Here is a 57,671-nt window from a genome sequence, read left to right as displayed (position 1 = left end):
TGGGTAAAACGCATGCTGAGAAAGTTTTAAGTGAAGGTGGAAAAGTTGTTATTACTGATATCAATGAAGAACTTGGGAATAATGTTGCACAAGAATTAGGAGAAAATGCTATATTTATTCGACATGATGTTTCCAACGAAGATGACTGGAAAAACGTAATAGATACAGTGGTTGATAACTGGGGACGCATTGATGTGTTAGTGAATAACGCTGGTATTACGACTAATACATCGCTAGAAGAATTAACTTTGGATTCTTACATGAAAATCGTTAATATTAATCAAGTATCTGTATTTTTAGGCATGAAAACTGTAGCTCCAATTATGAAAGCTCAAAAAGAAGGTTCAATTATCAATATTTCATCTATGAATGGATTAGTTGGCGGCGCAATAGGTTACACAGATACTAAATTCGCAGTAAGAGGTATGACAAAAGCAGCATCAAGAGATTTATCACCTCATAACATCCGAGTAAATTCAGTACATCCAGGTGTTATTCAGACGCCGATGTTAGAACTAGAAGAAGTTAAAGAACAAGTAGAACAATTCAAAAAGACGATTCCAATGAGACGAGTTGCTCAAACTGAAGAAGTTTCAAATATGATTGTCTTCCTTGCTTCAGACGAATCAAGTTATTCCACAGGATCTGAGTTTGTAATCGACGGTGGAATTACAGCTTTATAACGATAAATATAATTTCATTAAGTAATATAATTAAACTTGTAGATGAAAATCGACGTAATACTTACGTTCGAATTGATTATTCTACAAGTTTTTTATTTATTATTTGCAGTTGTTATTTCTTTAATATTTTGTATAATTGAGAAGTGTTATCAATTAGAAATGAAGGAGAACGAAATATGAGAAAATACATAACTCTTGTCGTTTGTGCACTTTTACTATTAACTGCATGTAGTAATAATGACAATAAAGCAGCAAAAAGTGAGAAAGAAACAGTAACAATCAAGAAAACATTTGAATATAAAGAAAAGAACCAAGATCACAATCGAGGTAAGAAAAAGACTGAAACTGTGACAATTCCTAAAAATCCTAAGAATGTAATTGTTATGGACTATGGAGCACTAGACATTATGCAAGATTTAAACTTAGAAGACCATATCACAGCAATACCTAAAGGAGAAAACGGTAGCTTTTTACCAGACTATTTATCAAAATTTAAAGATAAAAAGTATACAAATTTAGGCAATCCTGGAAGACCTAATTTCGAAAAAATTGCAGAAAAAGATCCTGATTTAATTTTGATTTCATTTAGACAAGCATATACTAAAAACTTAGAAGAATTTAAGAAAGCTGCACCAAACGCTAAAGTGTTGTATGTAAGTCCTGATGATGATCAATATATAGATTCTATTAAAGAAAATGCTACGAACATTGGAAAAATATTTGATAAAGAATCAGAAACTCAATCACTTATCAAAAAGCTCGATAAAAAAGTTTCATCAGTAAAAGAAGTCATCAATGACGACAAAGTTATGTTCACAAATGTAGATAATAAAGGTATTAAAACTTACGGCTCAACTGGTAGATACGGTGGTTTTTTAAATGGATATTTAGGAATTAAACATATCGATTCAAAAATGCCAGCCAACTCAAGCGGTCAAGTCGTATCGTATGAATACATAGCTAAGAAAAACCCAGATAAAATCTTCTATATAAATAGAACAGATAAAGAAACTAAAGGCATACCACAAGAATTAAGAAATCCAGTTATCCAAAACGTAAACGCAATTAAAAATAACGACATTTTAGAATTTGATGCTAACACATGGTTCTTCGGTGCCGGCGGTATCAATTCTACAATTAAACAATTAGATGATATTGAGAAAGCTTATAAATAAAATTAAAAAACTGCTCTCCATTAATAAGTTTTTATTGGGGAGCAGTTTTTCTACTACTTTAATAAATCCATTAAAAAGTTCGTAAAATATGTTTCTAAAAACGCAGCGATAATACTAAGTGGTAGTACTAATAATATGTATACTTTAGCTACTATGACAATACTTTTTAAAAAAGATATTTTTGTCTTTTTGTTTTTGCGAAATAAATTACTTATCATTCTAATAATTGATTTATTAAGTAAATATAATGCCGCCGCAAATACTGCGTAACTTAACAGCTCTAATACTGTATGAGGAATTGACGACCCTACACCTATTAATCCTAAATGTAAGTCAACCCTTATTAATAATGTAAAGACAAATCCAGTTAATATGGATGTTGATATTAAGTTTGCTGAATATAAGAATGGTATAGGAATAATTGATAATATTAACATTTGTAATGGCACTTTAAACCCATTATTTATAATATATTGCCAAACTTTCTCTAATCCTTCTGCCCGTTGTTTATCCTCAGGTAAACCTTGTATATTTTTTATTATTTCGATATTAGGATTCACAATATATGTAATAATTCCTGATATTAGCATAAGACTTATTGATATACAAAAAAAGATTATAATCCTTTTAGTCATTGATTTATCTAGAATTTTCAATGCTATCCACCTTTATTTTTATATTTATTTCTATTTTAACATAGTATTTTTCAAGTTTGTTAGACTGTCGGCAGACTGCTTTTAAGTTATGATGTTTCCGGGTATACAAAGAATAGTCGATTTAAAAGAGGTGAAAAAATGAGTAATATTTCTTGTAAACGTGTATTAGCAACAGGAGTCGTTGGTGGATTACTCGCTGGAGCTGTGAAAATGGGCTGGGAATCTCTACTCCCTCCTCGTACTCCCGAACGTGAAGAAGAACCACCACCTGTAAAAATGATGAAACAATTTAATGTTCCAGAAAACGTACAAAATTTCACCGTCACTTATAATGAGAATGACATACCTATCCCTGTAATGGGCATTCACTATGGTTTCTCTGTTGGAAACGCATTACTATATGGTTTAATAGCTGAAAAATGCAGCAAGATTACTTTCGGCAAAGGTATATTATTTGGTGTAGGTGTCCATGTTATATTCCATGAATTTGTATTACCAAAATTAAACTTAACACCAGCAAAAGAAGACTTACCTGCTGAAGAACATTTATCAGAATTACTCGGTCACATTATATGGATGAACACGATAGATATTGTAAGAAATTCAGTAAAATAAGTATTAAGAAGAGTCCGGACAAATACTTGTCTCGGACTCTTTCATTGTGTTAGCAGGAGCTATGCATATTGGAAATAGGCTTATATCCAGTTTTTCACCCCTTTTATCTTATAAGAGCTGACTTATGTTGCACGTGCTCCTCGTCTTGCAACTTTATACCATATTTACTAAAACAAAAAACTGAGACAATTTAACTGCCTCAGTCTCTTAATTATGAGCAAGGATTCAAATCCAGACTCCACTATTTACTTAGATTAATTTTTGATTTGTGTTTTGTTTTTTTATTTTCATTAAGAATCCGAATAGTCCTATACCCCACAATAAAAATAGAGGGTCCCACACCATCGCTTGGCCAAATGTAGTATGAAAATCATGATACTGGATAACTTGCAACAACTTTAACCATCCTACAACTGTATTTAAACCCCCATATATCATTAAAAATACTGAACCTATACATGATATATAAAATAAAATTTTATTATATGTTTTCATTAAATACAGAGGTGCTAATGTTGCTATTCCTTTAAATAAACCGACCACAATTAACATGAGGTTCATCCATATTCCCCACTGTGCATTAAATGTAAAAACCCAAGAACCGACTGATAATAATCCAGCTGTTCCTCCAAATGCCCAATACAACGAGAATAATGTATGTACCAGCCCACTTACAACGAAAATTGAAATAAATTTTTTCACTTTATCACCTATTTTGAACAAATATCGTCTTATTTGCTAAGCGACTTGCTTTCTAAATTTCAATAATTTGAATTGTATTTTGTATTTCTTGTTTTAAATCTTTAGAACGCCATTCTCTCTGATACCCTAAGCATGGACAAATAAAATTGACACCTTTTTCTTCTATATTATTACGAAAATGTACGTGTCCCATTATGCTATATTTTATCGGATACTTCTCATAAAATAAATCAAAATCTGATGTTCCTATAAACGCATTAAAATAATCAAATATTCTATGTGGCATAGGTACAGCAAATTGTTTGTGTGTGACGATGTGCGTCATCAAAATAATATTTTTGTCTTTAACTTTTTCTAAATCTCGTCTTACTGAATCTGCTGCTAGTTTAGACATTTCTAGATCAGACTTACCCCAATCTATTCTTTCTTTATCTAGCCAAGTAGATCCGTAATATTTTCTTCTTTCTAAACGCTCTAGGCTAAATTTTTCACTATCAGCAAAGCTGTAATCATACCAACCGCTATGACCTACAATCGCCCATTCATCATTGATTATATATGGGTCTGCAATTATACTTTCTGGTTGTGATTTATAATACTCAAATATTTCATAAGAAGTCTTTTCTTCCGCTTCATTTTTCCAATAATCATGATTGCCAGGAATAAATAACACTTCTATATTTGTTTGATGTTTAACATTTTGTATAAATGGCATTGTTTGTTGATAATGGTTAGAAATATCGCCTGCTATGAGTAACATATCTAGTTTCAATCGCTTCACTTCATCAATTAAAACATCTTCAAAATCTTTCGGAAAATAATGATTACTTCGATCGATATGCAAGTCAGAAATCGCACCAATTTTCATACTTATTACCTTACTTTCTATTGTATACCCTTTAACTTCAATCTTATATTAACATATAAATGTAAACTATCCTTTATAATAGAATTAATAATAATTATTGGAGGCATATAAATGGATATTCAAAAGTTTGAAGAATATTTAAAAATAGATTCTAAAAATTATAATCAAATTAATTTAGAAACTTTAAATCATTATATAACACGCTTTATGTACACTGTTCCTTTCGAAAATATTAGCGTACAAAATCAACAACCTATTTCCGTTAATATCGATGACTTATATGAAAAGATTGTTATAAATCATCGTGGAGGATTTTGTTATGAAATGAACACTATATTTCAGTTTTACTTAGAACAAAAAGGTTTTAGTATTACTTGCGCATCCGCTACTATACACACACCTGATGATGGATGGAGTAACGATGGTTCACACATGACAACTATCGTGCAATTAGATAGACCATATATAGCTGACGTGGGATTTGGAGACTTACCTATTAATGCGTTACCCGTTCACTATGAATCTGAAAATATGACTGTCACTACTGTATCAGGTAGCTATCGCGCAATCTACGGAGAAAACGAAGAAATTCTTGTTCAAAAACTACAAGACGATAATTCTTGGAGAACTTCATATAAAGCTAAAAATATATCCAGACCATGGTCATATTTTGTAGAACATTTAGAATTTAATGAGCATAACCCAGAATCTATATTCGTACAAACATTGCTCATCACAATGGCTAAAACCTATGGTCGCGTTACAATGTCACAAGATCAACTAACGATAACTAAAGCTGATGGTAAAGAACAATCACCAGTAACACCACAAAATTACAAATCCATCTTGCAAAAATACTTCGGGTTAGACGTGACAATACAAACAATTGAAAATAAAGTATAAAAATCATAAAAAAATCTCCTAACCCACTGCTGAATATACAACGGATTAGGAGATTATTTATAAGAAAAGGATATGTCTCAGTCCTTATTTCTCTTTTATTTGTAATTCTTGTTCTTTCCACCATAATGCTTCTTCAGCATTTTTAACAACGTGATTAAATTCTTTTTCATTTGATACAGTAGGATATGAGCCTTTTAAAGCTTTTCCTGAAGTTGTTTCAAATAATACAAGAATCGTTATGAAACCGATAAGGCTGACAGCTGTTAAGTAATATGCTGGTGCTAGTGGGTTTTGAGTAACGTGCACTAACCATGTTGACACTAATGGTGTTGTACCACCAAATATTGATACTGATACGTTAAATGTAACAGCTAGTGTGCGGTAACGTACGTCTGTAAAGAAAATACTCGGTAATAAACTTGGCATAGAACCTTCATAAGTTGAAAGGAAGAATCCAAGTATTAAAATACCAAACGATACAAACATTAACTGATTCATGCCCATAAAGTAAAAGGCTAGTAATGAAAATGCAGTTAACCCAAATGAACCGAATAAGACAACTTTCTTATTACCAATCTTGTCACTTAGACGTCCGAATAAGAATGCTAGTGGAACCATTACAACCATAACACTCGTAATGAGAATTGTACTTACAGTCGTTGAGATGCCAATAACTTCGTCTAAATATGATGGCATGTATGAAAGTAACATGTAGTTCGTGATATTAAAGAATGCCACTGTAATAAAGCATAAGATAATATCTTTTTTATGATTTTTAATAATCGATACAAATGATTCAGGCTCTTCTTCATTTTCTTCGATTTCATTTTCAAATATAGGTGTTTCGTCTAAATGTCTTCTTAAATAAAGACCGATTAATCCAAGTGGTGCGCCAAGAATAAATGGAATTCTCCAGCCCCACGCTAGCATTTGTGCATCAGATAAAGCAATAAACATACCACTCGCTAATAAAGAAGCAAGTATGTAACCTGCTAAAGTTCCAATTTCTAATCCACTGCCTAGTACACTTCTTCTGTTATCAGGAGATAATTCAGCAATATATACCATTGCACCTGCATATTCTCCCCCCGTTGAAAACCCTTGAATAATTCTAGCAATTAACAAAAGAATAGGAGCCCATATACCAATTTGATCATATGTAGGTAAAAGACCGATTAATAAAGTTGAAGCAGCCATTAATATAATAGTTGTCGTCAATACTGTCTTACGACCAAGACGATCACCAATTCTACCAAATATAACCCCGCCTAACGGTCTCATTAAAAATGCAATCGCAAATGTTGCGAATGTAAATACTAATTTTAATTCATCGTTCTGTACGCCAGTAAAAAAGTTTTGGCTAATAATAATTGCTAAATAAGAATATAGACCGAAGTCAAACCATTCCATAGCATTACCTATACCTGTTGCGTAAACACTTTTCTTAGTTTGTTTCATATCAACAACATTAATTTTGTTTTTGTTAAATTTCATGTTTGATTAAACACCCTTTCGATATAGTTATGTATCTTAGCATATCGACAAATTAACACAACTGTAATATTACACTTATATACCTTGTCGTAAATTGTGAAAACCGCCACAAACGTTATAACTTATACCGATTGAAACTGGTCGACCAATGGTGTAAAATTATATTAATTTTCTTAAAATTTGCATTGATTTCCTATAGAAAGTTACTTTATTTATATAGTAAACAAATGTTATCTTTCCTAAAATTTGTATGATGAAACAGTGAAAATAATACCTTAAATTCAAAAATTTCATAATATTTTTATAAAGTACTATAATTGGTTATAGAGATTATGAGATGGAGGTTTTATACTATGAAGCATTATGACATGTTAGTGATTGGTTTTGGAAAAGCTGGTAAGACGCTTGCTAAAGATTTTGCTGGTCAAGGAAACCAGGTTGCTGTAGTTGAGCAAGATTCAAATATGTATGGTGGCACGTGCATTAATGTCGGATGTATACCTTCTAAAACGTTATTACATGAAGGTAATGAAAATCACACCTTCACTGAAGCAATTAATCGTAAAAAAGATGTCGTATCGGCATTAAATAAGAAAAATTTTGATAATCTAGATTCTGATGAAAATATTAAAGTTTATACTTATAAAGCACAGTTTAAGGATAATGAAACTGTCGATTTGTTAAATAAATCAAATGAAATTGTTGAATCTATTCAAGCAGACCATATCATTATAAATACAGGTAGTCGCTCAAATATACCTGAAATAGAAGGAATTGAGCAAACTGAGAACATTTATGATTCTAAAGGTATTATGGAATTGAGACATTTACCAGAACATCTCGTGATTGTTGGTGCAGGTTATATCGCTTTAGAATTTGCGACGATTTTCTCAAGTCTCGGTAGTAAAGTTTCGATGATTCATAATCGTAAACATATATTAGGTACTGAAGATAAAGATGTAGCATCTCATATTTACGACCAGTTGTTGAACCAAGGTATAGAATTTATAGATGAAGCGGAAGTTCACGCTTTTTCAACTGAAGATAATCGTCCTGTCGTTCATACTAACCAAGGTGATATTTCTGGTGATGCTGTCCTACTTGCGACTGGACGCATACCAAACACTGACCTCGCATTAGAAAATACTGATATTAATCTAGACGATAAAGGTGAAATTAAAGTGAATTCTTCATTAGAAACTGCTGTAGATAACATTTATGCAGTTGGTGATGTTAAAGGCGGCCCACAATTCACTTACATTTCTTTAGATGATTATCGAATCGTTAAAGATCAAATTTCAGGCAATAAAAAACGTTCAACTAAAAATAGAGGTCATGTTCCATATACAGTATTCTTAGACCCACCTTTAGGACGTATAGGAATGACAGCTAGTAAAGCTAGAAAAGAAGGCTTCAATGTAAAAGAAGGTATGATTGAAGTTAAAAATATTCCTCGTCACAAAGTTAATAACGATGATAGAGGTATATTTAAAGCGGTAGTTGATGTAGATTCACAACAAATATTAGGCGCTAGTTTGTACGGCACAGGATCTGAAGAAATTATTAACGTTCTTAAACTCGCTATGGATATGGATGTGCCTTATACAAGATTAAGAGATAATATTTATACACATCCTACTATGGTCGAAGCATTTAACGATTTATTTGATATATGATAAAAAAACTTTTGGTCAATAAAGGTCAAATTATTTGAAATGCACTTATATATCATTCACAATAAAGTTAAATATTATGATAGGAGTGATTTCATGTCTGAAGAAAAACAACAAGAAAAAGACATACTAACTGAAAAACTATTAGAAACACGTACGATCATTATAACTGGTGAAATTAATGATAAAGTTGCAAAAGAAGTCGGTAACCAACTTTTATTACTAGAAGCAATGGGCGATGAACCAATTACTTTATTCATTTCCAGTCAAGGTGGTCATGTCGATTCAGGTTATTATATTCATGACATGATTAATTTCGTGAAACCAGAAGTAAATATTATCGGTTCTGGTTGGGTAGTAAGCGCAGGTGTAATTATTTATCTAGCTAGTAAAAAAGAAAACAGATATAGCCTGCCAAACACAAGATTCATGATTCACCAACCATCAGGCGGCGTACAAGGACAATCTGTAGAAATGGAAATTACAGCTAAAGAAATTATACGCACACGTCAAAAAATCAATGAATTAATCGCGAAAGAAACAGGACAGCCTATAGAAAGAGTCGAAAAAGATACTGGCCGCGACTACTGGTTAAGCACCCAAGAAGCTTATGATTACGGCTTTATCAATAAAATTATTAAATCACGCGATGAAATCGATAAATAAATATATTGTTATTAAATAAGAATCTCTCCATTAGGTTTAAGTCTGATGGAGAGATTTTTATAGATTTTATAAACTTATTTCTTCGAATCTATCAATTGTTTCAAAATGGAAAGTGGCCCTCTAGTTGAAATCGTTACGATATATTGTACAAGTTCTTCTATAGAAACACGATTTTCGTCGTGCACCCAATATTTAACCATAGACATTAAAGCACCTGATACATATCTTAAGTAATAATCGTCTGGTACACCATAAACTGTGTTATTTTCTCCAATTAAATAATTAATATTTGAGAGAATCATATCTGTAATACGTTCTTCGATTTTACTAGTCCTATCTAAGTTTAAAATAGCATGATAAAATTCTATATTTTCGCTAATGTGTATAATCACTTTTTTAATAACTTCATTAGAGAATATTTCAATGAATTCTTCTGCAGTTTTTTGAGCAAGATTTACTTTTCGGATGTCGACTAATTTTTTTAAATCTGCAATTTGTTCGTCTTCCATTTCTTCAAGGAGTGCGTATTTATCATCATAATTTAAGTAAAAGGTACCTCTATTAATGTCGGCTTTATCAGAAATCTGACGTATTGTAATACGTTCTATTTGGCTATCTTCTAATAATTGTATAAAAGCTTTCTTTATAGCCGCTTTACTTTTTCTTACTCGACGGTCTTCAGCCATTTCATTAATTCCTTCCATAGAAAAGTTTATTTGTTAAATATCATTATAATCAACACGATTATAATTAATCAACAGATTGTATATTAACAAAGAAAGAGTCCAGAACATAAATAATTGTCCTGGACTCTTTTTTATATGGCGGTATCTGACTGGGTGGAACCACAAAATCTTTTTAGCAAAATAAGATTTCTGTTCCACTCCCTTATAATATTTCTTTTGCTGATAGTACTGCTTCTTGTGTAATTTCATGACTGTTCACCCAAGTTTCATGTACTTCAGCACCGCGTTCTTTAAATATTTCAATCACTCGTTCACTTTGTTCTTGTGTAACGATTGGATCTTGTTTACCCATTGATAGGAATACTTTAAAGTTTGATAAATCTTTTTGATTATCTTGTAAGTCTAAAGGATATAATGGTGCGAATAATAACGCTTTTTGGAAAGGTGTACTTTCTCTTAGTATTAAGTTAATCGCCATATTCGACCCGTTTGAAAAGCCTACTGGTATAACGTCTTCTAAATTAAATTCATATTCTTTTGATGATTCTTTAATAAAGTCATATAATTCTTGACCTCTATACTCTAAATCTTCTAAGTCATAATCGCCTTCTGCACGTCTTTTGAAGTAACGCGCCATACCATTTTCGGATATTTCACCTTTTACACTTAACACATTATAACTTGGATCAAGCATTTCTGCTAAAGGTAGTAAATCTCTCTCGTCTCCACCTGTTCCGTGTAATAAAAGAAATACAGGTTTGCCTTGTTCACCTTGTTTAAATATATGTTTCACTTCTAGTCAACTCCATTCACTTTATGGTCTTTCTATTGTAAATGTGCGCCCTATTTCAGCGTAATCATTACCTGCTAATCTACTTACTGCACTTAATTCATCTTTATTAATATAGCCATCGTTATAAATAGCATCATCAAAATGATAATGTTTTATTTCTAATAATATTAAATCAGATACAGGTTTATCATCTTTTTTAATAACCATTGTATCGTGTAATACAGCTTCAAAGCGTACCTTACTTTGTTTCAATCCTGGTACTGAGACACTTAACGATTCTACAGTATCAAATGTTGTACGCGTAAGTTCACTTTCATTTCTATTTAAAAGCGCAGCGGTTTCATTTGTATTTTCAACATTTTCTGTATCTACAATGTGTACGACCGCTTCTTTTTGCTCCAATATATTTCGAGCCGTGTCTTTCGATTCTCCATTTACTCTTTGTACCGCTATAGATAGTATAGGAGGTTCTGAAGAAACAACGTTAAAGAAACTAAAGGGTGCAATGTTTAATATACCGTCTTCAGATTGTGTCGTAACTAATGCAATTGGTCTAGGTATAACAGACCCTATTAATAATTTATAGTTTTCTTTTTGCGTTAATTGTTCTGGACGTAACACTTTCATCAGAACCACTCCTTTTCTATTTAATTAGTCATGCTTTCTTGTCGTATCAAAATGTTTAATTTCAGATTCAATATACTCACGCTGAGACTCTAAGAATGGTGGTAACGCAAGACTTTCCCCTAATGTTTCATAAGGCTCGTCTCCCATAAATCCTGGACCATCTGTAGAAATTTCTATTAGTATATGTCCAATTCTGGCATATAATGCTTCAAAGTAGAAACGATTAACATTTCCTGAGTTACCAATGCGTAGTTCTTTATATTTTTCTTCCCATGCTTTGATAGCTTCGTGATCTTTCACTCTAAATGATACGTGATGAACTTCACCGTACCCTTGTCTAGCTTCAGGTGTTTTGTCATCTTTTCTTAAAATAACTTGACCACCGTTACCACCTTCGCCAACTTCAAATAATGTTACATCTTCTTCTTCAACAATTGGTTTCATACCATATATTTGTTTCAATACTGATTTGAAATCGTCATAATAACTAACTGTAATTTCAATTGGTCCTAATCCATATATCGCTTTATCTTCAGGAACTGGTCCGTTTTTCCATGGTATGCCTGGTTCAACACCTTTATTTAATTCATCTGAGAATAATTGATATCTTTGACCGTCTTTCTCTTCAAATGGTAAAACTTTTTTACCAAACAGTTCTTGAATACCGTCATTTTTAACACCAAATTCTTCAAATCTCTCTAAATAATATTCTAAAGCTGCATCGTTTGGTACTCTGAAGCCTGCACGACTAATAGAATTTGTACCTCTTTGACCTTTAGGACTATTTGGGAAATCAAAGAATGTCATGTCTGTCCCTGGTGATCCTTGATCATCTGCGAAAAATGTATGGTACGTATATATATCATCTTGGTTTACTGTTTTTTTAACTAAACGCATTCCTAATACTTCTGTAAAGAATTCATAGTTTCTTACTGCATCATCTGTTATAGCAGTTACGTGATGGATTCCGATAAGTTCGTTATTACTCATTATAGATTCCTTCTTTCTTTATTTTTTATTTCGAATTCGAAATAATAACGCTGAAAAAAATTTGCGCGACTTACTCATTAGACATTGCGCTAATTTTTTTTAGTGCTCTTCTTAATATAGCAAGTTCTTCATCATCTAAGATAGAAAAAGCATTCGCAATTGTTTCAGCATGCTTTGGAAAAATATTTTCCATTAACTTATGCCCTTCATCAGTTAATACTGCATACGTGATTCGTTTATCTTTCGTATCTTGACGACGTCTCACATAACCTTTCTTAACTAATTGATCAATGACATATGTTGTACTACTACTTGCTATTAAAATACGTTGTTTAACCTTTTGAATAGGCTGATCACCTTTATGAAATAACAGTTCCATTACGGCAAATTCAGTAATATTCAAACCATAGTTCTTCATGTCTTGCTTAACAATACGATCAATCGTATCATTCGAGCGTTTAATACCTACCAATGCCTTTAAAGATTCATCTGTTCTATTCATGTCATCACCTATCCACATATTATTTCGATTTCGAGATAATTGTAACGCGATTTTAGATGTAAGTCAACAGTTTTGAGTATATTAATTATACTAAGTATAAAAATGATAAATTAAAAGCCTGAGACACAGTATACGTCTCAGGCTGATTCAATATAATGGCAATAGCTGACTGGTATGAAGTTGCACTTATATCAAACTTTTTTCATACCTAGTCCCACTTCGCTTATTTTAAAACTTTAATTTATCTGGTCTATAGAACACTAATATAACCGCCGCAAATACGAAGAAACCTATCGCAACGTACATCGGGAAGTTAATATCTATGTCGAACACTACCCCTGCTACTAACGGGCCAACTAAGTTACCGACGCTGGTTGCGGCAGAGTTTAAGCCACCCGCTGTTCCTTGATTTTTTCCGGCCAATTTCGAGAAGTAATTCGTCATTGATGGTCTTATTAAATCAAATCCTATAAATATAATAAAACTTACAAGCATAACGGATAAATAACTCGAAGCGAAAATAAATGCGAATAACACGATTACTGAATATATAAGTGAGAACAATGTAAGTCTAATTTCTCCAATTCTTCCTACGATTCTTTCAAATAGGAATAGTTGGAATATAACCCCTACAATAGCTCCACCTGTAATCGCAATAGAAATATCTTTCGGTTCGAATCCTACTTTTTCTGCTGTATATAATGAGAACATCGTCTCAGTTGAAGATAAACCGTAAGATAAAATCAACATTACAACGACAGGAACGACGAACAATTTATATGGGAATGGTTCTTTTACTTTCGGTTTGTCGACATCTTCTACTTCTTTTTCTTCTTTTAACAAAATAATAGAGAAGAGTAGCGCAATGATACCTAATACACCGGCAAAATAAAAAGGCATTCTATGCGATATTTCTGCTAAGAATCCTCCCACTCCTGGTCCAATAATAAATCCTGTGTTAATAACTGCTGACATGTAACTAAAGTTTCTTGCTCTATTTTCCACGGTTGATAAGTCACCGATCATACCATTAACACCAGGCATTACAAACGCTGCACTAATACCACCTAATACTCTTGATAATAAAAGTATTGAAAAAGTATTCCCTACCGCAAAAATAAATTCTGATATGGAGAATAATAAAAGTCCAATAATGATAATGATTTTCTTACCAAACTTATCTGCAAATCTTCCTCCAAATGGAGAAGCAATCATTTGAAACAACGCAAACACTGCTACTAATAATCCTAAATCACTACCGTTCAAATCTAAATCGTATAATATTGTTGGTAGTACTGGGATAACAATACTAATACCTAAAAACATAAGAAATATATTAAAATATAAAATGTTTAACTTATTCTTCATATTAGACCTCCTTATTCATTACTTTATTAAATATTAAGTGATTTTCACTATATTCTAATCTATTTGTTTTCATTTTCATATCAAAAAACACCTTTAATATATTAAATTTAAAGTGTATAGTAACTATATAGTCAAGTGGAGGAATTCAATTTATGCAAAAAATTAATCATATACCTATAAGCGAGTTTGCAAGTCTAACAAATGTCAGCCGACAAACATTGATTTACTATGACAAAATAGGCTTATTTAAGCCGGATTTTAAAAATGAAAGTGGCTATCGTTATTACTCAGTTAAACAAATCGAGTTTATTAGTGTCATTACATTATTGAAAGAATTAGGTATGTCCTTAAAAGAAATTAAACAATATACACAAGACAAATCACCAGAACTTTTCCTAGATCTCATGCAACAACAAAAGAAAGTCATACAAGCACAGAAACAACAATTAAATTTTAATGAGCTCGTAATAAACGATAAAATCAAATCTATCAAAGATGCTATCCATACAGAATTCGATAAAATTGAACTTCACGATATAGAAAACACTACATTTTATATTAGTGATAACATCAATAATGTTTCCGAGCTAGATTTTCTAATGTCAATAAACCAATTTGTAGATGAGCTCAAGCATCACAATTTATTCTCTAGTCAGCCAATAGGCGTTGTAACAAAGAAAAATGAAATTTTAAATAAACAATATAATCAATATAGCTACCTTTATGTTGAAATCCCATCAAATAAAAGTGACTATACAAATACCATTACCCTAAACGGGCAGTACTTAGTCGGGTATCATCTCGGTTTAGATCAAACAATTTACGAAACTTATCAAAAGATGTTTAACAAAATAGAAGAGTTGAATTTAGAGATCGGTCAATACGTTTTTGAAGAATATGTATTCGATTCAGTGATTAAAAATAATGAAAAAGAATATATTACGAAGATTATGATGGAAATTACTTAAGGGAGCCTGAGATGTTTATATGTCACAGCTTTATTTTTAGATTTGGGTCAGAAGAAAAGTTAGTTTGTGTGTTTATGTAATAATTAATCCAATAAAAGAGCTCAGGATTTATGTCCCAAGCTCTTCAGAATTTTTGTAAGTACATGCTCCCACAAGCGTCAGCACCTTACAAAATCGTCATAGTTTTTATTTTCTACTATTATAAATATTCACTCTTTCATTCTAGCTTTTATCATTATAGGGTATATCAAGAGTGCTGCTATTACACCAACTGCTCCTAATATATGAAATGTTTCATAAATATGATTCATTATCCATTCTACAAGTGGCATAATATCACCTAAAACAGACCAAATGAATACAATTACGCCAAGAGCAAATACACTTAATGCAGTTGGAATTATACCAATTCGATACATAATAGCTGCTAGTAAGAAACATACTCCTGCGATAAATAGTATAGCTAAGAAATCAATCCAAAAGTTATCTAACACACTCGCATTTGGTACTAAGTCACCTGCTCTCAATAATACTACTGTACTTTTTGAAGAGTTTGTAATTAATCGAACGATATAGCTAACAACTTCTTGTACGATAAGCAATGCAACCATGAATATTAGGTAACTAGACCATACGCTAAAAATATATTGTTTTCTCGTTGCACCTAGTTCAATAGATGCTTTAAACGGATCGTGAAATAAGAACAACGGTAAGAATCCTAATATACCAAACACAGGACCTGATAATAGTGGTCTAAAGTCTTCTGGTTCTCCAAAATAACCAATCGCCACATAAAGCGCTGCTAGAAGTATAAGCACAACCGTGAATATATAAAGTTGAAGTTTCAGTTCCCTAAATACAATTGAAAATGAACCTTTAAAATTATTCATGATGGGCCTCCTTCGTCATCGTTATATTAACTAAATAATCTTGTATATTCGCTTTATCCACTTTTATATTTAAAGCTTTACATTGCTCTATCAGTGAATCACTATACGAAACATCCACCATTACTTTATGCTGACTGAGTATTGTAGATTGTTCGATAATATCTTTGTCTGATACAACTTGTTTAATATCTTCTAATTTGCCAAGTAATACTGCACCTCTTGATTGGAAATACTCAATAGGTTCATGTAACTTAACCTCACGATTAGAAATGATAATTAGCTTTTCACAAATTTTTTCTATTTCTTTAATATGATGAGAAGCAATCATTATATATCTTGGGTCTTCATCATATGACTTTATTAATGCTTTAACGAATACCTTTCTCATATATGCATCTAAACCATTCGTAGGTTCATCTAACATTGTCACAGGTGCATGGCTCGCAATACCAATCACACCTTGTACCATAGACTGCATACCTTTAGAGAAAGTCTTAATTTTCTTCTTTCTTGGTAATTCAAACAAATCAATTAAATAATCCGCTTCTTCTTGATCCCAATTCGTATTAAACATCGCTGCAAACTTCATCGCCTCATTTACTGTCCATGATTTCCCAAAATAATGATTCTCTCGCAAATAAGTGATTTCTTCCGTTGCACTCGTGTTGTTAAATGGCTTCTTATCCAATACAGATAGATGACCTGCGTCAGGACGCTCTTGCCCAGAAATTAATTTCATTAAAGTTGTTTTACCAGAACCATTACGTCCCCATAATCCAACAATCATAGGTTCGTCTTCTTGGAGTGATAAATGCTCTAGAATGTTTTCATCCTTATACTTAAATGACATATCTTGAATATCAATGATTGTCATAATCTTGTTCCACCCTTCTTATGAGTTCTTCTTTACTTATATTTAGTCTTTTAGCTTCTTTAACCATATTCTGGATATAAGAATTAGAGAATGCTTGCATTCTTGTATTTACAAGCTTGTCGCGCGCGTCTTCAGCTATAAATACACCAATACCTCTCTTCTTAACAACAATACCTTCATCAACCAACAGTGTAATACCTTTTTGAGCCGTCGCCCTATTGATATTATAAAAATTCGAAAGTTCTGTTGTAGAAGGTATTTGTTCACCTTCTGACAAAAGTCCTTCAACTAAATCATCTTTAATCATATCTGCAATTTGCAAAAATATAGGTGTTTCATCATTCAATGTAGGTTTCATATTCATTCTCCTTATCCTATAACATGATTGGTTGATTAGTTGTGTAATCAACTATAATACTTACCATGTTATTTGTCAATCAATTTTATGTATATTTACTCTCATAATACTGCAATATTCCCATTATATCAGTATTTTAAAGTTATGAAATTTTTATAAAAGGTTGGTTAGTCATCTTGTTGAAACAATAAAAAAGCAAGAGATAAATAATTGTTCCGGACTCTATTTTTGTATTGGCAGTAGTGGATTGGATGATTATGTTGCACGTGGACCTCGTCTTGCAACATTCGGAGGCTTTATGTTGCACGTGGACCTCGTCTTGCAATATTCAGGGGCTTTATGTTGCACGTGGACCTTCTCTTGCAACATTCGGAGGCTTTATATTGCACGTGGACCTTCTCTTGCAACATTCGGGAACTTTATATTGCACGTGGACCTTCTCTTGCAACATTCGTTATCTTATTTACACAAACAAAAAAGCTGAGACAAATAAAAATTGTCTCAGCCTGTTTCATCACATTGGCATTAGCCGATTAATACAATATTTTATTAATACCCTCTGCAAAATACGTTTCAAAAAAGTGGTGACGATGTATACCTTCAGGATGTGTTACAAAAGTTAAACGAGAATCAGGGTTAACTAACTTCTCTTCAAGAATTTCTACACCCTCTTTAGTACAAGGAACCATATTCTTTAATATATTTGGATACTCAGCACCCTCTAACTCACCGACATACCAATAAACATCCCGAGGATATTCAATATTATCAGCCTTTTTAAGAAAATCAATAAATCCCGGATACCACATTGAAGCAGACATTACTAAATACTTACCAAACAAATGGGGTCTTGTAACTAAAGCATAAATAGATAGTAACGCACCAAACGAACCGCCACCAATAGTTAAATATTCCGACTCATCAAAAATATGATACCTTTCCTTTAAGTAAGGGATTAATTCAAATTCCAGTAAATCTAAATACTGCTCAGCTTCCCCACCATAATGCTGTCCACTAACATCCACAATCCAAGGCGTATATTCCCTATTACGCTCTACTGGTTCAACACCAACAAACATAACATTACTTGGATAATCTTCGACAAGCTTATCAAAAAGATATGAACCATCCTGTACAATAACAGTGTGAAAAGGCACAGGATCAGAATTATCATCTTCATAATGTTCAGGAAGAGCAATCGTTAATAAACGACCATTCCATAAAATTTTTTGTACCTCTTGCAAACCCATCCACTCCTATCATTCTCAATATTATCAATTGAGAAATATTATCATTTATAACATCATAACATAAAATACTTTCATACGTTATAGCACATTCTCTTGCAGTTATCGTTTGCATATCAATTATATTTATATCAAGATAAAACAAAATACTTTCATAAAAAAATACAATAGAAATAAGGAGCCAATAAAATGACTCAACATAATGAAATTATTAAATGCGCAGAAAAATATCAATTGCATATCCAACCTCAAACAATCTCGTTGAATGAATCAGGACTAGATTTCCAAGTTGCATTTGGAGAAGATGAACAAGGCGTAGAATGGGTTTTAAGACTACCAAGAAGACCTGACGTTTATAAGCGAACAAAATCTGAAAAACAAACGGTAGATTTCTTACAAAAGAACGTTTCATTTGAAGTACCAAAGTGGAAAGTACACGAAAAAGACCTTATCGCTTATCCAAAACTTACCGGTAAACCTGCAGCAACAATAGATCCGCAAATACAAAACTATGTATGGGAAATTGAACACAAACCAGTACCAGAAAACTTTGTTAACACATTAGCTGAAACACTCGTAGACTTGCACAACATACCAGAAGAAAACATAACCGCACATCATATAAATATCAAAACTATACAAGAAATAAGAAATGACTTTCAAAGAAGGATGAATAAAGTCAAAGAAACTTATGGCGTAGCAGATGAGTTATGGAACAGATGGCAACAATGGTTAGAAAACGATGAACTTTGGCCACAACATGCAACCATGATACATGGAGACTTACATCCAGGACATATAATGGTAGATAACGAAGCAAACGTCACGGGACTCATAGATTGGACCGAAGCAACCCACTCCGATCCTTCAATGGACTTTATGGGACATCATCGTGTATTCGGCGACGAAGGATTAGAGCAACTTATAACAGCATACGATAAAGCTGGAGGAGAAACATGGCCACGAATGAAAGAACATATATTAGAACTCAATGCAGTGTTCCCAATGTTTATCGCTGAGTTTGCTATGGAATCAGGAGAAGCGGCGTATGAGAAAATGGCATTGAAAGAGTTAGGTATGGAAGAGTAGAAGTTATAAAATAAGATATTCATAAAAAATATTTATATAATTTTGAAAATAAAAACTAATTGTAAAATTTATGTTTACAATTAATTAACAATATATTAACATTTAAGTATTATAAACTGGAGGTTCATTATGAAAAGAGTTATTACATATGGCACATATGATTTATTACATTACGGGCATATCGAATTACTTAGAAGAGCTAAACAATACGGAGATTATCTAATTGTGGCACTTTCTACTGATGAATTTAACAAATTAAAAGACAAAAAATCATATTATAACTATGAACAAAGAAAAATGATGTTAGAATCCATTCGTTACGTTGATCTTGTCATTCCTGAAAATGAATGGGAACAAAAAGTAAAAGACGTTAAAGATTACTATGTAGATACATTCCTAATGGGGCACGATTGGGAAGGCGAATTTGATTTCCTTAAAGACCAATGTGAAGTTATCTATTTAAATCGTACAGAAGGTATATCAACTACACAAATCAAAAAAGAATTATATGGTGAAGAATAATTTAATATAAAATAAAAAAAGAGTCTGGAGAATCCAGACTCTTTTTTATGCAATATACGTTTTATTAAATGATTCAATTATTTCAGTAAGATCTTCTACATCAAGCGAGAAATATAATTTCATTTTTGGTTCTGTCCCTGATGGTCTGACTGCGATGAATCCTTCTTCAAATATAAATTTAATTAAATCTGCTTGAGGTAAATCGATTTTACTTTGTTCGCCTGTTTCAATATTTGTTCTTTTTTGTTTAATATAGTTCTCTATAACTAAAGGCTTTAAATTTCCTACTTCAATTGTTGTAAGCTTATTGAAGTGGTCCATTATTTGTTTGATTTGTGCTTTGCCTTCCATACCCTTAAAGGTTGGTGATAAAGTCTTATCTTGATAATAGCCAAGCGTTTCATATATTGTTTCTAATACATCTTTAAACGTTTGATTCTCTTGTGTTAGCTGTTCTTTATATTTAATTAATAAGGCCGCGGTTTGGATGGCATCTTTATCTCTAGAGAAATCATTTAATAAATAGCCATGACTTTCTTCGAAAGCTAATACAAGTTTAGCTTCATCATTTTCTAACTCTTTAAGTTGTTCTGATATATATTTAAATCCAGTTAAGACATTAATTACATCTATATGTAAATGTTCTGCTAATTTCTCACTTAAAGCACTTGTTACAACTGATTTAATCATATATGATTTTGTACTTTGTAATTCATCATGTCTTAATTTAAGGAGTAACAATCCAATTTCATTACCATTAAAGTAACAGGTTGTACCGTCTTCATATCGTTCTACAATACCTAATCTATCTGCATCTGGATCCGTAGCTACGATTAAATTCGCACTCTCTTTATCAGCTAATTCTTTCCCTAAATCAAATGTATCTTCCATTTCTGGGTTGGCAACATTAACCGTTGGAAAATCGCTGTCTGGCTCTGACTGAGATGTTTCAATTACAAAATGATTATAAGATAAATCATGTAATATATCAGAAAGTATTGGCAAGCTTGTACCATGTAAACTTGATAATACAGTTTTTGAGTTTTGAGTTTTGAATGCGCCGACTAAATCGCATACTGCTTTTTTATAAGCTTCTGTCATCTCATTTTCAAATGGTATAACGATATTGTTTTCTTTCAGTGTCTTTAAGTCATTCACTTTAATATTTAATGGGTCAGTTATTTGATCAATGTATTCACTGAGCTTTAATGATGGTTCTGTTAATAATTGTCCACCGTCGGCTCCGTATACTTTAATGCCATTATAGTTTTTAGGATTATGACTCGCTGTTATCATAATACCTGCGGTTGTATTTAAATGACGAACTGCAAATGATAATTCTGGTGTCGATTTAAAAGTATCAGGTAATACCACTTTCACACCATGAGTTCCGAGAACTTTAGCGATTTCTTCTGAAAATTCCTTTGATAAATATCTTGTATCAAAGTGGATTACCACTTTTGGTTCATCCGAAATATCCTTTAAGTAATTTGCGAAACCTAAAGCAAATTTTTGTATCGTAAATTTATTTAACCTGCCTGGCCCAATACCGAAAGTACTTCTAATACCAGCTGTACCGAAGGCTAATGTATCTTGAAACCCTTCTTCTATTTCTTGTTCAGTGAGTTCATTATGAAATGATTCAACTAAACTCTCAGAAAGCTTATCTTCCCATGCTTGTTTCACAATCTCGCCGCCTTTCTACACTATGTAAGTAACTCTAGTTTACCTTTTTCGTACAAATTTGTCTCTAATTCTATATAATTATAAAAATGCTGACCTTATATTCGTTTATGAGGTCAGCGTTTTTTTATTTTAATAATGAATAAAATTCATCGATTGCTTTTTGATTATACTCTTTCGAATTAAATTTTTTATATTCAGGAATATTACCTGTCATGAACTTAGAGATGGCTAGTTGAATTTTTTCCGGTGTATTCTCTGATAACATACCATATTCACCATTTTTAAGAACATATCTATTTGCAGGTATATCTGAGGCAACTATATTAGTATCTAATGTTAAAGCTTCAAGTAAAACCATAGATTGTCCTTCATAATGAGAGGAAAGCACAAATAAATCACATTTTTTCATTATACTAAACGGATTACTTTTTTGACCTACAAGATATACATTGTCATTTAGCTTGAGTTTTTTTATAAGGTTGCTTAATGACTTTTTCAGTGGCCCTTCACCAAGGATATATAATTTCGCATTTTTATGTTCTTCTACAATGCCTTTAAAAGCTTTTATAAGAATATCAAAGCCTTTTTCTGGAGAAAGTCTCCCCATTGCCATTACTTTAAAATCTTCTCTGTTAAATTCAAATTTCCTTATTTCATTGCTATCACTTACAAATAGATAACTCTCATTTTTTGTTATTAAAAAGTCATTTTCATCCTTAGCTAAAGTATTAATTTTGTTAACATTTATTGTATTCATAGATGATGTGAATTTGCATTTAGTATTTGCTGTACTTAAATTTTCAAAATTAATTTTACTTGTTTCTTCTGATACACTAACTAAATAATCAAATTTACTATATAAGGACACCACCCCTTTTAAATTTTGATAATGAGGTCTTCTATTATTCACCGTTCTATTCATATCGCTCAATATATCACTGTGTAAATAAATTAACTTTTTCTTAGATTCTGTTCCTAATAAAATTTTCGACCAAAACATTGAATAACCACTATAGTCTATAACATAATCAAATTTAGAATTACCAAAGATTTTCCTAAACTCTCTCTGATATGCTTTTTTAGGGTATAATGCTTTTTCAAAAAATGTCTTAACTCCTCTATTTTTAATAAAAGTGTTTTGGTACTTTTCTGCAGTTGTCGCCAATAATGGTCCTTTTCTCAAAATAATTCTAACATTATTATTTACTTTCTCTATATTTTTTAAAATTTCAGCATTGTAAGTAAAGCCCAGAAAAATTGTTACATCATACTTGTTATAATCAATATTTTCTAAAAGATTAATTGCTGAAGTGGTAATACCATTATTTTTCAAACCACCAGGGTATATCAATATTTTTTCTTTATTATTCCTTTTACTTTTAATTTCTTTATAGTTAAAAATTATATTTGCTAGTTTTTCTGTGACTTTACCGTCTTCGTAAGGCACATATTTCTCTTTAAATTTATCATAATTAACTTTATATTTTGATCTTAAACTTTCTATATTTGAAATATACTCTAATAAAGAATCTAAATCATGTGCTGAAGGTCCTGGTAAATCTTTTGGGGATATATAAAACCCTCTATCATTTTTATATTCCTCATAGTCATCGCTATAAAATATTATTGGTTTATCAGTCACTAAATAATCAAAGAATATACTAGAATAATCTGTTACAAGTACATCGACAATACTTAATATTTCATTTGTATCGAATGAATCTGGTATAAGATATGGTAATAGCTCCTTATGTTCTAATGCAATTTTGTATACAAATGGATGGACTTTTAATAATACTTGGTAATCACTACTATTTTTAAGTGACTTTACTGTTTCATATATTTTTTCAATACTATCTTCTGGATTGTTTACATCATGATCTCTCCAGGTAGGCGCGTACAATAGTACTTTTTTTGCATCAACAAAAACTTGTTGATAACTCAATCTATTTTTAATTTCATTTATATCTGCATTTAATGTTAAATCAATTCTTGGGTATCCTATTTCTACAATTTCACCATTATGTATACCATCTAACCTAAATGCTTTATTGAATATAGAGGTAGTATATTCATTTGGACTAACAATTATATCGGTGCTTAAAAAATTCTTAATAATATTTTGTGTTCCTAACAAATTATCTTCAACATCTAATCCCATATACTTTAAAGGTGTGCCATGCCAAGTGTTGATATATATTTGTTTTTCCTTTTTTGTAAAGTAAGCAGGGAAAGTAGAGTTATTTATAAGGTATTTTGATTTTGTTAAATACTTTAAGTATTTATCGCTTTCTTTAAGTACAAATACAACATTCTTATATTTATTATATAATGCACTAAATTCCTTAATTTTTTCTTTAGAATTCACTACCCAAACATGAGTTAAATTAGTATATTTTTTATTATTTAATAAATATAAGAAAATAGCAAATGGACTATCAGTCATACTTTTTCCGTCTCTAGATTGGTATAATATATAATTCTCATTAACTCTTTGATGCTTATAGTAATTTGCATATCGAGTTATTTTCCTTACATAAGGGCTTTTCCAGTTTTCTTTAATTGGACCAACTATAAATTTTGTCTTTCTATTAATTTGATTTAATATTTTACTTTTCACTTTAGCCACTTACTTTACCTCTCTCTACCTTTTCTACACTTAAATATTCACTAATTCCTTTTTCAATTGAATACTCGGGTACATAGCCTAATCGCTTTATCAACTCGATATCCGCTAACGAATGTTTTACATCCCCTACTCATACTGCGGCATACTCGTAATTAAGTTTTTTGTTATAATGCCTTTCGAACATCCTTAACATTTTAATCAATGAAATTGATTTTCCACTACCTACGTTATAAATATTGCCGTTTGATTTTATATTTTCTGTAACTATATTTATAGCTTTAACTACATCTTTAACATATACAAAATCTCTTGTTTGTAATCCATCTCCAAAGATAATAAACTTCGAATTATTTTCTATTTTTTCTTTCAATATTGAAATGACACCTGAATATTGAGATGCCGGATTCTGTTTTGGACCATATACATTAAAAAATCTCAATCCTACCGTAGGCAAACCATATAATTTAGTATAATTTTTCAAATATAGTTCTCCAGCATATTTTTGTATAGCATAAGGTGATTCTGGACAAATTTTACTATCTAAATTCTTAGGTAAATTTGGATCATTCCCATACACAGCTGCTGATGAAGCGAAAATAATTTTCTGTATGTTATTATTATATTTTCTATTTAATTCTAATAATTTTAAAGTTGCATTGATATTAACTTCATTTGAAATAATAGGATTTTCAACAGTATCAACCACACTTACTACTGCTGCTAAATGAATGATAACTTCAAATTTATACTCTTTAATAAGCCTCTTAATTTCTTCATAATCTCTAATATCTAAATTAAAAAAGTTTTCTTCCCTTATAAAATCTATGTTTTCTCTTTTTCCAGTAGATAAATTATCAAGCACATATACATTGTGGCCTAAATTATAATAATATTCAGCAGTATTAGAACCTATAAATCCTGCACCACCTGTTATTAACATTTTCAAAAATACTTCCACCTTCCAATTTATGTATAATTCCTTTCTTTTATTATACATAATTGCTAATATTTTACAATTATTATTATAGTTAATTTATATCCTATAAAATCATATACTTTAATTATGTATTTACTGAAAAATTTTCAAAAAAAGCCTAACCTACAATAGGTTAGACTTGGTAATACACTATTTTTCTATTACTTTACAAAACTAAAAAAGTTTTTATAAATTATAATGCTTACTTATCAAAAAGTGAAATCCATTTAGACATAATCTTATCAATATCAAATTCTTTTAATATAGTTTCTCTAGCTTCTTTACCAATATTAATAGCTTTAGATTGATCTTCAGTTAACTCTAAAATTGAGTTAGCCATATTTTCAATGTTTTTATTTTCTATTAGATAGCCATTTACGTCGTTGAAAATAAATTGGGAAGGTCCATAATCAACATCAAATGCTACAACTGGTGTCCCGTTTAACATTGCTTCGACCATGCTCAGTCCTTGAGATTCAGTTTGTGATGTAGATATATAGCACCTAAATGTACTTAAAACATTATCTAATTCGAGAGTGTATCCTTTCAGCTTAACATTGTCTGTTAATCTTTGTTGTTCAATTAATTCTTTAAGACTGTCTTTGTATTCATTATCGCCTTCACCATAAATGTAAAATTGCACTTCCTTATCAACTGCTACAACTTTTTTAGCAACATCAATTAATAAATCGAATCCTTTTAATTTATCTAAACGTGAAATTGTTCCTACTATTTTTGATGTATTATAATCTTCTTTTTCTTTTACTTCTCTTACAAAGTTATTTATTAAATGTGCATTTTTTAAATTATATTGCTGCTTTGCATCATTTAATTGTTTATCAGTAAAGAATATTATTCCATCTATCATTCCACCATTTTCTAGTATATTTCCTTCTTTACGTTTAACATTTCCATTAATACTTTTATGATTCTTATGCATTATTGCATACTTTTGAACATGGTTATGGTTTGTATTTTTTATTTTATTAAAACTGCCTATGCCATCACAAATAATAATATTCTCGTTATTATCTTCTATTAGCTGTTCAAGAAAATAAGTACCAAATTCTTGATTATTATTAAAGCGCTTTTCTTCAATTAATAAATATATATGTGATACAGCACCCTCGCTCATATATCTTTTTAAAAATGGTTGACCATCTCTATTAAAAAATGTTTCTGTGATCATTTCATTTTTTTGATTAAATTCTTTAATTCTTATAATACGATTATTTAAATAGTACACTCTTTTTACCATATAATTTAAGTGATATAAATCTAGAGTAGCACTTTTACCTTTATCAGTCTTTAGACCAACATATTCTCCAGTTTCTTTCGAAAACAAATCATTTTTTTTATTATTTCGTACGATAAGACAATCATTTATTAATTTGTCATATTTTTCATTGATATTAGTAGAATTTATAGAATTATTTATAGATCTTTCTTCAAAAAAATGAAATTGATTATACATATTGATTCTTTTGTCCATTTTTCCTGAATTTTTTAATTCTTTTACGATGCTATTATAATCTGTTTTGTAATCAAACGTAATTATATTAGCATCTATATTATTATCTAAGAACATTTTTGTTCTAGTTAAAAGCGAAGACATAATGCCTCCTTTTGCAATATCTATACCGAATACAACCATGAATGCTTGTTTCAAAGAATCAGCCCCTTAGTTATTTAACAAATCCCACTCTATCGGAATATTTACTCTTCAGAAAATACAGTTTTCACAACTCTTTCTGTAGCTTTACCATCTTCTAATTTACAGAAAGTATTATAGAATTTATCGTATTTTTCTTTATAATTACGCTTGACGTTATCTATATGCTTTATACTATCAATGACTTGTTCTGAATCAAATAATAATGGACCAGGTAAATCTTTTTCCATATCAATATAGAAACCTCTTAAAACATCTTTATATTTATCTAAATCATAAGTGTAGAACAAGATTGGCTTCTGTAAATTAGCAAAATCAAAGAATACAGATGAATAATCTGTAATAAGAATATCACTACTAATATATAAATCATTTATATCGTTATATTTAGAAAAATCAAATGCAAATCCTTCAAATTCACTTAAATCTAAATTATCAGAAATAAAATAGTGCATTCTTAATGCTATGACATATTCATCATTTAATTCTTCACGTAACCTGTTTAAATCTAATTGCAATAAGAATTTATATTGACCTGGACCATGATATTGATCATCTCTCCATGTCGGAGCATATAATATTACTTTTTTATCTATAGGTAATCCCAGTTTTTCTTTTATTTTAATTTTATAACCTTCTGTATGATTCGTTAAAATATCATTTCGTGGATAACCATAAGTTAGGATATTCTCCCTTGGATACATAAAGGCGCTATTAAATATATCTTCACTATATTTATTTGCTGCTATTAAATAATCCCAATTTCTAGATTGTATATAGAAATCTTTTTTATAATTTTTATTAGCTGATGTAACATTTTCCATATCAAATACAAGTTTCTTCAATGGTGTACCATGCCATGTTGAAAGTAGTATTTGTTCAGGTTTTTTATATAACCATTTTGGCTGTCTCATATTTAACACGAAATATTTTGAGATTGTCACATACAAGAAGTATTGCCAACTAAATCTTCGAATAATTTTCACATTGGATTGTTTGAACTCTGGTTCATTCTCTACGATTTCTTTATCATTTAAAATCCATACATGTTCCCATTTTTTCGGTTCATTCTCCATCATATAATTAAATATAGCCTTCGGGCTATCTGAATAATTACGACCTAAGAAACTTTCATAAAGTATCGTCTTTTCTTTAATTGGTAGTTTAGAGAAGAGATGTCTTTGTATTTTCTTCTGTCTAAATCGTTGGTTCATAGGCTGAATAAATTGATAAGTTTTATAGCCATTTAATCTCGCTTTACTTAAATAATAAGCTAATTTAAATTTGCCTTTTTGAATCGCTTTAATTTCAAATTCATGTCTTTTGCTCACATTTAATTTACCACATGGGAAATTTAAAATTTGTTTCAATTCTCTGTATATAGGTAATAAGTTTTCATACTCTTCTTCAAATTTTTGACTTTTTATAACCTTATATAAGTAATATGAAATCGCTCTGCTTCTGATTTGTCTTGCAATATTTTCATCTTCACAATATATCATAGAAGTATGAAAACCATTACATTTAGCAAGTAAGCGACTGTCTATTTCTTTTTGTGTTAACGATGGATAATTAATTGGGTCATTATGAATAAATTTATAATAAAGCTTTGTATGTGTTTCAAAAATAAATTCTACTTGATTATAAAGATGTACAATAAATGGTATTTCACCATATAAATCATTTTCTTCATCAAACCATATTTCATGATCAAGCAATAAATCACGATTTATTAAAAAGCTATGTGCTTTCAGAGAATAAGAAAGTTTATTCAAATAATTATTTTGTGAATATTTTAACACTTTATGTCTTATTACATCTTTTTCAAACAATCCATTAATCACCTTACGTTGCTGTTCCAAATCAGTGCTTATATTTAAATTCTCCAATACTTCTTTAATCGATTCCAATGTATCATCTTGATAAAAAGCCTGTTTTCGTTCGCTTAAAGTTGTCTTCATATCAATATTTGTTTTAGTAATACCTAACTTAACAACTTTACGGTTTTCTGGATCTTCATCAATAATTTGCTTAGCATAGATTAATGCATTTGGATGTAAGAAGTCATCTGAATCAACAAATAAAACATAATCTCCTTTAGCTTCTTTAATACCTAAATTTCTCATTTCATTAATGTTTAAGTCATTTTCAATGATTTTATATTTTAAATTCGTATGTTCAAGAGACTCTCCTAAAATTTCTGAACTACTATGCATAAATAGTACTTCAAAATCTTTAAAAGTTTGTTGTTCTAAACTTTCAATACAATTTTTTAAATATTTTTGATTACTGTCTTTATGGACAAAAATAAGTGAAAAATACACATTAACACTCCCATTTTAAATATGATTTTGTCTTTATATAAATATTGAAATAGTAAAAAAATTCATTTTAAATATTATATACACTAACTAAATATAATCTTCTGTTTTTAATTAGTAAATTCTAATACTTATTTCTTTTTATATATTAACATTAAAGTTTCCTACTTTTCTACATAATCGCTCCGGTTGCATTTACATATATTTATAAAATCTTTTGTAAAGTAATACTCTAAAATGCCTCAAATTAGGGAATTCACAATATATTTTACATCAAATTTACAATATATTAATATTTATATAACCTAACTGAATCTTCACTTTAAAGAATTACTTATAATATTTACAAATTATGTAGATTAAATGTTTTGGACTTTCCTTTAATATTCATTTAATCAAAAGATAAATTCGAAGTTGAATATTTAAATCGTACAAAGTCCACCTAAATATCTTACAAAAAATATATGTAGGAATTATTTGAAATCAAATTAAAAAGAGCCTGGATATTATCCAGACTCTTTATTCGTAACGGAATGTAAACTTTAATAGTTATTAATTAAAATAAATTTTTTTATTTTTTTCATATTCTTTAGATATAATTTCTACGATATTTTTACTTGCTTGTTTTATATTTTCATTTTTGTAGTTACTTGGTATTTCAAAATTTTGAAATGCATTAGTTTTAATTTTAGTAGCTAATTCATCCTCGTTTTTAGCAACTAAATTTAAGATATCTTTATACATGTCTAAATATACGCCTCGAGCTATATTAAATTCAGGGAAATCCTTAATTAAAAAATAAAATGGTTTATTTATATGAATAGCATCGAAAAATATAGATGAATAATCTGAAACAATCATATCAGAAATCATTATCAATTCTTGTGTTTCAACTTTATTGTTCACTGTTAATACTTGTGTAAGCCCTGTATTCCACGATGGTTGAGTATCCATAGAATGAGCTTTATTAATTATATAATAATCCTCACCTAATTCATCTAATAATTCATTGAAATACATTAGATAACTCTTGTCTTTTAATTTTTCTTGCAATTTATAATTATAATCTCTCCAAGTTGGAGCATATAATATAATTTTTTTATCTAATGGAATATTATTTTTGATTTTAATATTTTTGATCAATTTTTCATTTTTATGATTATTTATTAACCACTCATTTCTAGGATAACCAGTGCTTATAATTTTTTTATTTTTAATATCAAACGAGGATTCGAATTTTAGCTTTGCTATTTCGGAATCAGCTATTAAATAATCCCATCTTGAGATATCATTCTTCATTTTAACCTTGTGATTTGGATTAAGCCTTAGCATCGTAGACTCATTTGAATCGAATAACATTCTTTTAAAAGGTGTGCCATGCCACAATTGAATCCATCTTTGTCCTTTCTTCTTTTTGAACCCTCCAGGAATCCATGATTCACCTATTACTGTTTCAGAAGTATAAAAATAATTATAAAACTCTTTACTTCTAGGGCTTAATCTATATTCTTCTGGTACTCTTTTATCAAAAGATACAAATTTAAGGAAATCTGGATTATAAATAGTTTTTAAATAATCAAAAAGATATTTAGAATTACCTCTATAACTATAATCAAAACCCAACATGATTATTTGGTTAGATCTAATATCTAAGTTAAGATACTTATTTAATGAATTATTCTTTTTCTTGCTTCTGTTTTTATGAACTTTCCTCCTCAAATTGTATATCAAAGGTTTTAAATAATAATTATTTTTAATTTTGTTTAACCTTTTGTGTTTTTTGTTATTTTTTTCCATTTTACGATTGTAGTAAAAGTTAATCTTATTTTGCTTGTGTAATTTAAATAATTTTTTCATTTTATTTACTTCTAGATTATTTACTACTCCATGTGAAAATGCATATTTATAAAGAGGTAGAATATTGTTTGGTACTTCTATATTAGGGCTATATTCATTTATTATCTTCATAGTAGATTCAATAAACTCATTTTTTAATTTCTTGTTATTGGGAAGTCGTTTTTCTGAATACAACAATGCTCTATATATGAAATATTTATTAACATGATAAGGTGTATATTTATCACGATAACCATCTAATAATTTTGATGCGGAATTTTCAATTGCAATTAAAAATGAATCTCTATGTTTAGTACTTTCATGGTCAGTTTTAGTAGTGGAGTTATTATGAACTCTAACTTTATATAGTATATTTGATATTATTGGTATTCTATAAGCTTTAAGAGCACATTCTACATAAAACTCAAAATCTTCATATATATATCCTTCACCATACCTAATATTGTGATTTTTTAAAAATGATGTTTTATACATTTTATTGACTGAAAAATAAGTTGTGCATAATAATAACATTTCACAATTATCTCTATATAATGCTAATTCAAGATTATATTTTTCTTTATTAACATATCGTGTTTCGCCTGTTTCAGGGTAATAGTAAGCCCATTCAAAAATAACAAAGTCATTTTCTTTACTTCCTGTTAAGCGAGTATACGCAGTTTCTAAAGTTGTTTTATCTAGTAAATCATCTGCATCAAGAAATATTACTGCATCTCCCTTAGCAAGATCTATACCTAAGTTTCTTCTAGCCCCTTGTCCCTTATTTTCACCATCATTATGCAATTTATAGTAAATATTTTTTCTTTCATTATTATTTATGAAATTCTTAATTAGTTTAATTGAATTATCTGTAGAACCATCATTAATTATTATAACTTCAAAATTCTCTTCAAATGTTTGATTATTAACAGTTTCTAGTGTTTCTATAATATGTTCTTCAGCATTATAAACTGGTATTATAACTGATACTTTTGTATTATAACTCAAATCTTTCCCTCCATATTTTGTATATACTTCATTTTCTAATATAAAGAACTTTTTTAATTATCCTATTTATTATTGATGGATTACTTACCACATATGAGTTCTTTTCAGCAACTATTAACATTTTAGTTGCTTTAAACATTGCTATTATTGGTAGTTTTATCTCATAAATATTTTTACTGAAATCACCTATGTATTCGCCTAAAATATAAGTATCTTTCTTTTTTATAACCTTAGCTATTCTAGTTTTCTTTTTTAAATAGCATAAATATACTTCAGATTCTATCGGTAAAGAGCATGTTTGTTTTGAAAAAGTAAATAATATTTTCTTATTAAATGGATTATATGAATGAATATAGATGTCTAAATCATCTATGTATTTATTTACATCCAAACTTTCTCCTTTTAGTCTGAGCATGTAATTTTTAAACAGATATTCACAATTTAAGTCATAAATAATATTGCAGTCTATATTTTCAAATAATGCTTCGGATATTTTTTCAAAGTCATTTTTCTCAAAGTATTCACTTTTTATAATTTTTTCCTGGTTATGCATTTTAAGATATTCTAAATAGTGAGTTGAAATTAAATACTGAACATATTTTATTGTCTTATCAAAGTTTTGATTAGACTTTTTTATTAAATACATATAATTGTTTATTATCAATGGTGTGTATCTTTCTTTTAGCGACCATGCACCTTTACTTAATGAGTTTGGATCTTCACTATTATAAAAATAGGCTGTCTCTTTCACTAGACCATATTTTTGTTTATCGAGTAGTAATGTATTAATAAATTTAGCATCTTCCCAATAAGTCATTGTTTCATCAAATCTATATTTTGCATTCTTAAAAATTTCGAATCTAAATGCCATTCCACCTATATGAAAATGAATAAAGTTGTAATTTTTATGAATATTCACAACATCTACTTTAGAATAAAACCTGTAATTTAAACTATGATGTTTTCTTTTCCCCTTATTTGTTCTAATTAAAGGAACAGCAGCTATGTCTATGTCTTTGTTAAAAATAAAAAAATTATTAATTTTTTTAAAGTAATCACTTTGAACAGTGTCAGAATCATCAACAAAAACTACATAATCAGTATTTAAATTTAAATTATCTAAACCAATGTTTCTTGATGCACTGACCCCCTTATTTACTTGATTAAAAATTTTAAATTGTTTATCGCTCTTATATTTATTAAGTATTTTTTCAGTATTATCAGTACTTCCATCATTTATAATGATGATTTCGCTTTTAAAATTCTTTAATCCATCTTTTATATTTTCAATAGTATTTACTAAACTTTTGGCACCATTATAAGTTGATATGATTACTGAAAACATTCTCTCTCTCCTAAAATTTCTCAATTAAATTTTAATGTCTGTCAATAAATTATTTAAAACCATTAATTGCTCTGGTACAGTGTTCGGTGAAACCTGAGGGTGAGATGTAATTTTATCGTCTGGCATGTTTAAAATTTTAATTTCGTGTGAGTCTACCCTCTGTATTTGTTCATAATATGCCTCAACATTTTCACTACAAATTATGACTTTACTAAATTCGTTTGACTTTTTCACATTTTTATTTATATCCGGTACTAAATCTTCTTTACGTAAATCTTTCAGTATTCTTCTGTCATTTCCATATAACTTTCCACCAATATTCACAATTGGATCAACAACTAAAGTTTTATAGTCTAGGGAAGTGCCATGGTAAATAGCGCCCGCCCCACCTCTAGAAACTCCATAAAGTACAACATTTTGTTGTTCAATTTCTAATTCATCAGTAACATTTTTAATTGCATCTTCTAAATCACTTTCATAGCTTGGATAGTTAATAGTATTTATATAATGAGAACCATGTGAAACATTTAAATCCATTATTCTCATAATATATACATTCTTAGATAAGCTTCTTTCTATATCCTCAAAAAAAGGTGGAAGCATTCTATGAGGTATTTTCGCACTATCATATTGTTCGGCTCCTGGCATTTTAGCAAATATTACCAATAATTTTTTTGCGACTTTATCATTAACTTTTCTTCCTTGAGGAGCTTTTAATCTGTAAAATACATCTTTATGTTGATAAAAATTATGTTCTTTTGTAAAAAGTTTATTCACTTTTTCTCTCTTACAGAATTTAGAAATAGAGTCTTTATGTAAATAAAGTATATAATCATTTTTTAATAGTTCTTTATATTTTTTTTTTAATTCCATATTTTTTCTAGCAAGTTCTAACAAATTTTTATCACTACCAGTATTAATATAAATTCTTTCTTGCTCTTCAAATTTAATTTCTTCACTTAAATTTAAAATTTCCATAAAATCTCCTTTGAACTTGCTAAAGCTAAAAGAATAAATACTAATTATTCAGAAAAACATATTGGATTTATTCTTTATATATTTTCAATAGCTCATGTTTATAGTTTATTTTAATTATCTTTTTTGAATGTTCAACTTTTATTATCTTATTTCAGCTATTTTACAAATTTTCATAGCATGAAGACACCATAACATCATTCCAGCAATAAAACTAGCATCATTTTTCAAAAAACTTTCTCTTTCATTATTTTATTATTAATATTAAACTACAAAATGTTAGTTTTGTAAAATCTTATTTTTAATTGTTTAATCATTTTTTTATGAATTAACATATTAAAAAAATTATATATAAAATCTTTGATTATATATATATTTACTTTGTCAAAAAAGCAGGCCCAACCAATTTAAGGTTAGGACCTGCTTTTTAAACAAATATATCAATTTTCTAATATTTCATAAGTAAACTTCTCTATAATTTCATTATTATATTTTTCATAATCAAATTTTTCTTTAACAATGCCTTCTTCGATATACTTAAGCATGCCTGCAGCTATTTGTTCAACATTTTGTTCAACTAGTAGCCCATTGTTTTCATTAATTATTGAATTTATTCCAGCTACATTGGTTCCTATAACAGGAAGTCCTAGTACTTGTGCTTCCATTATGACCATTCCTTGGCCTTCATATATTGAAGGTAATATAAAACAGTCACATTGATTAACAAACATAAATGGGTTCTCAATGAAACCAAGTAAAAATATATTTTTTTCCATTCTTAAGCTAACAATTAATTTATGCAAGCTTTTCTTTAAAGGACCATCACCTAATATATATAACCTACTATTTTTATATTTTTTCACAACATCTACAAAAGCTTTTATTAATTCTTCATGATTTTTTTCTGGAGATAATCTAGCTATATTTACAAAATTATGATAACTAGAGTTAGGTAATTCTACTGCTTTCATAGTAATTTGAGTATTTTTAACTTCAGATTTATTAAACACTAGATATTCTATATCATCTTCATCGTCAAAGTATTTTCTGTTTTCGCCTAACTTAGCCATTTTCTCTATTTCATCGCCATTAATGATGTTACTAATTGATATCATTTTTTCTTGAGGGTTAGTGATATATTTAGATAGGTTTTCTTTATTAGCTTTATTAGCACTTTCTGTTACTGAAATAATTTTGTCAAATTTGTCATATAAGCTAAATATAACTTTTAAATTCCATCTATGTTTGTATCTTCCATTTATAATTTTATCATATTCACCTTGCATATCATTATGTAAGAAAATTGCTTTTTTCTTAACTGGAGCAAATGCAAATATAGCAGTAAACATTTTATTATACCCACCGTAGTCAATTAAAACATCAGGATTTAAATTACCAAAAATCCTTTTAAAATCTAATTTAAAATACTCTTCAAGTAATTTTTTATTGATGAATTTTGAAGAGTATCCTTGTCTATATAATAAATTTTGGGAAATTGTATCAAATATATTTCTATTTGTCCTAGAAAATTTGCTTATTACGTGAACTCTAGGATCTAATCTTCTCATATTTAAAATTTTATCTCTAAACTTTTTATCATTCTCAATTAAAATCATTTCATAATTATCATAATCGATTTTTTTACTTAAATTAATAATAGAATTAGTAATTCCATTATTATAAAAGCCTCCACCATAAAAAACGATTACTTTTTTATTTGATTTATACAACTTTTTCTCTTTTTGTTTTCCTAATATAAAATCAATAGATTTAGCTGAAGCAATCCCTTTGTCATAATTACAATATAGTTCTAAAAATTTAGTGATTTCATTTTTAAAAGCCACATTGTATATTTCTTGATATTTTTCTATATTATTTATAAGTTCTTGTATAGTGTATGCCTTACTACCCGGTAGAGATTCAATATTTAAATAAAAACCTCTATCTTCTTCATAAATTTCTTTATCAGGCATATAAAAATATATAGGTCTTTGTAGTGGTAAGAAATCAAAGAAAATACTTGAATAGTCTGTTATTAAAACATCTACTGCACTCAGTAATTCATTTGTATCCACCCAATTAGGTATAATTACATCTTCTAAACCTAGTTCTTCTAATTTATCATAAATAAAGTAATGAGCTTTCAAATAAATTTTATATTTACTTCCAAACTTTTCTTGAATCAAGGCTATCTCCATTATTAAATGGTTAATATCTTCATTAGTAGTTTGATCAATGGATTTTTTCCAAGTAGGAGCAAATAAAACAATATTTTTATTGGATTCCAATTGATATTTTTCTATTATTTCATCTCTATTGCTTTTTAAAGTTAAATCAACTCTCGGATTACCATATATACCAACTTCAGCATTTAATATACCTTCCAAATCATGACTTATAATTAATTTATTGGCAGTAAATTTATTAGGCATAATAATTTTATCAGCAGTAAATAAGTTTTTTTGAATATTTTTATGATCGTTAAATCCTCTGTTTTTTATATCTATTCCTAATGTTTTTAGCGGAGTACCATGCCAGGTATTTATATATATTTGATTATTTCTTTTTGTAAAATAAGGCATAAAAGAAGTATCATTAACAAGATATTTACAGGTTGCTAATAACTTTAAATATTCACGACTTTCATATTCCACTATTTCTATATTACTACTATTATAATTTTGTTTTATCCACTGAATCATTGGATCATCTATATTTTTTATTGCAATATAAAACCTCATTGTGGGATATACGTCTATCATTTTTTTGAAGATTGCATACACGTTTCCTGTAAAATTCACTCCATGATAAGATTCAAATAATATACTATTTCTTTTAATTGTTGTCGTTCTAATTTTATCCAAATAATAAGCATTATCACTTACTCTTTTATTATTTCTATTTTCTTTTACTGGATTTAAAATAAAATCTTTAATTTCTTTTATTTTACTCATGTTACTCTCCTCTATATTTGTGAAGAATGCAATGACCATTAACAAGGCATTACATTTTAGAAAATATATTTGTCTTTGAACTTACTAACATATTCTTCTATATTTGGTTTATTCAATGAAAAATACAATTTCATTTTTGGTTCTGTCCCTGATGGTCTGACTGCGATGAATCCTTCTTCAAATATGAATTTAATTAAATCTGCTTGAGGCAAATCGATTTTACTTTGTTCGCCTGTTTCAATATTTGTTCTTTCTTGCTTGATATAGTTCTCTATAACTAAAGGCTTTAATTCTCCTACTTCAATTGTTGTAAGGTTATTAAAATGTTCCATTATTTGTTTAATTTGTGCTTTGCCTTCCATACCCTTAAAGGTTGGTGATAAAGTCTTATCCTGATAATAGCCAAGCGTTTCATATATTGTTTCAATTACATCTTTAAACGTTTGTTTCTCTTGTGTTAGCTGTTCTTTATATTTAATTAATAAGGCAGCGGTTTGGATGGCATCTTTATCTCTAGAAAAATCATTTAATAAATAGCCATGACTTTCTTCGAAAGCTAATACAAGTTTAGCTTCATCATTTTCTAACGCTTTAAGTTGTTCTGATATATATTTAAATCCAGTTAAGACATTAATTACATCTATATGTAAATGTTCCGCTAATTTCTCACTTAAAGCACTTGTTACAACTGATTTAATCATATTTGATTTTGTACTTTGTAATTCATCATGTCTTAATTTCAGAAGTAACAATCCAATTTCATTACCATTAAAGTAACGGGTTGTACCATCTTCATATCGTTCTACAATACCTAACCTATCTGCATCTGGATCCGTAGCTACGATTAAATTCGCACTCTCTTTATCAGCTAATTCCTTCCCTAAATCAAATGTATCTTCCATTTCTGGGTTGGCAATATTAACCGTTGGAAAATCGCTGTCTGGCTCTGACTGAGATGTTTCAATTACAAAATAATTATAAGATAAATTATGTAAAATATCAGAAAGTATTGGCAAGCTTGTACCATGTAAACTTGATAATACAGTTTTTGAGTTTTGAGTTTTGAATGCGCCGACTAATTCGCATACTGCTTTTTTATAAGCTTCTGTCGTCTCATTTTCAAATGGTATAACGATATTGTTTTCTTTCAGTGTCTTTAAGTCATTCACTTTAATATTTAATGGGTCATTTACTTGATCAATATATTCACTGAGCTTTAATGATGGTTCTGTTAATAATTGTCCACCGTCGGCTCCGTATACTTTAATGCCATTATAGTTTTTAGGATTATGACTCGCTGTTATCATAATACCTGCGGTTGTATTTAAATGACGAACTGCAAATGATAATTCTGGTGTCGATTTATAAGTATCAGGTAATACCACTATCACACCATGAGTTCCGAGAACTTTAGCGATTTCTTCTGAAAATTCTTTTGATAAGTATCTTGTATCAAAGTGGATTACCACTTTTGGTTCATCCGAAATATCCTTTAAGTAATTTGCGAAACCTAAAGCAAATTTTTGTATCGTAAATTTATTTAACCTACCTGGGCCAATACCGAAAGTACTTCTAATACCAGCTGTACCGAAGGCCAATGTATCTTGAAATCCTTCATCTATTTCTTGTTCAGTGAGTTCATTATGAAACGATTCAACTAAACTCTCAGAAAGCTTATCTTCCCATGCTTGTTTCACAATCTCGCCCCGCCTTTCTACTCTATATTAAGTGATTGAATATATTGCTTGATTTCTTCTTTCATTTCATTATCTTTCAATGCATATTCGATTGTCGTCTTAACGAACCCTATTTTTTCGCCAACATCATAACGTTCCCCTTCAAAATCATACGCATAAACTCTATCATCTTGATTAAGGCGTTCAATAGCATCTGTTAATTGTATTTCACCCCCACTACCTTCAGTTTGATTTTCTAAATAATCAAAGATCTCAGGAGATAATACATATCTACCCATAATCGCTAAATTAGATGGTGCTGTTCCTTGTTTAGGTTTTTCTACAAATTTTTCAACTTCATATCGTCTGCCTTCTTGAGATTGAGGTGCAATAATGCCGTATCTATGTGTTTCACTTGTTGGAACTGTTTGAACACCTATAACTGATTTATGAGTTTCTTCATATTGATCCATTAATTGACGAATAGCTGGTGTATCTGATTCAACAATGTCATCACCTAATAATACGGCGAATGGTTCGTTACCAATAAATTGTTTAGCCGTAAAAATTGCATGCCCCAAACCTTTTTGTTCTTTTTGTCTCACATAAAATATATTAGCCAAGTTTGTAGAATACTGTACTTTATCAAGTAACTCTAGTTTCCCTTTTTCATATAAATTTGTTTCTAATTCCTTTTGTGTATCGAAGTGATCTTCAATCGAACGTTTATGTTTCCCCGTAACTATAATGATGTCCTCAATACCAGCTTTTGCCGCCTCTTCAACGATATATTGAATCGTTGGTTTATCTAATATTGGCAACATTTCCTTTGGCATAGCTTTAGTTGCCGGTAAAAATCTTGTCCCTAGACCAGCTGCTGGAATAATTGCTTTTTTAATAACCATATTATTCTCCCTTTAATATAAAATAAATTTTCCTAAGTATTTTAATATTAGGAATTGCACATTATTTGATTTTGAATTTAATTATTTTTTTAACACAATACTTATAAATTTTACTATTTTATTAATATAAAGTAAATAACTTTTTACATTTTAGTCAATTTATTTTTTTATACAACTATAATCAGTTTTTTTTATAATATAATATTAAAGTTTTATAATGTTACATATGTATTTTTATTATTATAAATAATATCTTCCATAAACGAACAATATATAACGAATAAGTTTTTATTTGTTTAGCACTTGATTTTTAAATAAATTCACAAAACTAAAAAAATCATTTATTGTTTTTAAATTTTATACTATACTAACTCAATGTACATTTTTTAAAAAGAATTTTTTATTTTTTAAAATAATTATATGAAATGAAATAAGGAGAGAACTATGAGTATATTAAGAACTATGTTCCGGGAAAAAGTATCTATTGAAAAAAGGGAAAAATTAAAAAAATTTTTAAAGTATGAGGGCAATACGAATTATCACAAGCCAGATAAACCTTATATTAATGGTTTTTTAGATGGTCAAAGTAAAGATGTAATAAAAAAACAAATACTAATAGAAAGTTTACATGGTAAGGACATTAATGGTCATTTATTTGCACTAGCAAAAGAATTAAACCAATATACTGAGTATAATGTCTTCTTAGTAACAAAAAGTATGGATGATACCCAAAAACTACTTACTCAATATAATCTTCACAACATTTCAATAATACAACACATGACATATGATTATGGGTTACTTTTAGCAACTTCACAAATATTAATTAATGACAACACTTTCTATCCTTTCTTCTCTAAAAGAAACGAACAACAATATTATAATTTTTGGCACGGTACACCTTTGAAAACTTTAGGAAAAGACATAGAAGGCGAATTCTTAGAGTTTGGTAATGTTGCTAGAAACTTTATGATGACTGATGCATTATATTTACCAAATGAATATTCTGTAAATAAAGTACTCGGTAGTTCAGATTTAGAAGGTGTCCTTAAATCTGATGTATATATTTCCCCATCTCCTAGAAATTCTTTATTATTTGATAAAAACAGAGGAGAAAATATAAGGAAAGATTTAAATTTAAAAAACAAAAAAATTTATATCTATATGCCAACTTGGAGAGGTCATAAAAAAGACAAAAACATTAACTTTACTGAAGAAAATATTTTGACTTCACTTGAACAAAAACTACCAGATGATGTAATAGTATTTTATAAACTTCACTCAATGATCTCAAAAAACTTTATTTTTAACGGAAAAAAAGTAAAACCATTTCCTGAATCATACGAATTATACGACTTTATGAGTTCAGTTGATGGGCTAATTACAGATTATTCTTCTATAATGTATGATTTTGCCAGTCAAAATAAAAAAATAATATTGTTCACTTATGATTATGAGGAGTACCGAGTAACTAGGGGAATGTATGAAGATATTAAGCAATATCCATTTAATCTCACTGATAATATAGAAGAAGTTATAGAAATTATTAGTAATAACGAACCTAATGATTATTCTGATTTTGCATATAAATTCTGCCCCAACGATTCAGTAAATGGTACTAAAGAGATAGTAGAACATATGTTATTTAATAAGTCACATAAATCTATCGAATTGTATAATAATTATAATCAAAAACCTAATGTCTATATGTTTGTAGGTCCGATGTGGGATACCGGCATCACAGCAGCATTAAAGAACTTATTAAAAAATATTGATACATCAAAAAGAAACTACATTCTTTGTTTTGAAAGAAAAGCAATAAGTAAGGCGGGAGAAGAAAACATACTCCTATTACCTCCGAATGTAAAAATTTATCCAATAGAAGGAATTAGAATCTTAAGATCTGCAGAAAAAGAACTCCATAATAAATACGTAAAAGAAGGTAATTCCGCAGGATTTTCAGATAAACTTACGAATATTCAAAACAGAGAAATCAATAGAGTTTTTGGAAATAACATACCAGATTATTATATTCATTATACAGGTTTTGAAGCTAAGTACTCAGAGTATGCTGTCTTCCTCAAAAACTTTAACACAAAAACAATGATATATGTACACACTGATATGTTTGAAGATTATAAGAACAAGAAAAATTATAATAAGAATCTTGTATCTGATGCCTGGCAAAATGCTGATAAATTAGTTTTAGTTAATGAACATTTAAAACAAGGTTTTAAAGATAATTTTTCATATGAATTAGATAATATTCATATTGCAAATAATTTCTTAGGGGTTAGTAGAATTAAAGAATTATTACAAGAGGATTTTTTAGAAACTTTTCAAAAAGTTAGATTTCATTTTAGAAATTTCCAACAATCAAAAAACGATTTGTTTGAAACTTTAAATGACACATTTATAAATCCTAATAATTCAGATGACCCTATAATTTTCAAAGCAATAAAACGCTTTTCAACTAACCCAATTGTTAAGTATGCTAAAAATAGTGAACAAAAAAAATTATTATTACAAAATAATGAAATGAAACAAGAATTACACCTATCTTATGTAAAAGAAGTTTATGGTGAACAAATTATTGAAGATTTTTCTAAAACAATAGAAGATAAAAAGAAATATAACAATTTAATTATGAGTTTATTAAGAGAAGATTTAAATACTTCTTACTTTTTGAGGCATTATAATACAATTCAAAATTATATTGAAGATCACTATAAGTCTAAAGAGATTAGTTCACCTATTATGCAAGACTATAATCCTGAAATAGGATTAAAAACTTTTAAAGATGAATTTGGTCTAAGAAAGATGGAAATGTTAAAAGAGCTTGAAGACCCAAATATAAAAGTATTTTTCAACATTGGTCGTTTCGATCAACAAAAGGGACATGATAGATTAATAAAGGCATTTGAGAAAGTTTATGAACAAGATAATAACACTAGACTTTATCTACTTGCTTCTTATGGTCCTATTAAAGAAAAAACCTTAAACCAAGTTAGACATAGTGATGCTAAAGATGCTATTACTGTATTAGACAGAATGAGTAATCCTTATTTATTATTAAGCAAGGTAGATGCCTTCGTTTTATCTTCATATTATGAAGGACTTGGTCTAGTTGTTTATGAGAGTATGTATGTGAATACACCTGTTATCTCAGTGGATCTCAACACAACAACTCAATTTTTACAAGATACAGATATAATTTTAGTAGAAAATTCTGAAGATGGCTTAATAGAAGGAATGAATAGATTAATAAACAATGAATTGCCAACAACTAAATTTAATTTTGATAAATACGAAACAGAGAGAATTAATGAATTTGAAAGTTTATTCAAATAATAAATAAAGGGAGAAAATTGTGACTATAAAAATTGCAACTATAAGTTCTTGCGTAACAAGAGATAATTTTAACTCTTCATTCAATCCTTACTATAAAGATTATTTTGAAGTTATAGCACATCAAAACCAAGTATCCATTCCTAGTTTAATGTCTGAACCATTAGAATTAAACATTGATAAAGATTTCCTTGATTATGATTTAGTGCGACAACGTCATATAAAAAGTGAATTTGATAAAACCTTTTTACAAAAGATCCGTAAATCTCAACCAGAATATATTGTTATAGATTTATATGGAGATATTAAACTTGGTCTAATTCAAATAAGTAAAGATTCCTATATAACTGATAATTGGAAATTCAAAAAAATTCCAGAATTATTTAATAAGAAAAAAATAAATATTATTAATGACTTCGATATCTATATAGAAATATGGAAATTCTATATAGATAAATTGTTTGTTTTTTTAAACAAATATTTACCTAACACTAAAGTTATAATAGTTAACGCTAGATTTAATGATAAGTTTCCTGATAATACGTCTGTAGATATGTACAGAGAAAAATCCAAGTTACCAATCCAAAATATTGTTAAGATGAATTCTTTATGGAACCAATTGGATTCTTATATTGCTAAAAATTATAATGTTTTGAATATAGATATGACACAAGAAAAATATTATCTTGATAAAAATCACTTATGGGGGAAGTATTATTTACATTTCGAACCCAAGTTTTACAAGGACTTTTTAGTTAATTTATTAAACATCGTATATAAAGACGAAGTTTTAACAAATTCTAATAATATTGTAGATGAAAAATCTAAATTGTTTAAAAATCAAAAAATAAATTTTGATGATGTAGAACAAAAATTGATAAACGCAAAAAGAGTTGAAGTTATAACTAATTCTGATACTAATTTAATTAAATTAGCAAGAAGAAATAAAGATGCTTATAATTTATACAAAAAATTATTAGAACAAGACTATGTGTTATATTTCCATAAAGATGGTGTATCTAAACTTTATAAAAGAAAATATGTTAACGAACTTTTTAAACGCAAAGATCTTATTAAATCAAACGAGGTTTATTACACATTAGATAAACCTAAAGATAGAAAAATCAATGAGGACATCCCAAGAAAATTATTAGTCATTTTTACTTGTATGCCTCCACAAAACGAATATGATAGTCATTTAATGCCTAAACGTATGTTCACAAAATTCTTTGACGGAATTGAAAGAAGTTTAGTTAAAAACGTTTATACTATGCGTATTATGGATTTAAATGTATCACATGGCTCTCACTATATAAGCACTGTAAATTATCAAAATTATGAAAATGAAATTCAACAAGCTATTTTACAATTAAAACAAGATTTAAATATTCAAGATGAAAATATTGTATTTTATGGTGTTTCAAAAGGTGGTACAGGTGCTTTATATCATGGTTCTGCTCTGGATTTCAAAACTTTAGCAGTCGATCCTATACTAAACATCGGAGATAAATTAGAAGATAATGATAGGCGTTTTTTAAAGAATTTAAGAAAAGAAGACTTAGTTCCAGATATTAATAAAAATTTAAATAAATATAATACTATGGATAAATATTTAATATGTAGTGAAAAAGTACCTCTATACTATGAACAAGACATGAGATTAGAAAAAGATAAACTTAAAATTTTAAATAAAATTGATAATTTAATTACTTCACATCCAGAAGTTTCAAGGAATACGATTCCTGAACAATTAATGATTTTAAACACCTTATTAGGTGGATTTGAATATAATTAAAAATGAACCTTCTTGTACATGTTGTATTCATTTCACAACACAAAAGCCCTGCACACGCTTCTATTCTATATGCGTATGCAGGGCTTTTAATATTCCTTCTATTCACTTTTACTTTCTTTAATTTGCACTGATTCTTCATATGCGTAAACCGCTTCTTGGTAATTATTACTGCGCGGTAATATTTTCTTTTCGACTGCTTGGTTATATGCATCCATTTTTGTTTTTTCATCTTTTTTGCTATAGATAATTTCAGCTAAATCTTGTTGATTATTTATTTTCATTTCTGAATCTTGTTTTTCTTCCTTTTTCTCTTTCTTTTCTTTAGATGATTTAGCATCTTTCTTTTGTTCTGTAGCTTTATCATCTTTTTCATCGGTACCTATTTCCCCCGTTATCATTAAATAACCCGTAAATATTGTGAAACATATGACTAATATAACTGGTATCAGATTTTTCATTTGTATACCTCTTTCTCTAGTTTCTATTATCATTAATATTAAACTACAAAATATTGATATACAACTATAGTCAGTTACTTATATAATAATTACCAAAAAACGTTTAAGAGTCCGGGACATAAATTCGTCTCGGACTCTTAAATTATATTACATCTTTATTAATACTGTTATACCCTTCTGGATACTTCTTATGAAATGCCCATGCTGTTTTTATAATTTCTTCTATATCTGTATATTTTGGTTTGAAGTTTAATTTTTCGACTGCTTTTTTTGTTGAAGCAATAAGTATACTTGGATCGCCTGCTCTTCTTTGTTCTACTTTGCATGGAATGTTATGACCTGTTACTTTTCTTGCTGCTTCAATAATTTCTAGAACGGAATACCCTTTTGAACTGCCTAAATTTATTGATTGGCTCTCGCCACCATCATTTAAGTATTTCAACGCTTTAATGTGTGCGTCCACCAAGTCTGATACGTGTAAGTAGTCTCTTATACATGTTCCGTCTTTTGTTGGGTAGTCATTTCCGTATATAGCAATTTCTTTTCTTTTTCCTAATGCTACTTCTAATATTATCGGTATTAAATGTGTTTCTGGGTTATGGTCTTCGCCTATTGTTGCGCCAGCTTTTGCACCGGCTACGTTAAAGTATCTTAATGCTATATACTTTAATCCATATGCTTTGTTTGCCCATTTAACCATCTTTTCCATTACTAATTTTGATTCACCGTATGGATTTGTTGGTTGTAATATCGTTTCTTCTTTAATAGTTACTTGCTCTACTTCGCCATACACTGCTGCAGTTGATGAAAATATTAATTTGTCGATTGAGTATTTTTTTATTGTTTCGAGTAAAACCTGCATACCATACATATTATTATTAAAATATTTAAGTGGCTTTTTCATAGATTCGCCAACTAGTGAGTATGCACAGAAGTGCATGACTGCATGAACTTTCTCGTTTTTAAATACATTTTCCATAAACGCTATATTTCTACAGTCCCCTTCATAAAATTTAGCTTTTTGATGTATGGCTTCTTTATGTCCTGTTTCTAAATTATCGACTACTACTACATCAAACCCTTCCTCAATTAATTGATCTACTGCATGAGATCCAATATATCCTGCACCACCTAGAACTAAAACTTTCATTTTCCCTTCCTCTTTTACTTTTTAGTTATATTGTTTTGCAAGTTTATTTATATGTTCAATAACAATACTCAATTGTTCTTCTGTCATATTTGAGCCTGACGGAAGACATACCCCTGTTTCAAATAGTTTTTTCGCATTATCTTCTTTTTCAAATATGTAGTCATACCCCTCATACAATGGTTGCAAGTGCATCGGTTTCCACACTGGCCTCGCCTCAATATTATGTTGATGTAGGTATTCAATTAACGTTTTAGCAGTAAATCCTGTCTTTTCTGAGTCTATCGTTAAGGCTGTTAGCCATCTATTAGATTTACTGTTCTCTAATTCTGGTTGGAATTGAAATCCTTCTATTTCATTTAATACGTCGTAATAAGTATCAAATATAGCTCTTCTTTGATTTACGCGTTCTTCTAACACTTCCATTTGGCCTCTACCTATACCTGCTGAAATATTACTTAGTCGATAATTATAACCTAACTCACTATGTTGATAATGAATGGCTTTATCCCGTGCTTGAGTCGCTAAATATAATGCATGTTTTATACTCTCTTCATTGCTTGAGACAAGCATACCTCCACCGCTCGTCGTAATAATTTTATTCCCGTTGAATGAAAATATCGCGTAGTCTCCGAAGCTACCGCTTTTCTTACCTTTATATTCTGACCCTAACGACTCTGCTGCGTCTTCTATTAACTTTACGTTGTATTCTTCACACAACGCTTGAATTTCATCCATTTTGGCTGACTGTCCATATAAATTCACAACTATAACAGCTTTAGGTCGTTTGCCTACCTCAGTATATTTTTCTAAAGCTTTGCGTAAAGCATGTGGCGACATATTCCACGTATCCATTTCAGAGTCGATAAATACTGGTGTCGCTTTTTGATATAAAATAGGATTAGAAGTTGCGCAAAATGTTAAAGAAGAACAAAGCACAATATCTCCTTCACTTACTCCACATTCTATTAATGCTAAATGTAAAGCGAATGTCCCGCTTCCAACTGCTAAAGCATGTTCTACTTGGACATAATTTTTAACAGTGTTCTCGAATTCAGTTACATTTTCTCCAAGCGGTGCAATCCAATTTTGTTTGAAAGCACTGTCTATATATTTTTGTTCATTTCCTCCCATATGAGGCGATGATAAATATATTGTTTGATTCATTCTACCTACCTCCTAATAGGCTTTGCAGGTGTCCCAACTACTATTTGATGATTTTCGACATGATTTACCACTGTAGCGCCAGCCCCTACAATTGCGTCGTCGCCAATTTTTAATGCTGGTAATACTGTAGCGCTAGCACCTATTTGTGATGCTTCTCCAACTTCTACGCCTCCTGTTAGCGTTGAATTCGGTGAGATATGGACATAGTCTTTAATGACGTTCTCATGCTCGATGATGGATCCTGTATTGATAATGTTATGTTTACCAATTGATGTTTCTGCGTTTATAACACTATTTGCCATCACGACTGTCCCGTTCTCTATTTTCGCTGATGAACTAACAATCGCTGATGGATGTGTCAGAACAGGAAATTGTTCAATTGAAATTGCTAGTCTATTAAACAATCTCTTTCTTATATGATTATTACCTATAGCAATATGGAATACATATTCCGCTTTATATAAATGAATATTTTTCAGATTATCGTATATTAAATTTTCTTCTTTGTGATATTCTGTTATGTCATCCGTTAAATAGCCTTTAAGCTCATATTCATCACTTAAATCAATTATTTCTTTAACTACTTTCGCCTGGCCGCCATTTCCTATTAACAGTATAGGTTTCATAGTGGATTACCTCTAAATTTCTCTATTGTTACATGGTTAGTAGCTGTAATATCTTTTCTTTTGATGACATTCATAATCGTCTTATATAAGATAAACATATCTAATTTAAATGATTGATTTTCCACATACCACACATCTAATTTGAATTTTTCTTCCCAAGATATAGTGTTACGGCCATTCACCTGTGCCCATCCTGTTATACCAGGTTTTACGAGATGTCGCTTTCTTTGTTCTTCTGTATATAACGGTAAGTAGTCCATCAAGAGTGGCCTTGGCCCTACTAGACTTAAATCACCTTTTAATACATTAATTAATTGTGGTAGTTCGTCTATACTCGTTTTACGAATGAAATCCCCTGTCTTTGTCATTCTATCTTTATCAGGTAACAGCTCACCATTTAGGTCTCTTTCATCAGTCATTGTTCTAAATTTTAAAATCTCAAATGGCTTTTCATCTTTACCTGGTCTCGTTTGCTTAAAAAATATAGGTTTGCCAATCTTTTTGTTGATTACTATTGCAGTTCCTAAAATAACAGGAGAAGAAACTATTAAAGCAGCGAATGAGACCGTTATATCTAATGTTCTTTTTAACATTCCATCACGCCTTTATTTATTTTGATAATACTTTATCGTATATACATTTCATTTGTTCTAGCACAGTAGTTTCGGAATATCTTTCTTTAATTTGTTCATTATTCAAGCCCATATTATGACGTAAATTTTTGTTCTGAATTAACGTTATAAACTTATCTATTAATTCTTCGTCATTATCTAAGTCGATTGTGAAACCATTAATTCCATTTTGTACTAAATCCGTATTACCACGTATATGACTTACTATTAATGGCTTATGCAATGCCATGCCTTCTAATACACATCTCGGTAGTCCTTCTTGAGTTGATAATAAAGCAACGATGTCTGACTGATAGATTATTTCTTTAATATCTTGTCTATATCCTGCAAATATAACGCCTTCAAGGTTGTGATTCGCCACATATTCTTTATATACTTCTCCCATTTCCCCACTACCGATGAGCACTAACTTTGCACGTGGACATTTATACGTAATCTTTTTCCAATTTTTAAGTAAGTATAGCTGATTTTTTCTTTTACTCATTTCTGCCACGTAACTGATGATGATATCATTTGAATCTAAGCCTAATTCCTCTCTAATACTCGTATGATTATCAATATTAACAGCATTATATTCACTTAAATTAACACCGATACCATTAATGAAATGAACATTTTCTTTATTAAAAAATTGTTGTGCGCTCTAAAAGTTGATTTGTTGGATGTAGCTTTTTTGTATTTGAGTCATGCTATTGATAAATAAGGACGTATTTTCGTCATTATATTTCCATATATGCAAAATACAGGTCGATAAAATATAATTATCGAACCGCAAATAAAAAAAAGCAGTAGAAATATGGTTTTGACCATGATTTTCTACTGCTTTTCATTTTCCTATATACTTATCTCCACTAAGATTTTATATAATCACATTATCTATCAATCGTGCTTGTGAGAATTTAACGGCTAATGATATGAAGATTTGTCCCTTAATGGTTTGTTGTTCTATGAGTTCGGGGTAGCTATATACTGCGACTTCTACTATCTCTCCGCTCACATTTTTTTCTAAATATGTTGTAATAGCTTCTATTAACACTTTGCTATTTCTTTCGCCTGCTTCATATAATTCTTTAGCTTTTTGTAAGCTTTTAGATAAATGTACCGCTTCTGTTCTTTCTTCTTCTGTTAAATATACATTTCTTGAGCTTTTGGCTAAACCGTCTTCTTCTCTGACTATATCAATAGGTACAATTTCTATATTATGATTAAAGTCTTGGACCATTTTTTCGATAATGGCTAATTGTTGTGCATCTTTTTTCCCGAAGTATGCTTTTGTTGGTTCTATTATATTAAATAATTTATTAACAACTGTTACTACACCGTCAAAATGTCCTGGTCGTTTCTTACCTTCCAACACAGTAGCTAAATATCCTACTGTAATAGACAAACTTAATTCTCCTGGATACATCTCTTCTACTGTTGGATGAAAGACATAATCTACACCTATTTGTTTCAGTTTATTTAAGTCTTCTTCAAAAGGTCTTGGATAATCGTCAAAGTCTTCGTTTGGCCCAAATTGTAATGGATTTACGAATATACTCACGACTGTTATGTCATTTTCTTGAATAGATTGTTTCATCATTTTTAAATGACCGTCATGTAAAGCACCCATCGTTGGTACAAGTCCAATAGTCTTATTTTGTACTTTATATTTTGAAGAAATATTCATCATTTCTTTTATATATTCAATTACTTGAGTCACTTACCTGTCTCTCCCATCACTTTCTTTTTATACGTAAATTCTTCTGAAGGGAAAGCGCCACTCTTAACTTCTTTATGATAATTATTCAACGCATCTACTCCAGTTGAAAAGTTTCCATATTGTTTAACGAACTTAGCAACATGTTCTGAACCGTAGTTTAATAAATCGTGATATACCAATACTTGGCCATCTGTTCCTTTACCTGCTCCGATACCGATGACAGGGATAGTCAGCTTTTCACTAATGACTTCTGCTAAGTCACTCGGTATTGCTTCTAATACAAGCATAACTGCTCCTGCAGCTTCTACTTCTTGTGCATGTTTAATTAACTGTTCTGCATCTTCTTTAGAACTTGCTTGTAACTTATATCCTGTTATGCCAACACTTTGTGGTGTTAATCCTAAATGGGAAACGACTGGTACGCCGATTTGCGTGCAACGTTCGATTAAATTTGTGTGCATGCCTTCTATTTTGATGGCATTCCCTTTTGTTTCTTTGTATAAATCAATAGCATTTTTGATATCTGTTGCATCGTCTATTCCGATAGCGCCAAATGGAACATCAACTACTACAAAAGTATTTGGTGCACCTCTTCTTACTGCCTTAGCATGATGAATCATATCGTCCATCGTTACTTCAACTGTACTATCGTATCCTAGTACAACCATGCCTAATGAATCACCGACTAATATCGTATCAATTTGTGCTGATTCTGCTTGCTTAGCACTTGGATAATCATACGCAGTAATCATTGAAATTTTTTCTGTTTGTTCTTTCATGACTAACAATTCTTTAATTGTTTTCATCCCGTACCACCCTTAAATTTTTGTTATTATATATATATAATAACACCGAAAGGAAAATAATAAATGAAAAAGTTTGGAATAATTGGTCCAGGTGCAGTTGGTACAGCTATTGCTTTTGCCTTACGAGAAAACGCTCTTGATGTTACATTATTAGGCAGAGAAAATTCAGAAGTTCGATTTCAAGATTACAATGAGCAAGCAATTCATACATTGCCCGTAGCGTCACTTAAATCCTCAACAGAAACATTTGATATTTTATTTATAGCTGTTAAGACTACTCAACTCGATCAAATCACACCTCATTTAACAAATATCACACATGATAAAACAGTTATTATACTAACTCAGAACGGTTATGGTCAGCTTAAACAGATTAACCATTCTCATGTATATCAAGCGGTTGTTTACATTAGTGGTCAAAAAACAGATCAACAAGTTACCCATTTTAGAGATTGGACATTAAAGTTACCTATCAATAATGATACTTTGTTACTAAAGAGTTTAACTAAAGATAGCATTTTAAATATTGAATGTATCGAAGACTACTACGAACAAGTTTGGTATAAGCTACTCGTCAATTTAGGTATTAACACTGTAACAGCTATAACTCGCCAAACAGCAAAAGTACTCAAATCAGATGGTATAGAAAATCTTTGTCGTAACCTTTTAATAGAAGGAAGACGAATTGCTTCTGCTGAAGGTATTCATTTTAACGAGCAATTAATTGACAGTATCATGAATATTTATGCAGGATACCCAGATGATATGGGTACAAGTATGTACTATGATGTCATCAATCATAAATCACTTGAAATTGAATATATTCAAGGTTATTTGCTAGAACAAAGTAAAAAACATCAACTTTCAACACCTCTAATAGAAAACTGTTATGCAATATTAAATACATTTCAGCCAGAAGTCTAAGCTGTTTTATTTTTCATTGACGGGCTATGTTAAATAATAACCATTAAATGAAAAGGTGATGATTTTTACATGAAAGATAAATTTGAAAAGAAACATGAAGAAATCGAAGGTTACACACAAGATGTACAACCAGGCGTTGAACATGAAATGGAACCGAAGCCTATTATAGAAGATGAAGATTATAAAGCTGGCGGCAAATTAAAAGGTAAAGTTGCTTTAGTGACCGGCGGAGATTCTGGCATTGGAGAAGCTACAGCTATTTTATTTGCTAAAGAAGGCGCTGATGTTGCGATATCTTATTATGACGAAGATACTGATGCGCAATACGCTATAAAAAGATTACAAGAAATCGGTGCGAAAGCTAAAGCTTATTCACACGATCTAAAAAAAGACAATCATGCAGAAGAATTAGTAAATAATGTGATACAAGACTTTGGCAAAATTAATATCCTCGTTAACAACGGTGGTATTCAATATCCACAAAATAATTTTGAGGATATTTCTAAATCACAATTACAAGAAACATTCGAAACAAACTTTTTCGGAATGTTCTATTTATCCCAGGCAGTCTTACCGCACCTTAATAAAGGCGATGCTATCGTTAATACAACGAGCGTAACAGCATATCGAGGTTCGGCTCACCTTATTGACTATTCAGCTACTAAAGGTGCTATCGTTTCATTTACAAGATCGCTTGCAACTACACTAGCTGATAAGGGTATCCGAGTGAACGCTGTTGCACCTGGTCCGATATACACACCACTAATTCCAGCTACATTCGATGAAAGTAAAGTTGAGAATGCTGGATCTGATACGCCACTAGGTCGAAGAGGACAGCCAAGTGAAAACGCACCTGCCTATGTATATTTAGCATCACAAGATTCCACTTATGTAACAGGACAAGTAATTCATGTAAACGGTGGAGACTTCATGACAACTTAATAATTACACTGAATTTTTAAAAAATTTAAAGAAAAAAATTCTTTTTTCAAAGCGCTTATTTTAAATATGAAGAAACACGTCTTTATGTCTAAAAATTAAGCGCTTTCTTTATTGTTATTAATACTGGCTTGAGCATTTAATATCTTATAAAATTAATTAACTTTTTATGATTTTTGCACGTAAGAATTTAAGTTTAATACGTTATAAATTGTGCAATATCAATTTGACTATAAAATTTTACTGTGCTAGTGTAATATAAGTCGATTAAATAGATAAGGACTGGTTATTTTGAGCAATATACAAATCAAAGACGTTACAAAAGTTTTCGGCGATTACAATGACCAAGTTAAATCACTATTAAAGGAAAATAAGTCAAAAGACGAAATCCTTAAAGAAACTGGTTCTACTGTAGCCGTTAAAAACGCTAACTTTACTATTGAAGATGGTGAGGTATTCGTAGTCATGGGGCTTTCCGGGAGCGGTAAATCAACGCTAATTCGCTTGATTAACCGATTAATAGACCCAACTGATGGCGATATCTTAATCAATTCAAATAATATTTCTTCTCTTAACAAAGAAGATTTAAGAAACTTCAGAAGAGATAACTTAAGCATGGTATTCCAAAGCTTCGCATTATTCCCCTTCAAAACTGTTGTAGAGAATGTTGCTTTTGGTTTAGAAGTTAAAGATGTTCCGAAAAAAGAACGATTAACAAAAGCTGAAGAATCATTAAAATTGGTTGGACTTGATGGTTACAAAGACCAATATCCAAATCAATTATCTGGTGGTATGCAACAACGTGTTGGTTTAGCTAGAGCTTTAGCTAATGACACAGATATCCTATTAATGGATGAAGCTTTCTCAGCATTAGACCCATTAATTCGTAAAGAAATGCAGAATGAACTATTACAATTACAACAAGATATGAAAAAAACAATTGTTTTCATTACACACGACCTAGACGAAGCACTACATATCGGGGATCGTATCGCATTAATGAAAGATGGTGCTATCGCTCAGGTTGGTACACCAGAAGAAATCGTTATCAACCCTGGTAACGACTATGTTAAAGATTTCGTTAAAGACATCGATCGTTCTAAAGTATTAAAAGTTAAACATATTATGGATTCAGTAGAAAATGTTGAAATGACAGACGATAAGACTTTCATAGATGCAGAATCACTACTGTTTGAAACATTTCCACATTTCAGAACGGGAACACATGAACTTTGGATTAAAGAGAACGACAAAATTGTTGGTAAATTAAACTTCAAAGAAGTATTCGATGTGTTAGCTCAAGGGAATGAGGTGATGGATCATGCTTAATCTATTACCTATCTTACCTCTTGGTGAATGGGCAGATTCGTTTGTTGAATGGTTAACTGATACGTTTAGTTTTATTTTTGATCCTATTAAAACGTATTTAGGAAACTTCATGCAGTTCATCATTTCATTATTAGATTTGTTACATCCATTCGTATTTATCATCATTGTTATGATATTAGCTTACTTCATTATGAATAAGAAAATCGTCGCTCCTATTCTTGTAGGTATCGGCTTGCTCTTTATTTATAACCAAGAATTATGGGATCAGTTACTGAATACAATGACGTTAGTTATTATCAGTAGTTTATTATCAGTTATTATTGGTGTTCCACTTGGTATTCTAATGTCTAGAAGTGATCGTTTCCAAGCAATTATGAAACCAATATTAGACTTTATGCAAACAATGCCTGCATTTGTTTATTTAATTCCAGCAGTAGCATTTTTCGGTATAGGTATGGTTCCAGGTGTATTCGCTTCTATTATTTTTGCGACACCACCTACTATCCGTTTAACAAACTTAGGTATTAGACAAATATCTGCAGAACTAATTGAAGCAAGTGACTCATTCGGTACGACTTCAATGCAAAAATTAATTAAGGTACAACTCCCTCTTGCTAAAGCATCAATCATGGCCGGTGTTAACCAAACTGTCATGTTAGCTTTATCAATGGTTGTTATAGCATCAATGATTGGGGCACCAGGTTTAGGTAGAGACGTATTAAGTTCTCTACAACGTGCAGAAGTAGGAACAGGATTTGTAGCAGGACTAAGTATCGTTATTCTTGCTATCATCATTGACCGCTTCACTCAATCATCTAAAAACAAATAAACTTAGGAGGATTCAGAATGAATAACAAATGGCGTGTACTCGTTCTTATGCTATCATTAGCACTTGTATTAGCGGCTTGCGGGAATGGCGGCTCAAGTGAAGATGGAGACTTAGGTAAAAAAGATATTAAATTATCTTACGTTGAGTGGGATTCAGAAGTTGCCTCAACACATGTAATACAAAAAGTTTTAGAAGATGAAGGTTATAACGTAGAAGCTACACCTTTAGATAACGCAGTAATGTGGGAATCTGTAGCATCAGGTGAAACTGACGCAACAGTTAGTGCGTGGTTACCAGGAACTCATGGTGATTTATACAAAAAACATAAAAAAGATCTTGATAACTTAGGTGCAAACCTTAAAGGAGCTAAAATTGGTTTAGTAGTTCCTGAAGACTTCGATGGTGATTCAATCGAAGACTTGAAAGATCAAGCTGGTAAGAAAATTGTAGGAATTGAACCAGGTGCTGGTGTTGTTAAAGCATCTGAAAAAGCAGTTAAAGATTACAACTTAGATGGATGGGAAGTTGAAACTTCATCTTCAGGTGCAATGGCTACTACATTAGGTCAAGCAATGAAGAAAAAAGACGACATTGTAGTTACTGGTTGGTCTCCACACTGGAAATTCCAAAAATATGATCTAAAATACTTGAAAGACCCTAAAGGTTCATTCGGTGAAGCAGAACATATTAATACAATGGCTCGTAAAGACTTGAAGAAAGATAGTCCAAAAGCTTATGAAATTTTAGACAACTTTAACTGGAAGACAAAAGACATGGAAGAAGTTATGTTAGACATCCAAGAAGGTACATCACCTAAAAAAGCAGCAGCTAAATGGGTAGATGACAACCAAGATAAAGTTAAAGAATGGACTAAAGATTCAGACTCAGATAAATAATAGAGCGCGTGGTATAAACCATTAACTCAAAATAAAGCTCCTAACCCCTAGTTTATTGAACTAACGGGTTAGGAGCTTTTATTTATATATGCTTCGGGTTATGTGTTGGATTAATGAAGTAGATAATCCAACAAGGGTGTGTCTATTTGGATTACATAAATTCTGGGGAATCAAATCCAAGTGATGTTATTAGTAAATACACTGATAATGGCGTTGATGTAGCATTTGAGGTAGCTGGTGTAGCGCCAACACTTAAATCTGCAATAGATGTTACTAAAGCAAGAGGTATTGTTGTTATAGTTTCTATATTCGGTCATCCTATTGAATGGAATCCAATGCAATTAACTAATACAGGTGTAAAACTTACTTCGACGATTGCTTATACACCTACTACATTTCAACAAACAATAGACTTAATTAACGAAGGTAATTTAAAAGTCAAAGACGTCGTTACTGATGAAATTGAGTTAAATGATATTGTAGAGTCAGGATTTGAACAACTTGTAAACGATAAATCACAAGCAAAAATTCTCGTTAAATTATAATAAAGGTTATAAAAACTAATGAAAGGAGAATCTTCAAATTAGAGATTCTCCTTTTATTAGTTTTCTTCCTGTGATTATTTGTTTTTACTACTTCATTTTTATTATGGTTCTGTTGCAAAGTTGAATTTATAGTATAATTTTAACAAAAAGGAGTCTTCTGTATGAACTATTTCAGATATAAACAATTTAACAAGGA

The 57,671-nt window shown here is 30.0% G+C and carries 48 protein-coding genes and 2 pseudogenes (1 of these 50 running past the window's edge); 17 read left to right on the top strand and 33 right to left on the bottom strand.

What is annotated here, in order from left to right; all coding sequences use genetic code 11:
• On the top strand, positions 1 to 683 hold the 3' portion of the coding sequence (locus tag LQ682_RS11410) for a glucose 1-dehydrogenase (RefSeq protein WP_239724276.1). 52 nt of this gene lie to the left of the window's left edge; the window shows 683 of its 735 coding nt (coding positions 53–735); its start codon lies beyond the left edge, outside the window; the stop codon is at positions 681 to 683.
• Positions 684 to 859: 176 nt separating this feature from the next.
• Positions 860 to 1,858 carry a siderophore ABC transporter substrate-binding protein gene (locus tag LQ682_RS11405; RefSeq protein ID WP_239724273.1) on the top strand — a complete coding sequence of 333 codons (999 nt, stop codon included), beginning with the start codon at positions 860 to 862 and terminating at the stop codon, positions 1,856 to 1,858.
• A 53-nt stretch (positions 1,859 to 1,911) separates the two neighbouring features.
• On the opposite strand, the gene LQ682_RS11400 is transcribed toward LQ682_RS11405, so the two are convergent.
• Positions 1,912 to 2,514, bottom strand: a complete 603-nt coding sequence (locus tag LQ682_RS11400; RefSeq protein WP_016999998.1) for a stage II sporulation protein M — start codon at positions 2,512 to 2,514, stop codon at positions 1,912 to 1,914.
• A 138-nt stretch (positions 2,515 to 2,652) separates the two neighbouring features.
• Between LQ682_RS11400 and LQ682_RS11395 the strand changes: the two genes are divergently transcribed.
• On the top strand, positions 2,653 to 3,129 hold the full coding sequence (locus tag LQ682_RS11395) for a DUF1440 domain-containing protein (RefSeq protein ID WP_070045264.1): 477 nt from the start codon (positions 2,653 to 2,655) through the stop codon (positions 3,127 to 3,129).
• Between the two features lie 249 nt (positions 3,130 to 3,378).
• Here the strand turns inward: LQ682_RS11395 and LQ682_RS11390 are convergent, their stop codons facing one another.
• Positions 3,379 to 3,831: a DUF3995 domain-containing protein gene (locus LQ682_RS11390; protein ID WP_231051330.1), complete on the bottom strand. Its 453-nt coding sequence runs from the start codon at positions 3,829 to 3,831 to the stop codon at positions 3,379 to 3,381.
• A 52-nt stretch (positions 3,832 to 3,883) separates the two neighbouring features.
• The gene (locus LQ682_RS11385) at positions 3,884 to 4,699 is read right to left on the bottom strand and encodes a metallophosphoesterase (RefSeq protein WP_017000333.1); all 816 of its coding nucleotides are present in this window, start codon (positions 4,697 to 4,699) and stop codon (positions 3,884 to 3,886) included.
• A 111-nt stretch (positions 4,700 to 4,810) separates the two neighbouring features.
• Here LQ682_RS11385 and LQ682_RS11380 point away from each other — a divergent pair, with 111 nt between their 5' ends.
• Positions 4,811 to 5,602 carry an arylamine N-acetyltransferase family protein gene (locus LQ682_RS11380; RefSeq protein WP_017000332.1) on the top strand — a complete coding sequence of 264 codons (792 nt, stop codon included), beginning with the start codon at positions 4,811 to 4,813 and terminating at the stop codon, positions 5,600 to 5,602.
• Positions 5,603 to 5,686: 84 nt separating this feature from the next.
• Here the strand turns inward: LQ682_RS11380 and LQ682_RS11375 are convergent, their stop codons facing one another.
• A complete protein-coding gene (locus tag LQ682_RS11375; protein ID WP_064204766.1) occupies positions 5,687 to 7,096 on the bottom strand; it encodes an MFS transporter in 1,410 nt (469 codons plus the stop codon).
• Positions 7,097 to 7,449: 353 nt separating this feature from the next.
• On the opposite strand from LQ682_RS11375, the gene merA reads away from it, so the two are divergent.
• Entirely contained in the window at positions 7,450 to 8,772 is a 1,323-nt protein-coding gene (merA, locus tag LQ682_RS11370; protein ID WP_239724270.1) for a hypothiocyanous acid reductase MerA, read from the top strand.
• Between the two features lie 93 nt (positions 8,773 to 8,865).
• A complete protein-coding gene (locus tag LQ682_RS11365) occupies positions 8,866 to 9,435 on the top strand; it encodes an ATP-dependent Clp protease proteolytic subunit (protein ID WP_064204758.1) in 570 nt (189 codons plus the stop codon).
• Between the two features lie 74 nt (positions 9,436 to 9,509).
• On the opposite strand, the gene LQ682_RS11360 is transcribed toward LQ682_RS11365, so the two are convergent.
• The 6 genes from LQ682_RS11360 to norA all read right to left on the bottom strand — a co-directional run bounded on the left by LQ682_RS11360 (position 9,510) and on the right by norA (position 14,401).
• Positions 9,510 to 10,121 (bottom strand): TetR/AcrR family transcriptional regulator, encoded by a 612-nt coding sequence (locus tag LQ682_RS11360; protein WP_064211199.1) that lies wholly within the window; start codon positions 10,119 to 10,121, stop codon positions 9,510 to 9,512.
• A gap of 202 nt (positions 10,122 to 10,323) precedes the next feature.
• Positions 10,324 to 10,914 carry a methylhydroquinone degradation carboxylesterase MhqD gene (mhqD, locus tag LQ682_RS11355; protein ID WP_239724268.1) on the bottom strand — a complete coding sequence of 197 codons (591 nt, stop codon included), beginning with the start codon at positions 10,912 to 10,914 and terminating at the stop codon, positions 10,324 to 10,326.
• 21 nt (positions 10,915 to 10,935) lie between these two features.
• A complete protein-coding gene (locus LQ682_RS11350; protein WP_064211200.1) occupies positions 10,936 to 11,541 on the bottom strand; it encodes a flavin reductase family protein in 606 nt (201 codons plus the stop codon).
• Between the two features lie 24 nt (positions 11,542 to 11,565).
• Positions 11,566 to 12,531, bottom strand: coding sequence for a ring-cleaving dioxygenase MhqE (mhqE, locus tag LQ682_RS11345; RefSeq protein ID WP_017000326.1), 966 nt, complete (start codon positions 12,529 to 12,531; stop codon positions 11,566 to 11,568).
• Between the two features lie 70 nt (positions 12,532 to 12,601).
• Complete coding sequence (locus LQ682_RS11340; protein WP_017000325.1) at positions 12,602 to 13,033, bottom strand: MarR family winged helix-turn-helix transcriptional regulator; 432 nt, start codon at positions 13,031 to 13,033, stop codon at positions 12,602 to 12,604.
• Between the two features lie 228 nt (positions 13,034 to 13,261).
• Positions 13,262 to 14,401, bottom strand: coding sequence for a multidrug efflux MFS transporter NorA (gene norA, locus LQ682_RS11335; RefSeq protein WP_239724267.1), 1,140 nt, complete (start codon positions 14,399 to 14,401; stop codon positions 13,262 to 13,264).
• 152 nt (positions 14,402 to 14,553) lie between these two features.
• On the opposite strand from norA, the gene LQ682_RS11330 reads away from it, so the two are divergent.
• Entirely contained in the window at positions 14,554 to 15,369 is an 816-nt protein-coding gene (locus LQ682_RS11330) for a MerR family transcriptional regulator (protein WP_239724265.1), read from the top strand.
• 209 nt (positions 15,370 to 15,578) lie between these two features.
• On the opposite strand, the gene LQ682_RS11325 is transcribed toward LQ682_RS11330, so the two are convergent.
• From LQ682_RS11325 to LQ682_RS11310, 4 genes are all read right to left on the bottom strand, one after another.
• Positions 15,579 to 16,259, bottom strand: a complete 681-nt coding sequence (locus tag LQ682_RS11325) for a hypothetical protein (RefSeq protein ID WP_239724263.1) — start codon at positions 16,257 to 16,259, stop codon at positions 15,579 to 15,581.
• On the bottom strand, positions 16,252 to 17,133 hold the full coding sequence (locus tag LQ682_RS11320) for an ATP-binding cassette domain-containing protein (RefSeq protein ID WP_103269507.1): 882 nt from the start codon (positions 17,131 to 17,133) through the stop codon (positions 16,252 to 16,254). Before LQ682_RS11320 ends, LQ682_RS11325 begins: the two co-directional genes overlap by 8 nt.
• Positions 17,120 to 17,491: a GntR family transcriptional regulator gene (locus LQ682_RS11315; protein WP_017000320.1), complete on the bottom strand. Its 372-nt coding sequence runs from the start codon at positions 17,489 to 17,491 to the stop codon at positions 17,120 to 17,122. Before LQ682_RS11315 ends, LQ682_RS11320 begins: the two co-directional genes overlap by 14 nt.
• A 533-nt stretch (positions 17,492 to 18,024) precedes the next feature.
• Complete coding sequence (locus tag LQ682_RS11310) at positions 18,025 to 18,741, bottom strand: alpha/beta hydrolase (protein ID WP_239724262.1); 717 nt, start codon at positions 18,739 to 18,741, stop codon at positions 18,025 to 18,027.
• A gap of 186 nt (positions 18,742 to 18,927) precedes the next feature.
• On the opposite strand from LQ682_RS11310, the gene LQ682_RS11305 reads away from it, so the two are divergent.
• Positions 18,928 to 19,827, top strand: a complete 900-nt coding sequence (locus tag LQ682_RS11305; protein WP_239724261.1) for an Mph(C) family macrolide 2'-phosphotransferase — start codon at positions 18,928 to 18,930, stop codon at positions 19,825 to 19,827.
• 129 nt (positions 19,828 to 19,956) lie between these two features.
• Positions 19,957 to 20,349 carry a glycerol-3-phosphate cytidylyltransferase gene (gene tagD, locus LQ682_RS11300; RefSeq protein WP_017000317.1) on the top strand — a complete coding sequence of 131 codons (393 nt, stop codon included), beginning with the start codon at positions 19,957 to 19,959 and terminating at the stop codon, positions 20,347 to 20,349.
• 45 nt (positions 20,350 to 20,394) lie between these two features.
• On the opposite strand, the gene LQ682_RS11295 is transcribed toward tagD, so the two are convergent.
• The 11 genes and pseudogenes from LQ682_RS11295 to galU form a co-directional block, all read right to left on the bottom strand.
• The gene (locus tag LQ682_RS11295) at positions 20,395 to 22,035 is read right to left on the bottom strand and encodes a phospho-sugar mutase (protein WP_239724260.1); all 1,641 of its coding nucleotides are present in this window, start codon (positions 22,033 to 22,035) and stop codon (positions 20,395 to 20,397) included.
• A gap of 124 nt (positions 22,036 to 22,159) precedes the next feature.
• Positions 22,160 to 24,664 carry a CDP-glycerol glycerophosphotransferase family protein gene (locus LQ682_RS11290; RefSeq protein WP_239724259.1) on the bottom strand — a complete coding sequence of 835 codons (2,505 nt, stop codon included), beginning with the start codon at positions 24,662 to 24,664 and terminating at the stop codon, positions 22,160 to 22,162.
• Positions 24,657 to 25,661, bottom strand: a pseudogene (locus tag LQ682_RS11285) (NAD-dependent epimerase/dehydratase family protein). Before LQ682_RS11285 ends, LQ682_RS11290 begins: the two are co-directional and overlap by 8 nt.
• A gap of 181 nt (positions 25,662 to 25,842) precedes the next feature.
• On the bottom strand, positions 25,843 to 27,309 hold the full coding sequence (locus LQ682_RS11280; RefSeq protein ID WP_239724257.1) for a glycosyltransferase: 1,467 nt from the start codon (positions 27,307 to 27,309) through the stop codon (positions 25,843 to 25,845).
• Between the two features lie 47 nt (positions 27,310 to 27,356).
• Complete coding sequence (locus LQ682_RS14250) at positions 27,357 to 29,636, bottom strand: CDP-glycerol glycerophosphotransferase family protein (RefSeq protein ID WP_239724255.1); 2,280 nt, start codon at positions 29,634 to 29,636, stop codon at positions 27,357 to 27,359.
• Positions 29,637 to 30,185: 549 nt separating this feature from the next.
• On the bottom strand, positions 30,186 to 32,477 hold the full coding sequence (locus LQ682_RS11270; protein WP_239724251.1) for a bifunctional glycosyltransferase/CDP-glycerol:glycerophosphate glycerophosphotransferase: 2,292 nt from the start codon (positions 32,475 to 32,477) through the stop codon (positions 30,186 to 30,188).
• Positions 32,478 to 32,505: 28 nt separating this feature from the next.
• Entirely contained in the window at positions 32,506 to 33,822 is a 1,317-nt protein-coding gene (locus LQ682_RS11265; protein WP_239724249.1) for a glycosyltransferase family 2 protein, read from the bottom strand.
• Between the two features lie 24 nt (positions 33,823 to 33,846).
• On the bottom strand, positions 33,847 to 34,800 hold the full coding sequence (locus LQ682_RS11260) for an accessory Sec system protein Asp2 (protein WP_239724248.1): 954 nt from the start codon (positions 34,798 to 34,800) through the stop codon (positions 33,847 to 33,849).
• Between the two features lie 437 nt (positions 34,801 to 35,237).
• Positions 35,238 to 37,751, bottom strand: coding sequence for a glycosyltransferase (locus LQ682_RS11255; RefSeq protein ID WP_216683980.1), 2,514 nt, complete (start codon positions 37,749 to 37,751; stop codon positions 35,238 to 35,240).
• Between the two features lie 56 nt (positions 37,752 to 37,807).
• Positions 37,808 to 39,448 carry a phospho-sugar mutase gene (locus LQ682_RS11250; RefSeq protein ID WP_239724247.1) on the bottom strand — a complete coding sequence of 547 codons (1,641 nt, stop codon included), beginning with the start codon at positions 39,446 to 39,448 and terminating at the stop codon, positions 37,808 to 37,810.
• Positions 39,449 to 39,465: 17 nt separating this feature from the next.
• Complete coding sequence (gene galU / locus LQ682_RS11245; RefSeq protein WP_216683703.1) at positions 39,466 to 40,332, bottom strand: UTP--glucose-1-phosphate uridylyltransferase GalU; 867 nt, start codon at positions 40,330 to 40,332, stop codon at positions 39,466 to 39,468.
• Between the two features lie 444 nt (positions 40,333 to 40,776).
• Between galU and LQ682_RS11240 the strand changes: the two genes are divergently transcribed.
• Both LQ682_RS11240 and LQ682_RS14245 read left to right on the top strand, forming a co-directional pair.
• Entirely contained in the window at positions 40,777 to 43,683 is a 2,907-nt protein-coding gene (locus LQ682_RS11240) for a CDP-glycerol glycerophosphotransferase family protein (protein ID WP_239724246.1), read from the top strand.
• Between the two features lie 19 nt (positions 43,684 to 43,702).
• Complete coding sequence (locus tag LQ682_RS14245; protein ID WP_239724244.1) at positions 43,703 to 45,475, top strand: accessory Sec system protein Asp2; 1,773 nt, start codon at positions 43,703 to 43,705, stop codon at positions 45,473 to 45,475.
• A 98-nt stretch (positions 45,476 to 45,573) separates the two neighbouring features.
• On the opposite strand, the gene LQ682_RS11230 is transcribed toward LQ682_RS14245, so the two are convergent.
• The 8 genes from LQ682_RS11230 to panB all read right to left on the bottom strand — a co-directional run bounded on the left by LQ682_RS11230 (position 45,574) and on the right by panB (position 52,013).
• Positions 45,574 to 45,933, bottom strand: a complete 360-nt coding sequence (locus LQ682_RS11230) for a hypothetical protein (RefSeq protein ID WP_239724242.1) — start codon at positions 45,931 to 45,933, stop codon at positions 45,574 to 45,576.
• Positions 45,934 to 46,075: 142 nt separating this feature from the next.
• Positions 46,076 to 47,083 carry a UDP-glucose 4-epimerase GalE gene (gene galE / locus LQ682_RS11225; protein WP_239724240.1) on the bottom strand — a complete coding sequence of 336 codons (1,008 nt, stop codon included), beginning with the start codon at positions 47,081 to 47,083 and terminating at the stop codon, positions 46,076 to 46,078.
• A 21-nt stretch (positions 47,084 to 47,104) separates the two neighbouring features.
• Positions 47,105 to 48,247 (bottom strand): aminotransferase class I/II-fold pyridoxal phosphate-dependent enzyme, encoded by a 1,143-nt coding sequence (locus LQ682_RS11220; RefSeq protein WP_064211637.1) that lies wholly within the window; start codon positions 48,245 to 48,247, stop codon positions 47,105 to 47,107.
• 5 nt (positions 48,248 to 48,252) lie between these two features.
• Complete coding sequence (locus LQ682_RS11215; protein WP_239724239.1) at positions 48,253 to 48,873, bottom strand: acetyltransferase; 621 nt, start codon at positions 48,871 to 48,873, stop codon at positions 48,253 to 48,255.
• Positions 48,870 to 49,466 carry a sugar transferase gene (locus LQ682_RS11210; RefSeq protein ID WP_017000300.1) on the bottom strand — a complete coding sequence of 199 codons (597 nt, stop codon included), beginning with the start codon at positions 49,464 to 49,466 and terminating at the stop codon, positions 48,870 to 48,872. Before LQ682_RS11210 ends, LQ682_RS11215 begins: the two co-directional genes overlap by 4 nt.
• A gap of 16 nt (positions 49,467 to 49,482) precedes the next feature.
• On the bottom strand, positions 49,483 to 50,046 hold the full coding sequence (locus LQ682_RS11205) for a glycosyltransferase (protein WP_261797360.1): 564 nt from the start codon (positions 50,044 to 50,046) through the stop codon (positions 49,483 to 49,485).
• A gap of 318 nt (positions 50,047 to 50,364) precedes the next feature.
• Positions 50,365 to 51,207 (bottom strand): pantoate--beta-alanine ligase, encoded by an 843-nt coding sequence (panC, locus tag LQ682_RS11200; RefSeq protein WP_064205271.1) that lies wholly within the window; start codon positions 51,205 to 51,207, stop codon positions 50,365 to 50,367.
• Positions 51,204 to 52,013: a 3-methyl-2-oxobutanoate hydroxymethyltransferase gene (gene panB / locus LQ682_RS11195; protein ID WP_064205270.1), complete on the bottom strand. Its 810-nt coding sequence runs from the start codon at positions 52,011 to 52,013 to the stop codon at positions 51,204 to 51,206. Before panB ends, panC begins: the two co-directional genes overlap by 4 nt.
• Before the next feature lie 63 nt (positions 52,014 to 52,076).
• Here panB and LQ682_RS11190 point away from each other — a divergent pair, with 63 nt between their 5' ends.
• The 6 genes and pseudogenes from LQ682_RS11190 to LQ682_RS11165 all read left to right on the top strand — a co-directional run.
• Positions 52,077 to 52,937, top strand: a complete 861-nt coding sequence (locus LQ682_RS11190) for an oxidoreductase (RefSeq protein ID WP_103269477.1) — start codon at positions 52,077 to 52,079, stop codon at positions 52,935 to 52,937.
• 69 nt (positions 52,938 to 53,006) lie between these two features.
• Positions 53,007 to 53,879 carry an SDR family oxidoreductase gene (locus LQ682_RS11185; protein ID WP_064205268.1) on the top strand — a complete coding sequence of 291 codons (873 nt, stop codon included), beginning with the start codon at positions 53,007 to 53,009 and terminating at the stop codon, positions 53,877 to 53,879.
• 288 nt (positions 53,880 to 54,167) lie between these two features.
• The gene (locus LQ682_RS11180) at positions 54,168 to 55,205 is read left to right on the top strand and encodes a quaternary amine ABC transporter ATP-binding protein (RefSeq protein ID WP_064205267.1); all 1,038 of its coding nucleotides are present in this window, start codon (positions 54,168 to 54,170) and stop codon (positions 55,203 to 55,205) included.
• Entirely contained in the window at positions 55,198 to 56,034 is an 837-nt protein-coding gene (locus LQ682_RS11175; protein WP_064205266.1) for an ABC transporter permease, read from the top strand. Before LQ682_RS11180 ends, LQ682_RS11175 begins: the two co-directional genes overlap by 8 nt.
• A 17-nt stretch (positions 56,035 to 56,051) precedes the next feature.
• The gene (locus tag LQ682_RS11170) at positions 56,052 to 56,930 is read left to right on the top strand and encodes a glycine betaine ABC transporter substrate-binding protein (protein ID WP_017000277.1); all 879 of its coding nucleotides are present in this window, start codon (positions 56,052 to 56,054) and stop codon (positions 56,928 to 56,930) included.
• A gap of 155 nt (positions 56,931 to 57,085) precedes the next feature.
• Positions 57,086 to 57,475: pseudogene (locus LQ682_RS11165) on the top strand (zinc-binding dehydrogenase); the annotation flags it as partial.
• Positions 57,476 to 57,671 lie beyond the last annotated feature (196 nt).

It is taken from the genome of Mammaliicoccus sp. A-M4, from assembly GCF_022386955.1.
Classification (GTDB): Bacteria; Bacillota; Bacilli; order Staphylococcales; family Staphylococcaceae; genus Mammaliicoccus; species Mammaliicoccus lentus.
This window is presented reverse-complemented; position numbering and strand designations above follow the sequence as displayed.

Excerpts from the sequence above, each read along its gene's own strand:
- LQ682_RS11405 (WP_239724273.1), top strand. The coding sequence starts at position 860 with ATGAGAAAATACATAACTCTTGTCGTTTGTGCACTTTTACTATTAACT.
- LQ682_RS11395 (WP_070045264.1), top strand. The coding sequence starts at position 2,653 with ATGAGTAATATTTCTTGTAAACGTGTATTAGCAACAGGAGTCGTTGGT.
- LQ682_RS11385 (WP_017000333.1), bottom strand. The coding sequence starts at position 4,699 with ATGAAAATTGGTGCGATTTCTGACTTGCATATCGATCGAAGTAATCAT.
- LQ682_RS11380 (WP_017000332.1), top strand. The coding sequence starts at position 4,811 with ATGGATATTCAAAAGTTTGAAGAATATTTAAAAATAGATTCTAAAAAT.
- LQ682_RS11375 (WP_064204766.1), bottom strand. The coding sequence starts at position 7,096 with ATGAAATTTAACAAAAACAAAATTAATGTTGTTGATATGAAACAAACT.
- merA (WP_239724270.1), top strand. The coding sequence starts at position 7,450 with ATGAAGCATTATGACATGTTAGTGATTGGTTTTGGAAAAGCTGGTAAG.
- LQ682_RS11365 (WP_064204758.1), top strand. The coding sequence starts at position 8,866 with ATGTCTGAAGAAAAACAACAAGAAAAAGACATACTAACTGAAAAACTA.
- LQ682_RS11360 (WP_064211199.1), bottom strand. The coding sequence starts at position 10,121 with ATGGCTGAAGACCGTCGAGTAAGAAAAAGTAAAGCGGCTATAAAGAAA.
- LQ682_RS11350 (WP_064211200.1), bottom strand. The coding sequence starts at position 11,541 with ATGAAAGTGTTACGTCCAGAACAATTAACGCAAAAAGAAAACTATAAA.
- mhqE (WP_017000326.1), bottom strand. The coding sequence starts at position 12,531 with ATGAGTAATAACGAACTTATCGGAATCCATCACGTAACTGCTATAACA.
- LQ682_RS11340 (WP_017000325.1), bottom strand. The coding sequence starts at position 13,033 with ATGAATAGAACAGATGAATCTTTAAAGGCATTGGTAGGTATTAAACGC.
- norA (WP_239724267.1), bottom strand. The coding sequence starts at position 14,401 with ATGAAGAATAAGTTAAACATTTTATATTTTAATATATTTCTTATGTTT.
- LQ682_RS11330 (WP_239724265.1), top strand. The coding sequence starts at position 14,554 with ATGCAAAAAATTAATCATATACCTATAAGCGAGTTTGCAAGTCTAACA.
- LQ682_RS11325 (WP_239724263.1), bottom strand. The coding sequence starts at position 16,259 with ATGAATAATTTTAAAGGTTCATTTTCAATTGTATTTAGGGAACTGAAA.
- LQ682_RS11320 (WP_103269507.1), bottom strand. The coding sequence starts at position 17,133 with ATGACAATCATTGATATTCAAGATATGTCATTTAAGTATAAGGATGAA.
- LQ682_RS11315 (WP_017000320.1), bottom strand. The coding sequence starts at position 17,491 with ATGAAACCTACATTGAATGATGAAACACCTATATTTTTGCAAATTGCA.
- LQ682_RS11310 (WP_239724262.1), bottom strand. The coding sequence starts at position 18,741 with ATGGGTTTGCAAGAGGTACAAAAAATTTTATGGAATGGTCGTTTATTA.
- LQ682_RS11305 (WP_239724261.1), top strand. The coding sequence starts at position 18,928 with ATGACTCAACATAATGAAATTATTAAATGCGCAGAAAAATATCAATTG.
- tagD (WP_017000317.1), top strand. The coding sequence starts at position 19,957 with ATGAAAAGAGTTATTACATATGGCACATATGATTTATTACATTACGGG.
- LQ682_RS11265 (WP_239724249.1), bottom strand. The coding sequence starts at position 33,822 with ATGTTTTCAGTAATCATATCAACTTATAATGGTGCCAAAAGTTTAGTA.
- LQ682_RS11260 (WP_239724248.1), bottom strand. The coding sequence starts at position 34,800 with ATGGAAATTTTAAATTTAAGTGAAGAAATTAAATTTGAAGAGCAAGAA.
- LQ682_RS11255 (WP_216683980.1), bottom strand. The coding sequence starts at position 37,751 with ATGAGTAAAATAAAAGAAATTAAAGATTTTATTTTAAATCCAGTAAAA.
- galU (WP_216683703.1), bottom strand. The coding sequence starts at position 40,332 with ATGGTTATTAAAAAAGCAATTATTCCAGCAGCTGGTCTAGGGACAAGA.
- LQ682_RS11240 (WP_239724246.1), top strand. The coding sequence starts at position 40,777 with ATGAGTATATTAAGAACTATGTTCCGGGAAAAAGTATCTATTGAAAAA.
- LQ682_RS11230 (WP_239724242.1), bottom strand. The coding sequence starts at position 45,933 with ATGAAAAATCTGATACCAGTTATATTAGTCATATGTTTCACAATATTT.
- galE (WP_239724240.1), bottom strand. The coding sequence starts at position 47,083 with ATGAAAGTTTTAGTTCTAGGTGGTGCAGGATATATTGGATCTCATGCA.
- LQ682_RS11220 (WP_064211637.1), bottom strand. The coding sequence starts at position 48,247 with ATGAATCAAACAATATATTTATCATCGCCTCATATGGGAGGAAATGAA.
- LQ682_RS11215 (WP_239724239.1), bottom strand. The coding sequence starts at position 48,873 with ATGAAACCTATACTGTTAATAGGAAATGGCGGCCAGGCGAAAGTAGTT.
- LQ682_RS11210 (WP_017000300.1), bottom strand. The coding sequence starts at position 49,466 with ATGTTAAAAAGAACATTAGATATAACGGTCTCATTCGCTGCTTTAATA.
- panB (WP_064205270.1), bottom strand. The coding sequence starts at position 52,013 with ATGAAAACAATTAAAGAATTGTTAGTCATGAAAGAACAAACAGAAAAA.
- LQ682_RS11190 (WP_103269477.1), top strand. The coding sequence starts at position 52,077 with ATGAAAAAGTTTGGAATAATTGGTCCAGGTGCAGTTGGTACAGCTATT.
- LQ682_RS11185 (WP_064205268.1), top strand. The coding sequence starts at position 53,007 with ATGAAAGATAAATTTGAAAAGAAACATGAAGAAATCGAAGGTTACACA.
- LQ682_RS11175 (WP_064205266.1), top strand. The coding sequence starts at position 55,198 with ATGCTTAATCTATTACCTATCTTACCTCTTGGTGAATGGGCAGATTCG.
- LQ682_RS11170 (WP_017000277.1), top strand. The coding sequence starts at position 56,052 with ATGAATAACAAATGGCGTGTACTCGTTCTTATGCTATCATTAGCACTT.